This window comes from Variovorax sp. VaC1, assembly GCF_043658315.1.
Lineage (GTDB): Bacteria > Pseudomonadota > Gammaproteobacteria > Burkholderiales > Burkholderiaceae_C > Variovorax.
Window position 1 is genome coordinate 1 of the sequence record NZ_JBIGLT010000005.1, and the last position, 55,152, is coordinate 55,152.

Below are 55,152 nucleotides of genomic sequence, written 5' to 3' on the forward strand. Positions count from 1 at the left end.
CACGCGACAGCGGCAGCGCGCGCGCGGGCCACCAGCGGCGCCAGCCGGCGGCCGGCTCGGAGCGCCCCAGCACCAGCGTCGCGCAGTTGAGCCGGCGCGCCTGTTCGGCCAGCTGCTCCGCCACGTCGGAACCCGTGAGCACGGCCGTGGCCGCGCCCAGTTCTTCGGCCAGCTTGAGCACGGCGAGGATGCGGTCGCGCTCGGTGGCGGCCAGCCGTTGCAGGCGGGGCGTTTCGACATACACCGCATGCCATCGCACGTTGAGCTGGCCTGCCAGGCGCGCCGCCGTGCGTACCGTTTGCGCCGCGCCTTCATGCGGGCCGACGCACGCGAGGATCGCGCCCGAGGTGTTCCACGCCTGCAAGCCACGGCCATTGCCGCCCACGCCCGACTGCTCGACGCGCCAGCCGCGCACGTCGTCTTCCACGTGCTCGGCGGTGCGGCGAAGGGCGATCTCGCGCAGCGCGATCAGGTTGCCCTTGCGAAAGAAGTTCTGCGCCGCGCGCTCGGCCTGCTGCGGCAGGTAGACCTTGCCGGCCGCGAGCCGGGCGGTGAGTTCGTCGGGCGTGACGTCGACCAGCACCACTTCGTCGGCCTCGTCGAGCACGGTGTCGGGCACGGTCTCGTGCACGCGCACGCCGGTGATGGCACCGACCGTGCCGTTGAGGCTTTCCAGGTGCTGCACGTTGAGCGCCGACCACACCTCGATGCCGGCGGCCAGCAGCTCCTGCACGTCTTGCCAGCGCTTGGTGTGGCGCGAGCCGGGCGCGTTGGTGTGGGCGAGTTCATCGACCAGCAGCACGGCGGGCTTGCGCGCCAACGCGGCGTCGAGGTCGAACTCGGCGAGCGTGCGGCCCCGGTAGTCCAGCTCGCGCATCGGCAGCGCGTCGAGGCCCGCGAGCAGCGCGGCGGTTTCGCTGCGGCCGTGGGTTTCGATCACGCCGATGAGCACGTCGCGGCCGGTGGCGCGTTCGCGCTGGGCGGCGCTGAGCATGGCCCAGGTTTTTCCCACGCCGGCGCTGGCGCCGAAGTAGATGCGCAGCTTGCCGCGCTGCGCGCGCGCCTCATCGCTGCGCAGTTGCGCGATCAGGGCATCGGGGTCGGGGCGGAGCATCTCGTTCATCGGCAACGCAGGTTATCGCATCGGGTGGCACGGGCGCCAGGGGTGCATCGAACGCTTCGCTCGCGGGCGAAGCGGCGAATTTCCTGCTCGCCAGAATGAACTGTCTGAAGCTTGGAAAGCAGACACGACACCATGAACAGCCCCTCTTCTTCCGCCCGTCCGGTTCTTTCGCCATCCACCCACGGCGGCCGCGATACAGGCAGGCATCGCGGGCTCGCGCTGGTCACGCTGTGCCTGGCGGTCCTGGTCGCGCAGGTCGACATGGCGGTGGTCAATCTCGGCACGCGGCCCATCGGTGAATACTTCTCCGCGAGCGTCATCGCGCTGCAGTGGGTGGTGGACAGCTACAACCTGGTCTATGCGGTGCTGCTGCTCACCGGCGGCCTGCTGGCCGACCTGTATGGCCGGCGCCGCATCTTCATGACGGGCGCAGCGGTCTTCACCGGCGCCACGCTGCTGTGCGCGCTCTCGACGTCGGTCTGGATGCTGATCGCCGGCCGCGCACTGGCGGGCCTGGGCGCGGCGCTGCTGATGCCCGCGTCGCTCGCGATCATCCGCGTGGTGTGGCAAGACAGCGCCGAGCGCGGCCGGGCGTTGGGCATCTGGGCCGCGTGCAACGGGTTGGCCATGGCCATTGGCGCACCGCTGGGTGGCGCACTGATTCATAACTTCGGGTGGCGCAGCATCTTTCTCGCGGTGATTCCGCTGAGCGGGGCGGCATTGCTGTTGGCGCTGCGGTCGATCCCCGAATCGTCGGACCCCAAGGGGCGCAGCCTCGACATGGCGGCACAGGTCTTCGGTGCGCTCGCGTTGGGCGGTCTGGCTTTCGCCGCCATTCAATCGCACGACGCACCCGCACTGGCCGCCGCTGCGCTGGCAATGGCCGTGGTCGCCTTCGCGCTGTTCCTTCGCATCGAGCACCGCAAAGGCGCCGCGGCGCTGGTGCCACTCGACCTCTTCGGCATTCACGCGTTCCGCAGCGCGATGGTCGCCACCATCGGCATGACCTTCGGCATGTACGGCACGCTGTTCCTGGTGCCGCTCACATGGCTGGGCACCGGAACGCTCGACGCCACGCAGGCCGGCCTTGCATTGATCCCGATGTCGCTGGTGTTCGTGGCGGTCTCGCCGTTCAGCGGCAGGCCGACCACGCGGTTCGGCGCGCGCACCACGACCTGCGGCGGCGTGGCGATCATCGGCTGCGGGCTGGTCCTGATCGGAACCGGTGCGCCCTTCGCATCGATCGTGCTGGCCGAAGCGGGGCTGGTGTTGACGGGCATCGGCATGGGCTTCGCCACCGGGCCGCTGATGGGCGTGGCGGTCGGTGCAGTCGATGCCGCGCGCTCGGGCACGGCGTCGGCGTTGATCAACGTCGCACGCATCGCGGGCGCCACGCTCGGGGTCGCGATGCTGGGCGCGCTCTACGCGCTGGTGCACGGCGGTGCCGACGGACTGCGGCTCGCGATGTTCGCAGGCGCTGCGGTCCAGTTGGCCTGCGCGGCCCTGGCGTGGCGCATGGCGCGCACGCAGCCGGCCTGACCCGGTGGCGTCGACTAAGGGGTTGGCCCGCAACATGGGAAAACGGCGCGCCTCTCAGCGCGCCGGACCATCCTTGCCACGCGAACGGTGGTGATGGCGCCGGGCCGTGCGCGACAGCACGAACCAGGCAAAGCCCAGCGGCACGAACAGTGCCGCCATGGCCAGCAAGGCAAGGAGCAGGTCAGTGACCATGGCGCAGGCCGCAGCGTGCGAGGTGCTCGCGCCAGCTCACGAGCCGGCCGATTTCGCCCGAAGGCACGCATTCGATCAGGCGGTGCAGCACGTCCGCGTAGCTGGTGATCGGCAGGCGGATCATCAGGCGCACGCAGGGCGCATCGCTTTCCTGCGTGCTGCAGGCGTGCAACAGCGGCTCGCAGCGCACCACACCCGCGTCGGCGCAGCCGGCGATGCTGCGGCGCACGCGCAGGGCGTCGGCACAGCAGACGGTGACGTCGAGCACGTAGAACGGGCTCGTCTTGTTCATCGCGGCGTGCGCGGTGCGCAAGACGCCAGGGTGTTCTCGGTAAGCGGCATAGGCCATGGTTTGTTTTCTCCTCAACGCGCGGTTGTCGAAGCAGGGGTTGCGTCGAGCGCGAGATTCAATGCGAGCACGTTGACGCGCGACTCACCCAGCAAGCCCAGCAACGGGCGCTGCGTGTTCTGCGCGATCAGCGTGTTGATCTGTTCGACCGGCACGCCGCGCACGCGCGCAACGCGTGCCGCCTGGTATTGCGCGGCGGCGGGGCTGATGTCCGGGTCGAGCCCGCTGGCCGATGCCGTGACGAGGTCGACCGGCACCGGTGCGGTGTTGCCCGGGTCGGCCGCACGCAGGGCCTCGACGCGGCCTTTGACCGCATCGGTCAGCGCGGGGTTCAGCGGGCCTTGGTTCGAGCCCCCCGAGGCGCTGGCGTTGTAGGGCTGCGGCGAAGTGGCCGATGGGCGGCCCCAGAAGTGCTTCGGGTCGCTGAAGTTCTGGCCGATGAGCTTGGAGCCCACGGTCGTGCCGTCGAGCACGATCAGGCTGCCGGCCGCCTGCGCCGGAAACACCGCCTTCGCGGCACCGGTGACGACCGCCGGATAGATCAGCCCGGTGATCGCGCTCAGCAGCACGAAGAGCACGAGCGCGGGGCGAAAGATGCTGCCGTTGTTGTTTTTCATGATGAAGAGCTCCTCAGACGAGATGGACGGCCACGAGCAGCCAGTCGATCAACTTGATGCCGATGAAAGGAACGAGCAAGCCGCCCAGGCCGTAGATGGCGAGGTTGCGGCGCAGCAGCGAAGCCGCGCCCACCGGCCGGTAGCGCACGCCCTTGAGCGCGAGCGGAATCAGGAACACGATGACCAGCGCGTTGAAGATCACCGCGCTCAGGATGGCCGACGAAGGGCTGGCGAGCCGCATCACGTTGAGCGCACCGAGCTGCGGATAGGTCGACACGAAGATCGCGGGAATGATCGCGAAGTACTTCGCCACGTCGTTCGCGATCGAGAAGGTGGTGAGCGAGCCGCGCGTCATGAGCAGCGCCTTGCCGGTTTCCACCACCTCGAGCAACTTGGTCGGGTTGGAGTCGAGGTCGACCATGTTGCCGGCCTCCTTCGCGGCCTGCGTGCCGCTGCCCATGGCCACGGCCACGTCGGCCTGTGCGAGCGCCGGGGCGTCGTTGGTGCCGTCGCCGGTCATGGCGACCAGGCGGCCTTCGGCCTGGTACTTGCGGATCAATGCGAGCTTGTCTTCGGGAGTCGCTTCGGCCAGGAAGTCGTCGACGCCGGCCTCGGCCGCGATGGCAGCCGCGGTGAGCTTGTTGTCGCCGGTGATCATCACCGTCTTGATGCCCATGCGGCGCAGCTCGGCAAAGCGCTCCTTGATGTCGGTCTTGACGATGTCCTTCAGCTCGACCACGCCGAGCACGCGGTCGCCTTCGGCCACGGCCAGCGGCGTGCTGCCGCGGCGGGCCGTTTCCTCGGCGGCGCGCAGCATCTCGGCGGGCATCGCGCCGCCGAGCGACTCCACATGCCGGCGGATCGCATCGACCGCGCCCTTGCGCAGCAGGATGGCGTCGGTGTCCAGGCTGTTCGGCGCGGCCGGCAGGTCGACACCGCTCATGCGGGTCTGCGCGGTGAAGGGCACGAAGCGGGCACCTTCGACGGCCGTCGCGTCCAGGCCGTCGCGGCGCGCCAGCTCGACGATGCTGCGGCCCTCGGGCGTTTCGTCGGCCAGCGAGGCGAACATCGCGGCGCGTGCCAGCCGGGCCTTGGGGACGCCGGGCGCCGGCAGGAAGGCCGTGGCCTGGCGGTTGCCGTGCGTGATGGTGCCGGTCTTGTCGAGCAGCAGCACGTCGACGTCGCCGGCGGCTTCCACCGCGCGGCCCGACGTGGCGATCACGTTGGCCTGCATCATGCGGCTCATGCCGGCCACGCCCACGGCCGAGAGCAGGCCGCCGATGGTGGTCGGGATCAGGCACACCAGCAGCGCCACCAGTGCGGTGAGCGACACCACGGTGCCCGCACCGGCAGCCTCCACGCTGAACACCGAGAACGGCAGCAGCGTGACGGTGACCATCAGGAACACCAGCGTGAGCGCCACCAGCAGGATGGTCAGCGCGATCTCGTTCGGCGTCTTCTGGCGCTTGGCGGCTTCGACCATGCCGATCATGCGATCGAGGAAAGACTCGCCCGGGTTCACCGAGATGCGCACCACCAGCCAGTCGGACAGCACGCGGGTGCCGCCGGTCACGGCCGAGAAGTCGCCGCCCGATTCGCGCACCACGGGTGCCGATTCGCCGGTGATGGCGCTTTCGTCGACCGAGGCCACGCCTTCGATGACTTCGCCGTCGAGCGGGATCACGTCGCCGGTCTCGACCAGCACGACGTCGCCCTTGCGCAGGTTGGGCGCCTGCTCGGGCAGCCACTGGCCGCCGTGATGCGGCTCCGTCAGCTTCTTGGCCCAGGTGTCCTTGCGCAGGCCGCGCAGCGACGCGGCCTGCGCCTTGCTGCGGCCTTCGGCCAGGGCTTCGGCGAAGTTGGCGAACAGCACGGTGAACCACAGCCAGATGGTCACGGCCAGCACGAAGGCCGGCTTCATGCCGGTGTCGCCCGGGAAGTTCATCGCGTGCACCCAGAGCAGCGTCGTCAGGATGCTGCCGATGTAGACGATGAACATCACCGGGTTGCGCCACTGGGTGCGCGGGTTCAGCTTGGCGAAGGCGCCCCACAGGGCGGGCTTGACCAGCGCTGCATCGAACAGCGAGAGAGAAGTTTTGGTGTTGACAGTCATGGTGGGCTCCTTATTTCCAGAGCACCAGGTGTTCGACGATCGGCCCGAGGGCCAGCGCCGGCACGTAGTTGAGCAAGCCGACCAGCAGCACGGTGCCGATCAGCAAAGAGACGAACAACGGGCCGTGCGTGGGCAGCGTGCCGCCGGTGACGGGCAGGCGCTTCTTGGCGGCCAGCGCGCCGGCAATGGCCAGCACCGGCACGATCATCGCGAAGCGGCCGAGCCACATGGCCAGCCCGAGCAGGCCGTTGTAGAAGGGCGTGTTGGCCGACAGGCCCGCGAAGGCGCTGCCGTTGTTGTTGGCGGCCGAGGTCAACGCATAGAGGATTTCCGAGAAGCCGTGCGCACCGGGGTTCGCAATGCCGGCCTTGCCGGCACCCGCGACCACCGCCACCGCGGTTCCCGCCAGCACCAGGATCGGCGTGACCAGGATGGCGATGGAGATCAGCTTCATCTCGCGCACCTCGATCTTCTTGCCGAGGTACTCGGGTGTGCGGCCGATCATCAGGCCGGCGATGAACACGGCGAGCATCGCGAAGATCAGCATGCCGTACAGGCCCGAGCCCACGCCGCCGAACACCACTTCGCCGAGTTGCATCAGCACCATCGGCACCATGCCGCCCAGCGGCGTGAGCGAGTCATGCATCGCATTGACCGCACCGCACGAAGCAGCAGTGGTCACCGCGGCAAACAGCGAGGTGGCGTCGATGCCGAAGCGCACTTCCTTGCCCTCCATGTTGCCGCCGGTCTGCAGCGCGCTCGACACCTGGTCGACGCCCAGCGAGGTCAGCAGCGGGTTGCCGGCCTGCTCGGCAGGCGTAATGACCACCACCGCGATCACGAACATGATCGTCATGGCGGCCAGCACGGCCCAGCCCTGGCGCATGTCGCCGACCACGCGGCCGAAGGTGAAGCACAGTGCCGCCGGGATCACGAAGATCGCGAGCATTTCCAGCAGGTTGGCCAACGCGGTCGGGTTCTCGTACGGATGCGCCGAGTTGGCATTGAAGAAGCCGCCACCGTTGGTGCCGAGCATCTTGATCGCCTCTTGCGAAGCCACCGGGCCCATGGCCAGCACCTGCGTCTTGGTGGTGGCGTCTTCCATCACCGGCTGGCCCTTGTCGTCCTTCAGCGGCTGGCCGTCGGCGCCGTTCTTCGGTTGCTGGAAGGCGGTGGTCTCGACCGTGTTCACGGTCTTGTAGTCGTCGAAGTTCTGGATCACGCCCTGCCCCGCGAGGAACAGCGCGAGCACGAACGACAGCGGCACCAACACCCACAGCGTGATGCGCGTGACGTCGGCCCAGAAGTTGCCGACCAGGCCCTTGCCGTCACCCCGGCGCGCAAAGCCGCGCACCAGTGCGAAGGCCACCGCGATGCCGGTGGCGGCCGAGAGGAAGTTCTGCACCGTCAGACCGAGCATCTGCGTCAGATAGCTCATGGTCGACTCGCCGGCATAGCCCTGCCAGTTGGTGTTGGCGACGAAGCTCACCGCGGTGTTGAAGGCCGAGTCGGGCGACACGGCCGTCATGCCTGCGGGGTTCAGCGGCAACCAGCCCTGCACGCGTTGCAGGGCGTAAAGAAAGATGGCGCCGATGGCATTGAAGGCCAGCAGCGCGAGCGCGTAGCGCAGCCAGTGCATCGACTGCTCCGGCTGGGTGCCGGCGATCTTGTAGAGCGGCGACTCGACGCGCTGCATCCAGCGCGGCACGCGCTCGTTGCACAGCGCGGCAAGGAACTTGCCGACAGGCCAGGCCAGCACCAGCAGCGCGGCCAGAAAAAAGGCCAACAGGCCCCAGGCGGAGGAAGTCATTTCAGAATTCCTCCGCGCAGATCAGCGCGAACACGAGGTAGGCGAACAGGATCACGGCGATCAACGCGCCGAACCCATAAAGAACTTCGAGGCTGATCACGATGCTTCTCCATCGCCAACAGCGGTTTTCGACGGGTTCGGTCCCTCGAGCCGGTTCAGCCCGACGACCATGGCCGCCACCACGACCCACAGCGCCAACAAGGCGCCCATCCAGACGATGTCCATACATCACTCCTGCAAAACAAGACAGGCTTCAGTCTCGGCAGTCGTGCGTAAAACCGGGGGAAAGAGTCGGTGGGTGGGCGTAAAGAAAGCGTAAAAACGGGTACGGACTCAGTGATTCCAACGCACACCGTGCGGCGCCCCGCCCGGGACACGCGAATCCGTCGACCGATGATGATTCCGCTTTGCCGCCGAATGTTTCGACGGGCCGGTTGCCGAGCGCCTTATTGGCTGGCAGCAACCGGTTGTTTTTTCCCGATCGATTTGATCAGCAGGCCGACGGCCGTTTTTTGCTTGGGCGTCAACTTTCTGGGCGTCTTCTTGAGCTTTGTGAGCGCAGCGTGCAGGTGCTTGCCGGCCAGTGTGTCGAGCTTATCGACAGCGTCTTCAGCCTTGCTGCTGATCAGCTCGAAGGAGCTGAGCTTTTCCTCCGAAAAAATCATGCTCTCGCCCGAAAACTCGTGGCCGGTTGCCCAAACCCGGAAGTATGTTTTCGGCAGATGCGCCTTCTCATGATTGACGCTCTTGTCGATCTCGATGCGAAAGCCATAGCCCACTCGCAGCCAGCCATTGCCACTGCCTAGCGAGTGGCGCGCCCATACCAATACCGAACCGCCGTTGAGCGCTTTCGGATTGATGCTGCCATCCGCAGCCATCAGCTTCGAGGATTTGAGTGCAGTGTCCAGGCGAGGGCTCACGGTGAAATTGATCGTCGCATCTTTTGTTCCGGCCGGATCGTCGGCCTTGTTGTGCTTCTCTCCTGCTTGCCGCCAAGCCGCCTTGAAGTCCGCATTGAACCGCGCCGAGAGCAGCTTGACGTTGCCGAGCAGCCGCGCAAAGTCTTGTGGCCCTTCGAGATTTCCCGCTAGGACCCCCGAACCATTCGGCGCACACAGAAGTCGCTTGAAAAAGCCGATCAGTGGCTTGGTTTTGATGTTCTGCATGACGATGCCTTCCTCCTTCAGATGCTCGATGAGTGCCTTGACCAGATCCGAATCTTTCTCCCGGCGGCGAAGCACCCGTGCAGCCTGTGTCCACGTCATGGTGCAGACACCGTTCGACGGCAGGGTCTCGCGGCTCAGGACCAAACAACGACGCTCGCCCACCGATGCGCACCAGTGCTCGTAATCGCTGAGCTGTGCCGGCCTGACGCCGTCGGCCGGGATGAGCTTGTCGCGGTATTTGATCTCCACCAGAACGATGGGCTCTTCGTCGTCCCGATTGGCAAAGACCGCCATGTCGGCTCGCCGCAAACCCATGCGCCCCTGAAAGGTGTACTCGGGAACGAAGACGGGATTGGGCAGCGAACGCGCCGCCAGACCACAGCTTGTGCAGATCAAGTCCCGGATGATCCGCGGGTGGTGCTTGCCGATCTCGGCCAGGATGTAGGCTAGGTACCGTCCGTGGAAGCTTCCGCTGAACCAGGACTGGATGCGTGAGAAGAAACTGTCGCGCGCCAAGAGGACCTCCCGTCCCGTTTTTTAATAGCTTGTTTAACGACTACCAGCTTCTTTGCCGGGGCCGAAAAAAGCGTATCTCAACAGCGGCGATCCGTCGATGCGGCAACCACCCACGCGTGCCAAACAAATCGTGCAAAGCGATCAAGATTCCCGCTGAAGCTGCCACGCCTGGTACTTCAGGCTCGCCACCGCGCCGACGACGATGCCGACGATGGCCGGCAGACTTGCGATGCTCAAGGTGGAAAAAGCGCTCAGCCCCTGCCCGATGGTGCAGCCCATGGCCGTGACGCCACCGATACCCATCAGCACGCCACCCGCCATGTGGTGCGCAAGGTCGCCGGTGCCGGCAAAACCTTCCCAGCGAAATTCGCGCGACCACAGCGCATGCACCGCAGCGCCCACCACCACGCCGGCCACCGACGCGATGCCCAGGGTCAGCAGCTTGTTGGCGTCGCTGTAGAACAGCAGCCAGTCGAGCGCATAGGCCACCGGCGTGACGAAGCTCAGCGCCTCGGCGCGGCCGGAGTTGGTGGCCAGGAAGACATGCTCCAGCGTCAGCGGATGCTCGTCGACCACGGCCCAGTGGCCACTGAGCCACCACGCTGCCACGACCAGCAGCCCGATCAGCAATCCGCCGACAAGGCTGCGCACGTCGCGTGTATCGCGACGGCCCCACGCAGCCCATGCGATCAGCGCACCGCCGACGACCAGGCCGATGAGAAGGCGCAGCGACGGGCCATGCACCTGCAGCGCCGCCGCCAGCACGTCGGGCAGCGATGCGTTGGTCGCCATGTCGACATGCACCTTGTCCACGGTGGCCACGCGCAGCACGGCGGTGATGCCCTTGAGCGTGGCGAAGGCCGACACGCCCATCACCAGCAGCACCACCAGCGCCTTCAGGCTGCCGCCGCCCAGGCGCACCAGCGTCTTGTTGCCGCAACCCGAAGACAGCACCATGCCCGCGCCGAACAGAAGGCCGCCGACAAGTGCCGCCAGCCAGAGGATGCGGTTCGACGCATACAGCGTCTGGTTCGGATCGACCAGCCCGGCAAAGACCAGCGCAGAGAAACCGATCAGCGCGATGCCGCCGGCAGCGGCCCATTGCTTCACGCGCGTCCAGTCGCCCAGGTTCACCACGTCGCTGATCGCGCCCATGGTGCAAAAGCGCGTGGACCGCGCCACGGCGCCGAACACCGCCGACAGCACGAAGGCAGCCACGAGTGCGAGCGACGTGAGAAGAGAAACCTGCTCGATGGACATGCCGCGATTCTAGGGAGCGGCCCCGCGGCGGCGCCGGTTCGATTCAGCTCAGGCCGGGATTCGGTGCGACGTTCTTCAGCACGGGTTCGTCGAGCCGGCGCGTGGAGATCACCTTGCGCGACTTCAGCCACGGCTCGATCACTTCCCACACCGGCTTGTTGCCGGCCGTGCGCGCTTCTTCGCTCACCGGCGCCCAGCCCGCGACCTTGTAGGTGCGGCTCGCTTCGATGGGCTTGCCGCCCAGGCGCATGTCCTGGATGCGCTGGCCCATGCCTGCGGTCGGGTCGCAGGTGTACTGCAGCCCGCCCACGCGCACCATGTCGCCGCCCTGCTGGTAGTAGGGGTCGGGGTTGAAGAGGTTGTCGCAGACGTCTTCGAGCACGGTCTTGAGCGTCTCGCCGGTCATCTGCGTCACGGTCGCATACGAGTAGGTGGTGGCCGTCATGTCCATCAGCCATTCGCGCGTGATGGGTTGGCCCGGCAGCAGCGAGGTGCCCCAGCGGAAGCCGGGCGAAAAGGCGATGGGGGCGTCTTGCACTTCCATCAGCGCGTCGAGCAGCAACTGGTCGCCGGTGCCGTTGAAGTTGCCGCGCCGGTACAGCGTGCCGTCGGTGTGGGCGAGCGTTTCCGAGAGCTTCGCTTCATACGGTGCGCGGATGCGCGTGATGAGCGCATCCATTTCCTTGTCGGCCGGGATCAGGTCGGAGAACACCGGCAGCAGCCGGTAGCGGAAGTCGCTGACCTTCTTGCCCTTGACGTCGAAGTCGATCACGCCGAGAAACTTGCCGTTGGAGCCGCCATTGACCACGATGGTCTTGCCGCCCGCGTTGCTCACCAGTGTGGGCATCGGCGTGCCGTCGTGCGTGTGGCCGCCGAGGATGGCGTCGATGCCGGTCACGCGGCTGGCCATCTTCAGGTCGACGTCCATGCCGTTGTGCGAGAGCACCACCACCACCTGCGCGCCCTTGGCACGCGCCTCGTTCACCACGCGCTGCAGGTTGTCGTCCTGGATGCCGAAGGTCCAGTCGGCCACCATGTAGCGCGGGTTGGCGATGGGCGTGTACGGAAAGGCCTGGCCGACGATGGCGCATGGCACGCCGTTGATCTCGCGCATCACATAGGGCTTGAACACCGGGTCGCCGAAGTCGGCGGTCTTGACGTTCTGCGCGACGAATTCGATCTTGCCGGCGAAGTCTTTCTCGATGATCTGCTGCACCCGCTCCATGCCGTAGGTGAACTCCCAGTGCCCCGTCATGACATCGACGCCGAGCAGCTTGCAGGCATCGACCATGTCCTGCGCCTGCGTCCACAGCGAGGTGGCCGAGCCCTGCCAGGTGTCGCCGCCATCGAGCAGCAGCGCGCCGGGCCGGCTGGCCTTGAGTTGCTTGACCAGCGTGGCCAGGTGCGCGAAGCCGCCGACCTTGCCGTAGCGTTGCGCGGCCTTGTCGAAGTCGAGGTACGTGAGCGCATGCGCCATGCGCGTGCCGGGCGGCACGCCCGCGGCCTTGAGCAGGTGCTCGCCCACCAAGTGCGGCACCTTGCCGCGCATGTTGCCCACGCCGATGTTCACGCCGGGCTCGCGAAAGTACAGCGGCTTGAGCTGCGCATGGCAATCGGTCATGTGCAGCATCGACACGTTGCCGAAGCGCGGCAGCGCATACATGCTGTCGAGGCCGGCGGCCGCGTCGGCAGTGCCGCAGCGGCCGAGGCCCATGCCGGCCACGGCGCCGGCCCCGAGCATCTGGACGAACTCGCGCTTGGAAAGATTCATGGAAAAAATGAGCGCCGTGCGGTCAGCGGTTGACGGGAGACTGGGGGTCGAGCAGCAGGCCCATCACGTCGCGGATCTGCTTCTCGTCGAGGATGCCGGCGTGGCCGACGCGTGGCATGTTCGAGCAAGCGTTGTAGGCGCGCGCGTTCCACAGCTTGCCCCAGGTGTATTCGACGATGGGCTTGGCCGCCGCGCTGGCCGGATCGCTCACGCCGCGCAGCTTGCCGTAGTGATAGAGGCTGGGGCCGAGCGTGCCGAAGGAGATTTCTTCCTTCGATATCTGGTGGCAGTTGTAGCAATTGCCGCCGTTGACCGACGCGGTGGCCGTGGGCGCAGGGTCGGTCCAGGTCAGGCCGCGCCCGTTCTGCGCGAGCTTCTCGCCTTCGCGCCAGTCGCCGATGAACTTGCCATCGGCAGGCCAGCGGATGGTTTTCATGTTGGCGGCTTCGATGTCCTTCGCGGTCTTCTCGTCGAGCGGCTTGCCGCTGGCATCGGCTTCGCTGCAGGCGAGGTTGGCCGGGTCTTGCACCAGCCGGTCGACCTTGGCGATGCCCTGGTCGCGGAAGGAGCGCTGCAATGCCTGGGCGGTGAGCTTGTCGAGGTCGGCCGCGCTGTCGACGGACGCGCAACCGAACACGGTGAGCGCGCAGGCCACGGCGGCCATGCCAAAGAGGTGATCGGTGTTCATGGTGTGCCGGCTCCTTCAGCGCTTGATGGCCGGCGCGGTGGTTTTCCCGCCCTTGCCGTTGACGCCCATGTACACGGCCAGCGCCACGGTCACGTCGCTCGCATAGCCCGGGTACGGAAAGCGCTGCTGGCGGAAGCAGTCGTTGAGCCGCCGCTGCATGCCCCACAACTCGCCCGACGACACGCGGTAGGCCGGCCACGCGCCGAAGCCTTCACCGGCGCCGGGGTTCTTGGTGAGGTTGGGCAGGTCCTGCAGGCGGATGCGCTTGCCGTCCGCGCCGTGGCAGGTGGCGCAGGCAAAGTCGTGCGGGCCGGCACGCAGGAAGAAGAGGCGCTTGCCCACTTCGTAGGCGCGCCGCTCGCTCGCATGCGATTGCGGCAGGTTCAGCGGCATGCCCTTCGACTCGGCTGAGATCCATGCCACCAGCCCTTCGATGTTCTTCTGCTCTCCGGTGCCGAAAGGCGTCTTCGCGATGGCCGCCGCATCGAAGCCCTGAAGCGTTTCCATGCAGGTGAGCAGGCGCGATTCCATGTCCTGCACGCGGCCGGTGTCGGGGAAGTAGCGCGGCAGTTCCGCAAAGGCGCCCTTGACCACGCCCGGCCCCTTGCCCAGGTCGCACTTCTCCATCGACGCGGCCTTGGGGCCGCGCTTCTGCTTCCAGAGGTCTTCGCCCTTGGCTTCGAACAGCTCGGCGGGGTTGCCGTCCTGCAGCAGCGCGCGGTATTCGGCGATGCCTTCGGCGGCGCTTTTCTGCGCCGTGGCATGCAGCGGAATGCAGCCTGCCAGCACCAGCAGGCTCAGGCATGTGGTCGTTCTCATGGGGCTGCCTCTTCTTCGGGGCTAGCTGACGGTGGCTTCGTCGGTGCGCGTTTCGCCGCGGTTGTCTTTCCAGGTCACGGAGATCTTGTCGCCGGCCTTCGCGCCCTTGAGCGTGAACTGCATGAAGGGGTTCTTCGACACCGCCGGGCCCCAGTCGGCCGTGAGCACGGTCTTGCCGTTGAGCGAGGCCGTCACCTCCTGGATGAACCACGCGGGGATGATCTTGCCGGCGGCGTCCTTGCGCTGGCCGGTTTCCATTTCATGCGCCATGAGAATGCGCACGGTTGTCTTGTCGCCCGAAGCCTGGGCACGGATGCGCATGGGATCTGCTGCCATGGTGTGTCTCCTTGTTGTTGTCGTGGGGTGCTGCCGCGCGGAAAGTGCCTGCGTCTTCAGCCGCCGCAGCCGCCGAGCGTGACCTTCACTTCCTTCTTCGCGAAGAAGGCCTTGCCGTCGTTCATGATCGCGATGGCATACACGTCCGACGACTGGCCCAGCTTGGCGCGCGTGGTGAAGTTCGGCTCGACGAACTCCGACGTGTTGAAGATCGCGACCACGGCGTTCGGGTTCTTCTCGACCAGCAGCATCAGCTGCTTGACGCCGCCCAGCGTGGTGGCCACGCTCAATGGCACCACGGCGCCGTTCTCGGCGATGTCGGGGCCGGTGATGGTGACATCCTTGCTCTCGGTGGGTGCGCCGGCGCCCACGGCCTTCAGTGCATCGGCCACGCTCTTGGCCTCGAAGGCGTCTTTCGAATAGGCGAGCGCCGTGGCGGGAAGCCAGCCGGCAGTGGCCACCACGCCCGCGAGGGCGGCGGACTGCGCGAGGATCTGTCTGCGGTTTTTCATGGGGTTGTCTCCTGTCGAATCGATGGTAGGCCGGGCGGGCGGCCTGCGTGTCATGGCTTGCCCTCAGGCGCCGCAGATGCGGAGGGCGCCGCGCTTTCGGCGAGCCAGCGTGCGATGGCCTTGGCCTCGTCGTCGGCGATGGTCTGCGGCGGCATCGGGATCGCGCCCCACACGCCGGAGCCACCGGCCTTGATCTTCTGCAGCAGGTGGTCGGCCTGGCCCGGGTACTTCTTCGCGATGTCCGAGAAGGCAGGGCCGACGAGCTTTTGCGTCATGCCGTGGCAGGCCGTGCAACTGTTCTTCTCGAGCAGCGCGGTGGGCACCTTCGATGCAGCGGCGGCTTGCGGCGCGGCGGCCTTGGCGGCAGGCGGCGCGGTCTCGATGCCGTGCTGCGCGCCGACCAGCCGGTTCTGGTCGGCCAGGTTGCCGTGGCTGCCGCGCGCATGCGGCGGCAGCTGGGCGACCTTCTGCTCTCCCGGCACGCAGTCGTGCATGCAGGCCACCGCCGCCACGTCGGGCTTGGCGGCGCGGCCGAACTCGGTGCCCGGCCACATCGCGTGCGCGGTGGTCGCGCCGTTGCGGTTGGGCATGCGGGCCTGCACCTCGCGGATGTTCTTGTCGGACAGCGTGAAGTCGTCGGGCACGATGCCGCCCAGATTCAGGATGTAGGCCGTGACGGCGTAGACGTCGTCCGGCGTCAGCGACTTGGGCTGGTTCCACGGCATCGCGCGGTACACGTAGTCCCAGACCGTCGACAGGCTCGACACCTTCATCAGCGTCGTGCGGCCCGGAAAGGCCGGGTCTTTCAAGCGCGCGACGTGGCCGGTCTTGATGTCGTCCGCCGTGGTGCCGCCGACGATCGGGCTGAACACCTGGTTCGATTCACCGAACACGCCGTGGCACGACGCGCACTTGCTCTCCCACACGTCCTGCCCGCGCGTGACCGAGCCCGAGCCGGGTGGCAGGCCCTTGAAGTCGGGGCGCACGTCGATGTCCCACGCGGCCACTTCCTTCGGCGTGGCGTCGCGGCCGATACCGGGGTAGGCCGCGGCCTTCGGTTGCGCCCACGTGGCAACGCACACGCTGCAGGCGGCCAGCGCCATCAGGGCCCGCAAGGTTCGTGGCGCAACGCGTTCAGCTGAGCTGGACATTGGCCACCTCCCCGCTCGGCTGCACCTGCCACGACTGGATCGCGTTGTTGTGATAGATCGAGCGCGTGCCGCGCACCGCGCGCAGTTGCCTGTAGCTGGGCTGCACGTAGCCGGTGTCGTCCATCGCGCGGCTCTGGATGATGGCGGGCGTACCGTCCCACACCCAGTCGATGTTGAAGCGCGTGAGGCACTTCGACAGCACCGGCGATTCGAGCCGCGCGGTGCGCCAGTTGCGCCCGCCGTCCACGCTCACGTCCACGCGCTTGACCTTGCCGCGCCCCGACCATGCGAGGCCGGTGATGTTGTAGAAGCCCTTGTCGAGCAGCATCTGCCCGCCCGAAGGCGTGGTGACCACGCTCTTGCATTCCTGGATGCTGGTGTACTGGCGGTGCTGGCCGTCGGGCATGAGGTCGACGTAGTGCACCGTCTCGTCCTTGGTGCCGTAGGGCTGGTCGCCCAGCTCGATGCGGCGCAGGTACTTGATCCAGCTCACGCCCTGCACACCGGGCACCACCAGCCGCAGCGGGTAGCCCTGCTCGGGCCGCAGCATCTCGCCGTTCTGCCCATAGGCCACCAGCACCTCGCCCGAACGGATGAGGCTCATGGGAATGGTGCGCGTCATCGACGAGCCATCGGCGCCTTCGGCCAGCACGAAGCGCTCGCCCTTCAGGTCGGCACCGGCCATCTCCAGCAAAGTGATGAGCGGCACGCCGGTGAACTCGCTGCACGACAGCATGCCGTGCGTGTACTGGGCCGTGGGCACCGCGACGTTGCCCCACTCCATGCCGGTGTTGGCGCCGCATTCGATGAAGTGAAAGCGCGAGACCGAAGGCAGGCGCATCAGCTCGTCGAGCGTGAAGACCTTCGCCGCCTTCACCATGCCGTTGATCATCAGGCGGTGCTTCGACGGATCGATGTCCCACCAGCCCTGGTGGTGCCGCTCGAAGTGCAGGCCGCTCGGCGTGACGATGCCGAACAGCGACTGCAGCGGCGCAAAAGACACCGAGGCCTGCGCGGTCGGCGTGAGCCCCGGGCTTTGCCGGCGCTGCACATTGGCTTCGTACTTCGACGGCTTGCCGTAGCCATCGGTGACCACCGGCTGGCCGAGCCCCGTGCTGTGCGCCGGCAGTTGAAGAATGGCCGGGTCGCCATCGGCGGTGCTGCCCTGCGCAAGCGCTGTCGAAGCGGCCGTGCCCGCCACTGCGGCAGCGAAGGCATTGCGGATGAAGTCGCGGCGCCCGCCCCGGGCTTCTGCGAAGACCGTGCGCACGCCGTCGGTGTCGACGAAGTTTTCCGGCGCCTTGCGCACCTGGCCGGGTTGCTGCTGGATGCGTGTGCCCATGCGCGCCGCCTTGCGTGGGTTACTTCGCGCCGCCCAACACCCAGGCGGCCAGCGCCTTGGTATCGGCCTCGCTCAATGCGGGCTGGCCGGGCATCGGCACCGCGCCCCACTTGCCGCTGCTGCCCTTCTGGATGCTGGCCGTGAGCACGGCCAATGCATCGGCCTGGCCCGCGTATTTCTTCGACACGTCGATGTAGGCCGGGCCCACGAGCTTCTTGTCGATCGCGTGGCAGGCCAGGCAGGCGTTCTTCTGGGCGAGTTCCTTGCTGGCATGAACCTGGGACGAGAGCAGCAATGCAGCGGCTGAGACTGCCACGGCGAGCGACGGCGACAACTTCAATTCGGTCTCCTCGAAACGCGTGCAGGAGCTGCCGGTTTCATCGTTAAATAAGCAAATCGTTATGTATTGATTTTAGGAGTGATCGCGCACAAGGGAAGCCCTTCATGCTTGGGGGAAACCCGCTCGGTTTCGTCATGCATAACGCCGGCTTCATGAGCCTCGCGTTGCGGCGCGCGCCTGCTGCAAACGTGCTTCGAGGTACGCGCCATAGAAGTCCGATGCGCCGCCGGCCAGGCGCTCGGCAACCTCGCGGCCGTTGCGCCCGAAGAAGAGCACCGTCGGTGCAACGCTGATGTGCCATGACTTGATGAGTGCATCGTGCGTGCGCGGCGTGCCGTCGAAGTCGCGCACGATGCGCTGGTCGCGAAAGTCGATCTGCACCACCGGCAGGCCCGTTGCATGCTCAGGCACGAGATAGTTTTCGCGCACGACCTTGCAGAAGGGGCAGCCCTGCAGGCTCACCATGACGACCAGCGGCTGCGACTTCGCGAGCGCCATCGCAAGTGACTCGGCCAGCGAAGCCGGCGCGGGCAGTTCAACCTCTGCGGCACCAACCATCGGCGCAACGCACAGCACGGCGAGGCTCGCAACGAGTTGGCGGCGCGTGGTGTCGCCGCGGCTCATCGCGCCTCCTGTTCCATCAGCAGATAGGTGTTGTAGGCGTTCATGCGGTTGGCGACCTTGAACAGCGGCAGCGACTCGAAGCGCGACCAATCGGTCGCGGCATAGGCTTCGTCGAACGGCGTCATGTCGGTCGCGGCCTTCTTCATCGCGGCGCGAAGAAAGACGAGGTAGTCGCGCGTCTGCTGCAGGTCTTTCTTCGGTTCATCGGAGGCCGGCCCGTGGCCCGGCACGATGGTGCGGGCGTCGAGCGCCAGCAGCGCGTCGAGCGATGCGATCCAGTGGCGGCTGTCGGCCGTGCCCACGTACGGAATGCGGTTGCGGAACACGATGTCGCCCGCGAACAGCACTTTCTGCTGCGGCAGGTAGATGGCCAGGTCTTCGGGCGTGTGGGCCGGGCCCGCCGGCTGGATGACGAAGCGCGTGCCGCCGATGGTCATCTCGGTGGGGCCGTCGAGCCACACATCGGCGGGCACGAGCCGCGTCTTGTCGTCGATCCACGGCGCGATGTCCTTGCGCGAGGCTTCGAGCCGCAGGCGCGCCGTGTCCGAATTGAGGTACGCCTTGCCAAGCGTGTGCGCGATCACCTGCGCGCCCAGCGCCTTGAACACCTGCAGGCCGTAGACGTGGTCCGCGTGGTAGTGCGTGAGGATCACGTGGCTGATCGGCTTGGGGGTGATCTTGCGGATCTGTGCCATCACGCGCTCGGCCACGGCGGGCGAGCCCAGCGCGTCGATCATCACCACGCTGTCGCGCGTGACGACGAAGCCGGCGTTGGAGATGAAGTTCTGGTTCTCGGTGGAGCCCAGCGCCGAGATGCCCTGCACGTAGTAGACATCGGGCGCCACGTTCACCGGCTGGATGTCCGGCACGGCAAGCGCATTCGCGGTGGCGAGCGAAGCGGCCGCCAGCAGCAGCGCTTTCGCAGCCTGCCTGCATCGAAGAAAAACCGGGACCATCGTGTGTTGTCTCCTGCCGGGCCTGCGGGCTTGCCCGGCTGTACATATAAGCAGAAGATGATATTTTGCGAACAACGACAACATCCAGAGGGTTTCCCCATGAGACACGCATTCATCGCCTTCCTGCTCGCCTTGGTCGCTCCGTTCGCGGGCGCGCAGGAGGTCAAGGTGGTCTATCACGTCAACACCGGCATCGAGACCAGCGCGGCGGTGCTCGCCAACATCACCAACCATCTCAATGCCGACCCGAAGGTGAAGATCGTGGTTGTGACGCACGGCCCCGGCATCGACTTTCTTCTGACGGATGCGAAAGACAGCAAGGGCCGCGAGTTCAGCGGCCCGGTGAGTGCGTTGGCCGCGCGCGGCGTGGAGTTCAAGGTGTGCAACAACACATTGACCACGCGCAACATCGACCCGGGCAAGCTGCTGATGGAAACCAAGGTCGTGCCCTCGGGCGTGGCCGAGGTCGCGCGGCTGCAGGCCAAGGAAGGCTACGTCTACCTGAAGCCCTGAGGCTGCGGTCGGCGCTTCTGGCAAAGCGCCTGGCGGCGAGCGCCGCCGACTACTCCTGCTCGATGGCGATCTGCACGCAGATGCTGCGGCACAGCGCCACCACGGTCTCGTTCGCGATGCTGTAGTAGATGCTCACGCCTTCGCGGCGTCGCGCCAGCACGCCCGCCTGGTAGAGCGTGTTCAGGTGCTGCGACATGTTGGGCTGCGTGGTGTCGATCTCGGCCAGCAGTTCGCTGACGTTCTTCTCGCCGTTGCACAGCTGGCTCACGATCTTCAGCCGCATCGGCGCGGCCATGGCCCGGAACAGGTCCGCGGCAATGTCGAAGACCTCGTCCTCGGTGATGGCCGTGGACTTCTTGCGGGGTTTGGTGGCCATGCTGAAAAGGTTCATGAGCAGGCCGCAATGTACATCGGGCCTGTGCCACGGGCGATGCACGGCCCGTGCGTGGTGTCTTTTTGCGGCTGTGTGTCACAAGCCGGCAGGCCCGGCCGTCTCTTGGTCAGCGGGATTCCCCCGTCCAACCACCAGGAGAACTCAGCATGCACAGCATTCAAGGGATAGCCCTCGCCTATCGCGGGCATTGCCACGTCTTTCTCGACAGCCTTTCGCACCGATTTAATAATCAAAGCACTTTCTTTGATAAAACGCCGGAGTGCGCATGAACAAACAATCAAGGGCCTGGCTCGGGGCCGGTCTCGCAGCAGTGGTCGTGGGAGGCGCGGGCTACGCGCTCACGGCAAAGTCCAAACCCGCCGACAGCCATGACGGCAGGCCGCCGTCCAAGGTCGCGGTGGCCATCGCGAAGCCTACGGAGATGGCGCGCTTTCTCAGCGGCATCGGCACGCTCGAAGCCAACCGGCAGGTCGAGGTGCCGGCCGAAGTGGAAGGCCGGATCGCCAAGATCCTGTTCACGCCCGGCGGCCAGGTGCATGCCGGGCAATTGCTCGTGCAGCTCAACGACGCGCCCGAGCAGGGCGACATCGAGCGCCTGACCGCGCAGCGCGCGAACGCCAAGGCCTTGCTCGACCGCACGCGCCGGTTGGTGCCGCAGCAGGCGGCCACGCAGGAGCAGCTCGAACAGGCGCAGGCCGCCTTCGACCAGGCCAGCGGCGACCTGCGGCGGGTGCAGGCACTGGTCGAGCAGAAGCGCATCAAGGCACCGTTCGATGGCGTGCTCGGCATCCGCAAGGTCAACCTCGGCCAGTTCGTGCGGGCCGGCGATGCGCTGGTGTCGCTCACCGATGCCCGCACGCTGTTCGCGAACCTCACGCTGCCCGAAACTGCGCTGCCGGTCCTCAAGCGCCAGCAGGCCGTCTCATTGACGGTCGATGCCTATCCGGGCCGCGTGTTCCAGGCCAAGCTCAGCACCATCGAGCCGCAGATCGGCAGCGACACGCGCACCGTGCGCCTGCAGGCCACGGTCGACAACGCCGATGGCGCGCTCACGCCCGGCATGTTCGTCAACGGCCGCGTCGCGCTGCCGGCACGCACCGACGCGATCACCGTGCCCGAAACAGCCATCACCTACAGCACGCACGGCGACTCGGTCTTCGTGGTGCGCCCCGGCGACAAGGGCGGCTTCACGGCGCAGCAGGTGTTCGTGAAGGCCGGCGACCGGCAGGACGGGTTGGTCGTCATCGAGCAAGGCCTGAAGGCCGGCGAGAAGGTCGTCACCTCGGGCCAGCTGCGCCTGTACAGCGGCGCCGCCGTGGCACCGGGCGAGAAAGACACGCTCGCCCTGCAGGAGCCCCGGTCATGAAGTTCACCGACCTCTTCGTGCGCCGGCCCGTGCTGGCGCTGGTGGTCAGCACGCTGATCCTGCTGCTCGGCGCCCGCGCGCTGGGCGACCTGCCGGTGCGGCAATACCCGCTGACCGAGAGCACCACGCTCACCATCACCACGCAGTACCCCGGCGCCTCGCCGGAGCTGATGCAGGGCTTCGTCACGCAGCCGATCGCGCAGGCGGTGGCGACCATCGAGAACGTCGATTACCTCTCGTCGTCTTCCACGCTCGGCCGCAGCGTCATCAGCGTGCGCATGAAGCTCAACGCCGACGCCAACCAGGCGCTCACGCAGGCGATGGCCCAGGTCAGCCAGGTCAAGTACCGGCTGCCGGCCGAGGCCTTCGATCCGGTGATCCTCAAGTCGTCAGGCGAGGCCACCGCCGTGGCCTACGTCGGTTTCTCGAGCAAGACGATGCCGGTGCCGGCGCTCACCGATTACCTCTCGCGCGTGGTGCAACCGCAGTTCGCGTCCATTCCCGGCGTGTCGGGCGTGGAAGTGTCGGGCGGCCAGACGCTGGCGATGCGCGTGTGGCTCGACCCCAACCGCATGGCCGCGCGCGGCATCTCGGCGGGCGAGCTGGCCGACGCGCTGCGGCAGAACAACGTGCAGGCCGCGCCGGGGCAGGTGAAGGGCCTGTACGTGGTGTCGAACATCCGCGTCAACACCGACCTGGTGAGCGTGGCGGAGTTCCGCGACATGGTCGTCAAGCGCAACGGCGACGCCATCGTGCGCCTGGGCGACGTGGCCACCGTCGAGCTGGGCGCGGCCAGCGCCGACAGCAGCGCGACGATGGACGGCGACAAGGCCATCTACCTGGGCCTGCAGGCAGCGCCCAACGGCAACCCGCTGGTGATCGTGAAGCGCATCCGCGACCTGCTGCCGGGCATCAAGCAGAACCTGCCGCCGGGCGTGGACGTGCAACTGCCCTTCGAGCTGGCGCGCTTCATCGAGGCCTCGATCGACGAAGTGCAGAAGACGCTGCTCGAGGCCATCGCCATCGTGGTGGTGGTGATCTTCCTGTGCCTGGGCTCGATGCGCGCGGTGCTCATTCCGGTGGTGACGATTCCGCTGTCGATGCTGGGCGCGGCGGCATTGATGCTGCTCTTCGGCTTCAGCATCAACCTGCTGACCTTGCTGGCGATGGTGCTGGCCATCGGGCTGGTGGTGGACGATGCCATCGTGGTGGTGGAGAACGTGCACCGCCACATCGAGGAAGGCAAGTCGCGCGTGCAGGCCGCATTGATCGGCGCGCGCGAAGTGGCCGGCCCGGTGATCGCGATGACGCTCACGCTGGCCGCGGTGTATGCGCCCATCGGCCTCATGGGCGGCCTCACGGGGTCGCTGTTCAAGGAGTTCGCCTTCACGCTTGCGGGCGCGGTGGTGGTGTCGGGTGTGATCGCGCTCACGCTGTCGCCGGTGATGGCTTCCTTCCTGTTGCCGCAGGACGCCAGCGCGGGCCGCGTGGCCCGCATTGCCGAAGCCTTCTTCCACAAGCTCGCCACCGCTTACGGCCGGCTGCTCGACGTGTCGCTGCATCACCGCTGGGTGACGGGCCTGCTGGCGGCGGCGGTGCTGGTGAGCCTGCCCTTTCTGTACAACGCCGCACAGCGCGAGTTGGCGCCCGGTGAAGACCAGGCGATGGTGCTGACCGTCATCAAGTCGCCGCAGCACGCCAACATCGACTACGTCGAGAAGTTCGGCAAGAAGTGGGACGAAGTGCTCGCCGCGCTGCCCGAGAACACCGGCCGCTGGCTCATCAACGGCTCGGACGGTGTGTCGAACAGCATCGGCGGCGTGCAGCTGTCGGACTGGAAAGACCGCAAGCGCAGCGCCGACCAGATCCAGGGCGAGGTGCAGGGCGGCATGAACGAGGTCGAGGGCAGCAGCGTCTTCGCGTTCCAGTTGCCCTCGCTGCCGGGCTCGACCGGCGGGCTGCCGGTGCAGATGGTGATCCGCAGCGCGGGCGACCACCGCACCGTGTTCGAGGCCATGGAGGCGCTGAAGAAGGCAGCGCGCGAGAGCGGCAAGTTCGCCGTGGTCGACAGCGACCTGGAGTTCAACAACCCGGTGACCGAAGTGCGCGTGGACCGCGCCAAGGCCAACAGCATGGGCGTGACCATGAAGGCCATCGGCGACACGCTGGCGGTGCTGGTGGGCGAGAACTACGTCAACCGCTTCGGCATGGACGGCCGCTCGTACGACGTGATTCCGCAATCGCCGCGCGACCTGCGCCTGTCGGCCGAGGCGCTCTCGCGCTACTTCGTGAAGAGCGCGAGCGGCGAGCCAGTGCCGCTGGCCAACCTGGTGTCGCTGTCGACCAGCGTCGGGCCGAACAAGCTCACGCAGTTCAACCAGCTCAACGCCGCAACCTTCCAGGCCATTCCGATGCCGGGCGTGACCATGGGCGACGCGGTGGCCTTCCTGAGCGGCGAAGCGAAGAAGCTGCCGGCCGGCTTCAGCTTCGACTGGCAATCGGATGCGCGGCAGTTCACGCAGGAGGGCTCGGCGCTGGTGATGGCCTTCGTGTTCGCGATCGTGGTGATCTACCTGGTGCTGGCCGCGCAGTACGAAAGCCTGCGCGACCCGTTGATCATCCTGATCAGCGTGCCGATGTCGATCTGCGGCGCGCTGGTGCCGCTGGCCATGGGCTTCGCCACCATCAACATCTACACGCAGATCGGGCTGGTGACGTTGATCGGGCTCATCAGCAAGCACGGCATCCTGATGGTGGAGTTTGCCAACGAAATCCAGGAGCGCGACAACCTGGCACGCCGCCCCGCCATCGAGCAGGCCGCGCGCATCCGGCTGCGCCCGATCCTGATGACCACCGCCGCGATGGTGGTGGGCCTGGTGCCGCTGCTGTTCGCCAGTGGCGCGGGCGCGGCGAGCCGCTTCAGCATCGGCCTGGTGATCGTGGTCGGCATGCTGGTGGGCACGCTGTTCACGCTGTTCGTGCTGCCCACCATGTACACGCTGCTGGCGCGCGACCACCGCACGGTGGGCCGCTCGCAGCGCGCCACCGAACTCGATGCGCTCGCGGCGCGCGAACCGGCCAGCGAACCGGCCGGCGACCCCGCCTGACACCGAAGGAGCACGACCATGAACACAAGACTCTTTTCATACACCGCGCCCTTCGCGTTGAGCCTGCTGGTGCTGGCAGGTTGCGCCGTCGGGCCGACCTACACGGCGCCGGCGGATGCACCGGTGGCCATCTCCGCGCCCGAGCAGTCGCTGTTCGCCAACGACGCGGTGCAGCGCGACTGGTGGCACCAGCTCGACGATGCGCAGCTCGATGCGCTGATCGAGCGCGCGCTTGGCAACAACCACGACATCCGCATCGCGCAGGCCCGCTTGCTGGAAGCCCGCGCCACGCAGACCGAAGCCGAGCTTGACCGCCTGCCCGTCGTGACGGCGAGCGCGAGCAAGACGCGCAGCATCGCGCAGGGCAACAACGGCGCCCAACCCGATGTGCGGTCGCTGGCACAGAGCAGCCGCGCGGGCTTCGATGCCTCGTGGGAGATCGACCTGTTCGGCCGCCTGCAGCGGCTCGACGAAGCGGCCACGGCGCGCGCCCAGGCCTCGGCGGCCGACCTCGAACAGGTGCGCATCGTGGCCGTGGCCGAGCTGGCCCGCAACTACTACGAGATGCGCGGCGCCGAGCAGCGCATCGCCGTGACGCGCCGCACGCTCGACAGCCTGCGCCAGAGCCTGCGCGTGACCGAGGCGCAGGTGCAGACCGGCCGTGGCCTCGAAGGCGACCTGGCGAGCGCGCAGGCCAACCTCGCGACCACCGAAAGCCAGCTGCCCGCGCTCGAGACCACGCGCCGCCAGTCGGCCTACCGCGTGGCCGTGCTGGCGGGCCTGCGCCCGGCCGAGCTGGAGCCCATGCTGCGGCCGCAACCCCTGCACGTGCTCGACAAGCGCCTGCCCATCGGCGACCTGAACGACCTGCTGCGGCGCCGGCCCGATGTGCTGCGCGCCGAGCGCGGCCTTGCGGCCAGCACGGCCGACGTGGGCGCCACCACGGCCGAGCTGTATCCGCGGTTCGACATCGGCGGCTTCCTGGGCTTCATCGCGCTGCGGGGTTCCGACCTCGGCAGCTCGTCGAGCCGCGCCTTCAGCGTGACGCCCGGCGTGAACTGGCCCGCGCTGCGGCTGGGCTCGGTCAAGGCCCGCGTGCGCGGTGCCGAGGCCCGTGCCGAAGGCGACCGCGCGCTCTACGAGCAGACGGTGCTGCGCGCCATCGAGGACGTGGAAGGCGCGCTCACCGGCTACGGCCAGAACCAGTTGCGCCTGCAGCGGCTGGTGGAAGCCGCGGCCCGCAGCGGCCGCGCCGCCGAACTGGCCGAGGTGCGCTACCGCGAAGGCGCCGCACCCTACCTGAGCGTGCTCGACGCGCAGCGCACCCTGCTGCGCGCGCAAGACGCAGTGGCCGAAGCCGAGACCGCCTCGTACACCAGCCTCGTGGCGCTCTACAAGGCGCTGGGCGGCGGGTGGCAAGCACCTTCGGATGGGAGGGGAGGTCCAACCACCTGACAATGACGCCGATCAGCCCCGACTTTCTCCACGATTGAACCCGCCCATGTCCGCCCCAGATGCCAAGCCCACCTGGATGCCGCACCAGCCGGCAGACCGCATCCTTTCCACGCTCAAGACCCGCGGCGCGCTCGGCATTCCCGATATCGCCAAGGTGCTGAACGTGACGGTGGAAGCGGTGCGCCAGCAGATGGCCAAGCTGGAGGCCGACAAGCTGGTGGACGCCGAAAGCCGCGCCAGCGGGCGCGGCCGGCCCACGCAGATCTGGCGGCTCACCGGCGAGGGCCACAAGCGCTTTCCCGACACGCATGCCGAGATGACGGTGCAGATGATCAGCGCCGTCATCAGCGTGTTCGGCCAGAAGGGCATGGACCAGCTCATCGGCGCGCGCGAGAACACCATGCGCGCCAATTACACGGAGGCCATGCGCGGTGCGCGCAGCCTCAAGACGCGGCTGGAGCGCCTTGCCGAGATCCGCAGCCGCGAGGGCTACATGGCCGAGTTCCGGCCCGAGGGCGACGGCTTTCTCTTCATCGAGAACCATTGCCCCATCTGCACCGCGGCGCAGGCCTGCACAGGTTTCTGCCGCAGCGAGCTGCAACTCTTCGACGAAGTGCTGGGGCCCGACGTGAGCGTCAGCCGCGTCGAACACGTGCTGGCGGGCGCACGGCGCTGCGCCTACCAGGTCACCCCGAAAACAGGCGCCACACCACAAGCCTGAAGCGATTTTTCTTTATCCATAACCAACCACAAGGACCCACCATGGAACACAAGCTCCCTCCCCTGCCCTACGCCCTCGACGCGCTGGCACCCGAGTACTCGCAAGAGACGCTGGAGTACCACTACGGCAAGCACCACAACGCCTACGTCGTGAACCTGAACAACCTGCAAAAGGGCACCGAGTTCGAAGCCCTGACGCTGGAAGAGATCATCAAGAAGGCCAGCGGTGGCATCTACAACAACGCCGCGCAAATCTGGAACCACACCTTCTTCTGGAACTGCATGAAGCCGCAAGGCGGCGGCGCGCCCACCGGCGCACTGGCCAAGGCCATCGATGCCAAGTGGGGCACTTTTGACGCCTTCAAGGAAGCGTTCGTGAAGTCGGCCGTGGGCAACTTCGGTTCGGGCTGGACCTGGCTGGTGAAGAAGCCCGACGGTTCGGTGGACATCGTGAACACCGGCGCCGCCGGCACGCCGCTGACCACCGCCGACACCGCACTGCTGACCGTCGACGTCTGGGAGCACGCCTACTACATCGACTACCGCAACCTGCGCCCGAAGTTCGTCGAGACCTTCCTGGCCAAGCTGGTCAACTGGGACTTCGTCGCCAAGAACTTCGGCTGATCGACGACAGCCGCATGGCGGCAATGCCTCAGGCGTTGATGAGGTTGAGGATGTTGCCGTCCGGGTCCTTGAACCACGCGACCTTCATGTCGCCCATGACATGCAGGTCGCCTTCGAGCGTGGTGTCGGGCAGGGTGTAGTGCTCGAAGCGGACGCCTTTGGCCTTCAGCGCATCGACGATGCGCCCGATGTCGGCGCCGACCGACCAGGTCACGGCCGTGGCCTGGTTGGTGCCGGCGAAGGCCGAGCGGTACACGTTCACGACGGTGCTGCCGCAGCGATAGACGATCACCTCCTCGCCGTGCGCGCCGACCTGCGCCAGGCCCAGCGCGTCTTCGTAGAAGCGGCGGGCCGCGGCGAGGTCTTTCACCGCGAGGGTGGCCACCGCATTGATGTTTCCGAGCATGGGCGTCTCCTGTGAAATCAATGACACGCCATGTTCGGCGCAAGCAGGCGTCTGTCAAGCCACGAAGGGAAACAGCCACCGCGAGCCGATACGAGCCCCATCGCGAATGAAGAAATCCGCCCTGCGCGGCTTCCGGCACACTGCACCGCTGGTGCAGTGAAGGCAATGGCTGTAACCCCGAATCGCCCCGACAAAGAGACAACACCCATGATCCGCAGACACTTCGGCCAGTTGGCCATCGCGCTGGCGCTCCCGCTGGCTTTCTTCTCGACCGCCGCGCAAGCGCAGTCCTACCCCGCCAAGCCGATCCGCATGGTCGTGCCCTTCCCGCCCGGCGGCGGCACCGACATCCTGGCGCGCCTGGTCGCCCAGAAGCTCACCGAGGCGAACCACTGGACCGTGGTGCCCGACAACCGCAGCGGTGCCGGCGGCACCATCGGCATCGCCGAGGCCGCGCGCGCCGCGCCCACGGGCTACGACATCGTGATGGGCCAGAAAGACAACATGGTCGTCGCGCCCTGGCTCTACAAGAACCTGAGCTACAACCCGGTGAAGGACCTCACGGCCGTGGCCCACGTGGCCTACACGCCGGTGGTGATCGTCACGCAGGCCAACTCCAGGTTCAAGACGCTCGACGACGTGGTGAAGGCCGCGCGCGCCGCGCCCGACACCGTCACCTACGGCTCGCCCGGCAACGGCACCACCATCCACCTGGCCGGCGAGATCTTCAACGGCGCCGCCAAGATCAAGATGCGCCACGTGCCCTACAAGGGCTCCAACGCGGCCATGATGGACGTGCTCGCGGGCAACGTCGACCTGATGGTGTCGTCGGTGCCGTCGGCCATGGCGCAGATCAAGTCGGGCAAGCTGCGCCCGCTGGCCGTGACCTCGATCAAGCGCAGCACCTCGCTGCCCGACACGCCCACCGTGGCCGAGCTGGGCTACAAGGGCTTCGACGTGAGCACCTGGTACGGCATCTTCGTGCCGACCGGCACGCCGAAGGACGTGGTCGCCACGCTCAACGCCCAGATCAACAAGCTGCTGGCCACGCCCGAGATGAAGGCGGCCATCATCGCCCAGGGCGCGGAGCCCGAGAGCATGACGCCGGAGCAGTTCGGCGCGCTGCTGAAGACCGACTACGAGAAGTGGAAGGGCATCGTGCAAGCCTCGGGCGCGACCATCGAATAAACCGGCGCACCGCAGAATGGTGTCTCCAGGACAAGCCGCGACGACGGCATGGAGACACCGATGGTTCCTTCGCTTTCACTGAAGACAGCCGCCCTGGCGGCGGTTGTCGCTCTCGTCCAGGGTTGCGCGCAGACGCCTGCGCAGAAACCCTCCGACGCAACCGTCGCCGCCCACGTCGCGGCGGCCACGCAGGCCGCGGGCACCGACCTCGGCCCCCTGCTCTCGCTGTGCAAGCCCGCCCCCGCCACGCGGCCGCCGCAGGAGGAACTCGACAAGGGCCTTCCCCTGCTCATCAACAAGCCGGCACCGCCGGCCACCCGGGCCTTCGACAACCTGTACTTCGTGGGCGCCGACTGGGTGAGCGCCTGGGCCATCAAGACCTCGGACGGCATCATCCTCATCGATGCGCTCAACAACCAGGTGGAAGCGGCCGCGCTGATCGAGGGCGGCATGCGCAAGCTGGGCCTCGACCCGGCGCAGATCAAGTACGTGATCGTCACGCACGGCCACGGCGACCACTACGGCGGCGCGCCCTACCTGGCACAAAAGTACCGCGCGCGCGTGGTCATGAGCGATGCCGACTGGACGATGACCGAGACCCGGCTGGAGTTCGCCACGCCGGTCTGGGGCGCGCCGCCCAGGCGCGACATCTCGGTGAAGGACGGCGACCGCGTCACCCTGGGCGACACCACCGTCACGCTGTACCTGACGCCGGGCCACACCATGGGCACGCTCTCGCCGGTGTTCGACGTGAGCGAGAACGGCAGGAAGCACCGCGCCATGCTCTGGGGCGGCACGGGCTTCAACTTCGGCAAGGACGTGCCGCGGCTGGACAGCTACATCGCGTCCACGCGGCGCATGGACGCGGTGGCCAGAGCGCAAGGCATCGACGTACTGCTGTCGAACCACTCGAACGTCGACAGCTCGCAAGCCAAGATGGCGGCGCTGCGGCAGCAGCCGGCGGGTGCGGCGAACCCGTTCGTGATGGGCACGCCGACGGTGGAGCGGGCGTTGAGCGTGATGGGGGAATGTGCGCAGGCGCAGCGCGACAGGTTTGCGATGCAGTGAGCGATGCTGCGTTGCTCCTTCCCCCTCTGGGGGAAGGTTGGGATGGGGGCAAGCGGCGCTGGTTGCGCCGACAGCATTTGATACGCCGCCTGCCCCCACCCCTGCCCTCCCCCAGCGGGGGAGGGAGAAATACCGAAGGACGGGCTCAGTCCGGCACGAACTTCGCGTTGAAGATCGCCACGTCCGCCGCATCCTCGAACGTCGCCACCTGCCCCATCTTTCCGTCGCTCATCCGGCACGCCGAGAACAGGCTGTAGCGGCCCTTGAAGTAGAACTCGTCCATCACGATCAACGCGTACGGGTAGGGCACGAAGACCTGGTGCGCGAAGACGATGCGGTGCACGTTCCTCGGCGACGGAAAGAGCTTGTATTCGAGGGTGTCGATCGACTTGGCAGTGGCCATGGTGTGCTCGCTTGTTTTCTTCTCTTCCGCGCTCAGGTCGGGTCGCGCACGTCGGCCACGGGGTTGCTGCCGAAGTCTTCGCGCGCCAGGTACTTCAGCACCTTGGCCGCCGCGGAGGTGGGGCTGTCGAGGCGCCCCTCTTCCTTCATGCTCACGAAGCGCGTGCGGTCCGGAAACTTCTCGGCCGACGCGCCGCGCAGTTGCACCTGCATGTCGGTGTCGATGATGCCGGGCGCGAGCGACACGATGCGCGCGCCGTTCGGAGCGCCGGCCTCTTCGAGCGCCACGGCCTGCGAGAAACGGTCCATGCCTGCCTTGGCCGCGCAGTAAGGCGCCTGGCTGCCCATGGCGTTGCGGCCCAGGCCCGACGAGACGTTCAGCACCTTGCGCGCGCCGCGCCATCCGCGGGTCGCGCCCAGGAAGGCGGCGGTCAGCAGCATCGGCGCTTCGAGGCCGATGCGCAGGGCCAGCGACAGCTCGGCTTCGACGGCGCTCGACAGCGGCGCGGGGTTGCCCACGGTGCCGGCGTTGTTGATGAGGGTCACGCTGTCGAAGCGCTGCGCATCGATGGCCTTGAGCCATACCGACACGCGGGCCGATGCGGCCACCGGGTCGGACAGGTCCTGCTCCCATTGCGTGAGTTCGGCGCCGGCGGCCTTGGCGATCTCTGCCAGTTGCGGGTCTTGCTTGCGCGAAATGCCGAGCACCGTGTGGCCGGCCTGCAGCAGCTGTTCGGCCATGGCACGGCCCAGGCCGCGCGAGGCGCCGGTGATCAGGGTGAGGTGGGAAGAAGCAGCGGTCATCGGAAAACTCTTTCTTGAACGAAGGCGGTAAGGGTAAATGGAATGAGGCGACCGGGCACGTCGGCATGCGCGCCGACCGGCGCCGGGTTCACTTGAACTGCTTGCGCAGGAAGTTGCGGTGCCGTGCGATGTGCTGCAGCTGCGCCGGTGCGACGCTGCCGCCAAGATCGACCTCGTCCGCGCCATTGAGCACCGCGTTGGCATTGGCCATGGCACGCGCGACGACCTCTTGCTCGCTCACGCCGAGCTGCGCCGCGAGGTCGAATGCCACGCGCCGCATGGCGCGCTGCGACAGCATCCACATCGCGCCGAAGCGGTCCCACGCGAGCGCCGCCTCTTCGGCCTTCTCGCGGTCGGCCAGGATCTCATGGAGCGGCTTGGCCAGGATGGCGTCGAGCGCATCGATCTTCTCGGTCAGCGCCTCGTTGCGCGCGATGGCTTCCTCGAGCGTCGGGCCAGCGTCATCGGTCTTCGGCTTGGGCGCCTCGGGCGGCGGAATGAAGCCCGCCTCGGCGTTGGCGGGCACGATCTGTAGCTGGTCGGTGAGGCTCATGATTTTTCGGTTTCCGGTGCGGGGTTCTTCTTGCTCGACATCGCGCTCACGCGCAGGCCAGGCAGGTCGAGCACGCGCAGCCCACCGTACTCCACGCGGATCAACCCCTGCGCCGACAGGCCGTTGAGCGCCTCGTTCACGCGCTGGCGCGACAGGCCCACCAGATACGCCAGCTCCTGCTGCGTGATGCGCAGCACCTCGCCCACGCCGGGGTACAGCACCGGGTTGAACAGCGACACCAGGTTGCGCGCCACGCGCGCGTCGGGGTTGTTGAGCCGGTCGATCTCCAGCGCGGCGATGAACTGGCCGAGCCGCTCGTTGAGCTGGTTCATCACGAAGCGGTTGAAGCCGATGGAATGGTCGAGCAGCCAGTGGAAGCTCTCGGTCGGCAGGCCCGCGATCAGGCTGCGCCGCAGCGCCTGGATGTTGTAGCGGTAGGGCTCGCGCTTCATCACAGTGCCTTCGCCGAACCAGCCGCCGGGCGGAACGCCGGTGTAGGTGACGGAGCCGCCGTCGGCGCTGTCGTTGCTCATCTTGAGCAGGCCTTCGACCACGCCGAACCAGTAGGTGGGCGAGCGGCCGACGCGGCAGACCAGGTCGCCGGGCTCGGCCTCGCCGACCACCAGCGTGGCCTCGGCGCGGCGCCGCTCGGCGGGCGTGAGCGTGGGCAGCCAGGGAATGCCGTCGAGCTCTGCGGCATTGGCGGGACGCACGCGGTCCTTGATCGAACCGCCGAGCACGCTGCGAGAACCGCCATGGGAAAGATTGCCGTGAGGCATCGGGAAACTCCGGGGAGTAGTGTCCCTAGGATTGTCGTTGGAACGACAACCGGGCGTCAAAGTGAGACCTACGATCCGCCCACTGTGCAAACAACCGCCCCCACCTTCCCCCGTCTGCTGCTCGCGCATGCCGAGGCCCGTCCCGAGGCACCCGCCGTGCGCGAGAAAGACCTTGGCATCTGGCAAACCTGGACCTGGAACGCCGTGGCGCAAGAGGTGCGCGAAATGGCCTGCGGTCTGGCGAGCCTGGGTTTCAAGCCTTTCGACAACCTCGCCATCGTGGGTGCCAACCGGCCGCACCTGTACATGGCGGTGATCGCGGCGCAGAGCTTGCGCGGCGTGCCGGTGCCGCTCTACCAGGACGCGGTGGCCAGCGAGATGGTCTTCATGCTGCAGGACGCGGGCATCGAGTTCGTGATCGTCGAAGACCAGGAGCAGGTCGACAAGCTGCTCGAATGCCGCGAGCTCCAGAAAGACAAGCAGCCAAGCATTCGCCACATCATCTACGACGACCCCAAGGGCCTGCGCCACTACGACCAGCCGGGGCTGATGAGCTACGAGCAGCTGCGCGAACTGGGCCGCGCCTTCGACAAGTCCAACGTGGGCTACTACGACCGTGCGGTGGCGAGCGGCGAAGCCACCGACGTCGGCGTGATCCTCTACACCTCGGGCACCACCGGCCGCCCCAAGGGCGTGTGCCAGACGCATGCGAGCTTCATCGCGGCGGGCCGCGGCGGCGTGGAAACCGACAAGCTCGGCCCCGGCGACAACATCATGAGCTACCTGCCGATGGCGTGGGTGGGCGACCATTTGTTCTCGGTGGCGCAATGGCTGGTGGGCGGCTTCACGCTCAACTGCCCCGAGTCGAGCGAGACGGTGATGAACGACATGCGCGAGATCGGCCCGAGCTATTACTTCGGCCCGCCGCGCACCTTCGAAGGCCTGCTCACGGCTGTGTCGATCCGCATGGAAGACGCGGCCGCGCCCAAGCGCTGGCTGTATGCGAAGTTCATGGCGCTGGCGCAGCGCGTGGGCGCCGACATCCTCAACGGCGCGCCGGTGGGCACCGGCGACCGGCTGATGTACGCGCTGGGCAACCTGCTGATCTACGGGCCGCTGCGCAACGTGCTGGGCATGAGCCGCATCCGCGTGGCCTACACGGCGGGCGCGGCCATCGGGCCCGACCTGTTCCGCTTCTATCGCTCCATCGGCGTGAACCTCAAGCAGTTCTACGGCCAGACCGAGACCTGCGCCTACGTGTGCCTGCAGCAGGACGGCAAGGTCAAGCTGCAGACGGTCGGCACCGCCGCACCCGGCATCGAACTCAAGATCGCCGAAGACGGCGAGGTGCTGGTGCGCGGCGTCTCGGTGCTCAAGGAGTACTACAAGCGCCCCGACGCCACGGCCGAGGTGCTCGATGCCAACGGCTACTTTCACACCGGCGACGCGGGCGTGCTCGACAGCGAAGGGCACCTGCGCATCATCGACCGCGCGAAGGACGTGGGCCGCCTCGTGAGCGGCGCGATCTTTGCGCCGAACTACATCGAGAACAAGCTCAAGTTCTTTCCGCAGATCAAGGAAGCCGTGTGCTTCGGCAACGGGCGCGACGAGGTGTGCGCGGCCGTCAACATCGACTTCGAGGCGGTGGGCAACTGGGCCGAGCGGCGCGGCCTGGCCTACGGCGGCTATGTCGACCTGGCCGGCAAGCCCGACGTGCTCGCGCTGGTGGCCGAGTGCATTGCCAAGGTCAACGCCGACCTTGCCGGCGAAGACGGCATGGGCGAGACGCAGATCGCGCGCTTCCTGGTGCTGCACAAGGAGCTGGACCCCGACGACGACGAGCTGACCCGCACGCGCAAGGTGCGGCGCGGCTTCATCGCCGAGAAATACGCGGTGCTGGTCAATGCCCTGTATGGCGGCAAGACCGAGCAGTACATCGAGACCCAGGTCAAGTTCGAGGACGGACGCACGGGCGTGGTGAGTGCCACGCTGAAGATCGTCGAAGCCAAGACCTTCCCCATCGTGAAGGCAGCGGCATGAGCGCGCGTAAAACCGGCGACGTCATCCTCGACGTGCAGAACATCTCTTTGAGCTTCGGCGGCGTGAAGGCGCTGACGGACATCAGCTTCAACGTGCGCGAGCACGAGGTGCGCGCCATCATCGGGCCGAACGGCGCGGGCAAGAGCTCGATGCTGAACTGCATCAACGGCGTGTACTGGCCGCAGCAGGGCTCCATCACCTTCCGCGGCCAGACCTTCAAGCACATGAACTCGCGCCAGGTGGCCGAGATGGGCGTGGCACGCACCTTCCAGAACCTGGCGCTGTTCAAGGGCATGAGCGTGCTCGACAACATCATGACGGGGCGCAACCTCAAGATGAAGAGCGGGCTGCTGGCGCAGGCCTTCCGCTGGGGCCCGGCAGAGCGCGAGGAGCTGCAGCACCGCGAGTTCGTCGAGCACATCATCGACTTTCTCGAGATCCAGGCGCACCGCAAGACGCCCGTGGGCCGCCTGCCCTACGGCCTGCAAAAGCGCGTGGACCTCGGCCGCGCGCTTGCGATGGAGCCGCAGGTGCTGCTGCTCGATGAGCCCATGGCCGGCATGAACGTGGAAGAGAAGCAGGACATGAGCCGCTTCATCCTCGACGTGAACGACGAGTTCGGCGCGACCATCGTCTTGATCGAGCACGACATGGGCGTGGTGATGGACATCTCGGACCGCGTGGTGGTGCTGGACTACGGCAAGAAGATCGGGGATGGGACGCCGGATGAAGTGCGGAACAACGAAGACGTGATCCGGGCGTATCTGGGTGTGGAGCACTGACGCCATGCCCCACCTCGCCCTGAAGCACCGCTCCTTCCCCCTCTGGGGGAAGGCTGGGATGGGGGCACGCAGAGCGCCCGATGGATGCGCCGCTTGCCCCCACCCCAACCCTCCCCCAGCGGGGGAGGGAGAAAAACAAGAAAGACACTGACCATGGGCTTTTTCCTGGAAACCCTCTTCGGCGGCCTCATGGTCGGCATGCTCTATTCGCTGATCGCCATCGGCTTCGTGCTGATCTACAAGGCTTCCGGCGTCTTCAACTTCGCGCAGGGCGCGATGGTGCTTTTCGCTGCGCTCGCCATGGCGCGTTTTGCCGAGTGGTTCCCGCTGTGGTTCGGCTTCCAGAGCCAGATCCTCGCCAACATCCTGGCCTTCGTCGCGGCCATGGCCGTGATGATCGTCGTCGCCTGGCTGATCGAGCGGCTCGCACTCAGCAAGCTGGTGAACCAGGAAGGCATCACGCTGCTGATGGCCACGCTGGGCATTGCCTACTTTCTCGACGGCCTGGGCCAGACGCTGTTCGGCAACGACATCTACAAGATCGACGTGGGCATGCCCAAGGAGCCGCTGATGGTGCTGCAGGGCACCTTCGACGGCGGCCTGCTGCTGAGCCAGGAAGACCTGGTTGCCGCACTGGTGGCGGCCGCGCTGGTGGTGGTGCTCGCGATCTTCTTCCAGAAGACCGCCACGGGCCGTGCCCTGCGCGCGGTGGCCGACGACCACCAGGCCGCGCAGTCGATCGGCATTCCGCTGTCGCGCATCTGGGTGATCGTGTGGTCGGTGGCCGGTTTCTCGGCGCTGGTGGCCGGGATCATCTGGGGGTCGAAGCTGGGTGTGCAGTTCTCGCTCTCGCTGGTGGCGTTGAAGGCACTGCCGGTGGTGATCCTCGGCGGGCTTACGTCGATACCGGGCGCGATCATCGGCGGCCTGTTGATCGGCGTGGGCGAGAAGTTGTCCGAAATCTATCTCGGCCCCATGCTCGGTGGCGGCATCGAGATCTGGTTTGCCTATGTTCTTGCACTGGTCTTCCTGCTCGTGCGGCCCCAAGGGCTGTTCGGCGAAAAGATCATCGATCGGGTCTGAACGCGATGTTCTACAGAGAAAACGGCCAGTTCAAGTCGAGCTACAGGGCCGACCAACAGATCCTGCCCATCGCGCAGGACCGCATCGCGATGCTGGTGCTGCTGCTCGTGGCCTTCATCGTGGTGCCGCTGGGTGTGTCCGACTACTGGATGCGCGCCATCCTCACGCCCTTCCTGATTCTTTCGCTCGCGGCCCTCGGCCTGAACATCCTCGTCGGCTACTGCGGCCAGATCTCGCTGGGCACCGGCGCCTTCATGGCCGTAGGCGCGTACGCAGCCTACAACTTTCAGGTGCGCATCGACGGCATGCCGCTCATCGCCTCGCTGCTGCTGGGCGGCCTGTGCGCGACGGTGATCGGCGTGCTGTTCGGCATTCCGAGCCTGCGCATCAAGGGGCTGTACCTCGCGGTGGCAACACTCGCGGCGCAGTTCTTCACCGACTGGGCGTTCCTGCGCATCCAGTGGTTCACCAACAACTCGTCGTCGGGTTCGGTGAGCGTGGCGGGGCTCAACGTGTTCGGCGTGCCGATCGAGTCGCCGGTGCAGAAGTACCTGTTCTGCCTGATCTTCGTGGTGGTGTTCGCGCTGCTCGCCAAGAACCTCGTGCGCAGCGCCATCGGCCGCGAGTGGATGGCCATGCGCGACATGGACGTGGCGGCCGCGGTGATCGGCATTCGCCCGGTGTACGCCAAGCTCACGGCCTTTGCGGTGAGCAGCTTCATCGTCGGCGTGGCCGGCGCGCTGTGGGGCTTCATTCACCTGGGTGCGTGGGAGCCGGCGGCCTTCAGCATCGACCGCTCGTTCCAGTTGCTGTTCATGGTGATCATCGGCGGGCTCGGCTCGATCATGGGCAGTTTCTTCGGCGCCGCCTTCATCGTGCTGCTGCCGCTGTTCTTGAACCAGTTGCCTGCGTGGCTGGGCTTCTCGATTTCCACCGCGCTGGCCTCGCACCTGGAGACCATGATCTTCGGCGCGCTGATCGTGTTCTTTTTGATCGTCGAGCCGCATGGCCTTGCGCGGCTGTGGTCCACGGCCAAGGAGAAGCTGCGCCTTTGGCCCTTCCCGCATTGATTCGTTTCCAGAGTTCCCGTTCGTTCGTTCGCAAAAAACCCGGCACCGAGGTGCCCACATAAGGAGACAGGCATGAAACTGAAATCGCTCGCTCTGACCGCCGCCCTGGTGGCCAGCACTCTCGGCGCCATGCTCGCGCCATCGCTCGCGCAGGCACAGGCCAAGGAGCAGTTCTTCCCGCTGCTGGTGTACCGCACCGGCCCCTACGCGCCCAACGGCACGCCCTGGGCCAACGGCAAGCAGGACTACCTGAAGCTGGTGAATGCGCAAGGCGGCATCAACGGCGTGAAGGTCACCTTTGAAGAATGCGAAACCGGCTACGCCACCGACAAGGGTGTCGAATGCTATGAGCGCCTGAAGGGCCGCCCCGGTGTTGCGCTGTTCGACCCGCAGGCCACCGGCATCACCTTCGCGCTGACCGACAAGGTGCTCACCGACAAGATCCCGCTGGTCACGCTGGGCTATGGCCTTGCGGCCTCGCAAGATGGTGGCGTGTTCAAGTGGAACTTCCCGCTGATGGGCTCCTACTGGACCGCGGCCGACATCCTGATCCAGCACCTGGGCAAGAAGGAAGGCGGCATGGACAAGCTCAAGGGCAAGAAGATCGCCCTCGTCTACCACGACTCGCCGTTCGGCAAGGAGCCGATCCCGCTGCTGCAGGAGCGCGCCAAGATGCACGGCTTCGACCTGTCGCTGATTCCGGTGACGGCGCCGGGCGTCGAGCAGAAGTCGGCCTGGCTGCAGGTGCGCCAGCAGCGTCCAGATTTCGTGCTGCTGTGGGGCTGGGGCGTGATGAACTCCACCGCGCTCAAGGAAGCCGTGGCCACCGGCTACCCGCGCGAGAAGATGTACGGCGTGTGGTGGGCCGGCGCGGAGCCCGACGTGAAGGACGTGGGTGCCAATGCCAAGGGCTACAACGCGCTCGCGCTGAACGGCTCCGGCCCCGACAACAAGGTGATCCAGGACATCATCAAGCAGGTGCACGACAAGGGCCAGGGCACCGGTCCGAAGGAAGAAGTGGGCTCGGTGCTGTACACGCGCGGCACGATCATCTCGATGCTCGGCGTCGAGGCAGTGCGGCGCGCGCAGGAGCGCTTCGGCAAGGGCAAGGTCATGACCGGCGAGCAGGTGCGCTGGGGCCTTGAGAACCTGGCGCTCGACCAGAAGAAGCTCGACGCGCTCGGCTTCGCCGGCGTGATGCGTCCGGTGAGCACCTCGTGCCAGGACCACATCGGCTCGACCTGGGCACGCATGGAAACCTGGGACGGCGCCAAGTGGAACATCGCGCCCGAGTGGTACCAGGCCGACGACCAGATCATCAAGCCGATGGCCAAGGCCGCGGCTGACAAGTACGCGACCGAGAAGAAGCTGACGCGCCGCGACGCAGCGGATTGCCAGTCTTGATGCACTGACCGAGTTCCGTGGCGGCTCGCAAGAGCCGCCATTCGACAGCGCGACGCCTTGCCGCGTTGTCGAATGCTTCGGACCACACCATGAGCGAACCCAACATCCTCCTCAACGTCAACGGCATCGAGGTCATCTACAACCACGTGATCCTCGTGCTCAAGGGCGTGTCGCTCACCGTGCCCGAGGGCGGCATCGTGGCGCTGCTCGGCGGCAACGGCGCGGGCAAGACGACCACGCTGCGCGCCGTGAGCAACCTGCTCGCGGGCGAACGCGGCGCCGTGACCAAGGGCACCATCGAGCTGCGCGGCGAACGCATCGAGGCGCTGTCGCCGGCCGAGCTGGTCAAGCGCGGGCTGATCCAGGTGATGGAAGGCCGCCACTGCTTTGCCCACCTGACGATCGAAGAGAACCTGATGACCGGCGCCTACACGCGCACCGATGGCAAGGCCGCCGTGCAGCAGACGCTGGACAAGGTCTACGCCTACTTCCCGCGCCTGAAGACGCGGCGCGCCTCGCAGGCCGCCTACACATCGGGCGGCGAACAGCAGATGTGCGCCATCGGCCGCGCGCTGATGGCCAACCCGACGATGGTGCTGCTCGACGAACCCTCGATGGGTCTCGCGCCGCAGATCGTCGAAGAGGTGTTCGAGATCGTGAAAGACCTCAACACCAAGGAACGCGTGACCTTCCTGCTGGCCGAGCAGAACACCAACATGGCGCTGCGCTACGCCGACTACGGCTACATCCTGGAGAACGGGCGCATCGTGATGGACGGCGAAGCGAAGAGCCTGCGCGAGAACGAGGACGTGAAGGAGTTCTACCTCGGCGTCGGCGGTGCGGACCGCAAGAGCTTTCGCGATGTGAAGAGCTACAAGCGGCGCAAGAGGTGGCTGGCTTGAAGGTGCATGCGGGGTGCAGGTTGATCGGCGAACACGACGACAGCGCTTTTTGTGCGCAGGGCATCGGGTGCTCCCCGCAGCGAAATGAAGGAGGAGGCCGCAGGCCCGGGGGACATTCGCAAAGGGGAGTCCCCGGTGTCCTGTGCACGCCCCCGGACCACACGCCAGCATGGTGAAAACCGATTTGAAAGACGAAGGGTGCGGACATGACCGACCACTACGACAAGCTTGAAATCCGCGACCCCGCCGAGCGCGAACGCGACCTGCTGGCCGCGCTGCCGAAACAGATCGCGCAGGCACAGACCGCGACCTCCGCGTTCAACAAGATCCTCGACGGCGTGAAGCCGGCGAACGTCACGACGCGCGAAGCGCTCGCGAAACTTCCCGTCACGCGCAAATCGGAATTGCTCGACCTGCAGAAGGCACGCCGCGCCGACGACCCGTTCGGCGGCTTTGCATCCATTGCACGCGGCCCGCGCATGCCCCGCGTGTTCGCGAGCCCCGGCACCATCTACGAACCCGAAGGCGAAGCGCGCGACTACTGGCGCACCGCGCGGGCCCTGCACGCGGCGGGCTTTCGCAGCGGCGAGCTGATCCACAACAGCTTCAGCTACCACATGACACCGGCTGGCTCGATCATGGAAAGCGGTGCACGCGCCATGGGCTGCACCGTGTTCGCGGGTGGCACTGGCCAGACCGAACAGCAGCTCGAAGCCATCGTCGACCTCAAGCCCGAAGGCTATGCGGGTACGCCGAGCTTCCTGAAGATCCTGCTGGAGAAGGCCGAGGAGAAAGGGACCCGGTTGCCCTCGCTCACCAAGGCCCTCGTGTCGGGCGAGGCCTTTCCGCCGAGCCTGCACGACTGGATCGCCGCACATGGCGTGAAGGGCACGCAGTGCTATGCCACCGCCGACCTGGGCCTCATCGCTTATGAAACCAGCGCGCGCGAAGGCTTGGTGATCGACGAAGGCGTGCTGGTCGAGATCGTGCGCCCCGGCACCGGCGACCCGGTGCCCGATGGCGAGGTGGGCGAGATCGTCGTCACCAGCTTCAACCCCGACTACCCGCTGGTGCGCTTCGGCACCGGCGACCTTTCCGCGGTGCTCGCGGGCACCTGCCCCACCGGCCGCACCAACAAGCGCATCAAGGGCTGGCTCGGCCGCGCCGACCAGACCACCAAGGTGCGCGGCATGTTCGTGCATCCGTCGCAGGTCGCGGAGATCGCGCGGCGCTTTCCGGAGATCCAGCGCGCGCGCCTCCTGGTGTCGGGCGAGATGGGCGACGACCAGATGACCTTCAGACTCGAATGCGCGGGCGCACCGGCCGGGCTCGACGCGCGCATTGCCGATGCGGTGCGCGAAGTGACCAAGCTGCGCGGCACCATCGAACTGGTGGCGCCGGGCAGCCTGCCCAACGACGGCAAGGTGATCGAGGACGCGCGCAGCTACAAGTAGCGGCGGTACAGCCAGCGCGTGGCGAAGCGCATCAGCAGCACCGTCAGCGCCATGTACAGCAGCACCAGCGCCAGGATGAAACCGACGAGACCACCGCCGCCGTAGAAGCTGAACGATGCCGTCGCCGCCATGAACAGCCAGACGATCGCGATGACGATGCAGCTCACCTGCACCAGCAGAAAGGCCAGCACCGCGGCCGCCACGGCCCGGAAGGGGCGCACGATCGAGAGGCCTGGCTTGGTGCCGAGCCAGCCGCCCCAGAAGGCGAGCGCGAAGGTCACGAGGGCCGGCAACACCCAGGCGAGCAGCAGCGTCGGCGCATCCACGTCGCTGCCCGGCGGTGCCCAGCGCGCCACGGCAATGCCGCCCCACAACTGAAGCCCCGCGAGCATGGCCGCCGCGACCATCGCGACGGCCCGGCGCGGCGATGAGGGCGATGCACCGGGCACCTCGGCCGGCAGCGTCTCTTCTTGCGCCGGCACCGATGCGCCGCGACGCGTCATCAGCGCGATGCGCGCCGCCAGCCACAGGCCGAGCACGGTCACCGCCAGCTGGATGAGCGACTGCAGCACCATGGCCACGCTCATCGAGATGCGCAACGGCGAATCGCCGAAGACATCCGCGAACCGGCCGCCCGGCATGAAGAGTACCTGCACCTCGTAGAACAGCGGCGTCAGCGCGTAGTAGTTCAGCACCAGCACCAGCACCCACACGCCGCCGAAGCGCAGCCTTGCGTCGTCCGCCAGTGCCACGCGGGCCACGCCCTGCCGTTCGAGCGCGTTGCGCGCGTGGCTCCACGAGAGCGTCGCCACCAGCACCCACGACACGGCCGTGCCCGCGAGCAGCATGATCCACACGCCCGGAATGGCATACGCCTGGCGCATCTGCCCGGCCTGCGGCGTGGAGGGCAGCAGCAGCGCGGCCATGTTGATCACGAACAGGAGCGCGTCAAGGCCCACCGCGAGGAGCGCGAAGTCGCGGGGCAGGCGCAGCGCGCGGGAGTGAGAGGGGTTCGCCGTCATGGGAATACTTTCGCGTTGAATCGCGCATGCCGCAACCGGCATGCGAAGACTGCGAGGGTATCGGATGACGGGCGGGCGCCCCGTCAGCGCCGCAGGCTCAGCTCAGTGCGCGAGCGCGGTTTCGCCCGCTTCCTCGGGCGCGGGGCCGACGTACACCGACTGCGGGCGGATCAGCCGGCCCTTGTGCACCTGCTCGCGCGCATGCGCCACCCATCCGCTCACGCGGCCGGCCGCGAACACGCAGGTAAAGCTTTCGCGGCCGAAGCCCAGCGCTTCGAGCAGCAGCGCGGTGTAGAACTCGACGTTGGTTTCCAGCGCGCGGTCGGGCTTCTTCTCGCGCAGGATCGCCAGCGCGGCCTGCTCGGCCGCTTCCGCCAGTTCAAAGCGCGCGGCGTTGACGCTGCCCTCGGCGCTCAAGCGCTGCAGCGCGCCCTTGAGCGCATCGGCGCGCGGATCGCGCACGCGGTAGATGCGATGGCCGAAACCCATCAGGCGCTGCCCACTGGCCACCGCGCCTTCGAGCCAGTGGCGCGCATTGGCGGCGGTGCCGATGGCATCGAGCGCATCGAGCACCGGACCCGGAGCGCCACCATGCAGCGGCCCCTTCAACGCGCTGATGCCGGCGAGCACGGCCGACGCCAGCCCCGCGCCGGTGGACGCCACCACGCGCGCGGCAAAGGTCGAGGCATTGAGGCCGTGATCGCAGACGGCGACGAGGTAGGTGTCGAGCGCGGCGCCCTGCGCGGCCGTGGGTGTGCGGCCATGCAGCATGCGCAGCATGTCGACGGCGTGCGGCAGGGTTTCGTCGGGCGCGAGCGCCTGCACGCCCAGCCGCCAGCGCATGACGGCCGCCGTGTACACGGCGGGCGCGGCCGCGAGGCGCAACGCGGTCTGCAGATCGTCGCCATCGGGCAGGCGCGCGAGCAGCGCGCGCACCGCCTCGATGGGCGGCAGCCGGCGCAGCACGCTGTCGTCGTTGGGCTGCAGGCGCTCGAAGGCTTCGCGCCGCGCGCGGCCCAGGGCGGTGCGCAGCGCAACGGCGTTGCCGGGCAGCGTGTCGAAGAAGCCCTTGAACAGCAGCGCCACCACGTCTTCGAAGCGCCAGTGCTGCGCAATCTCGTCGAGCGTGTGGCCGCGAATGACCAACCGGCCTTCGGCACCGTCCACTTCCGACAAGACCGTGTGCGCGGCCACCACGCCTTCGAGGCCGTTCTCTTCAATCATCGTTCTCTCCTGGTTTGACGATGTCATTGATTCTGGCCACACTGACATTGACGTCAATCTTGATTTATTCCATCAACATGGTGATGAAGACAGCACTCTGGCTGCCTGCGGGCGAGGCCCTCGAACTGATGCAGGTTCGCCCGCAGACCCTTTATGCAAGCGTGAGCCGTGGCCGCATCCGCGCCAAGCCCGACGCCACCGACCCGAGGCGCAGCCTCTACCACCGCGACGACGTGCAGCGCATCGCGGCGCGCACGCGCGGGCGGCGCAGCACCGAAGCAGTGGCAAGCGAAACGATCCAGTGGGGCGAGCCGGTGCTGGCATCGGCGGTGTCGACGGTGGCCGACGGCCGGCTTCTCTATCGCGGACAGGATGCGTGCACGCTCGCCTCGCACGCCACGCTGGAAGACGTGGCCGCCCTGCTGTGGGAAAGCGCACCGCCCCGCTTCATGGCCGTTGCGCCCATGACGATGCCCCGCAAGGACGCAACGCCCTTGCAGGCCGGCCTGCTCGCACTGGCGGCACGTGCCGCCGTCGATCCACCCTCGCGCGGCCGTTCACGTGCCGTGTTGCAGGCCGAGGCGGCGGACGTGATCGGCACGCTGGCCGATGCGCTGATCGGCCCCGCACCCACGAAGCCGGTGGCACTGCACGCGCGGCTGGCTTCGGCATGGCGCCGCCCCCGCGCGGCCGATGATCTGCGCCGCGCGTTGGTGCTGCTGGCCGACCACGAGCTCAACGCATCGACCTTCGCCGCGCGCGTGACCGCATCGACGGGCGCATCGCTCGCCGCGAGCCTGCTCACCGGGCTCTCCACGTTGACCGGGCCCTTGCATGGCGGTGCATCGGCAGCCGTGCAGGCGCTGATGCGCAATGCATCAGCCATCGGCACCGAAGCCGCCGTGCGCGAATGGCTCGCGCATGACCGGCCACTGGCGGCCTTCGGCCATCCGCTCTATCCGAACGGCGATGCGCGATGCGATGCACTGCTGGCCAACATCGAATTGCCACCCGCCTTCACCGAGTTGCGTGAGATCGGCGAGAAGCTGCTCGGCGAGACGGTGAACATCGACTTTGCACTCGCCGCGCTGGCCGCCGTGCACAAGCTGCCGCCCGGCGCACCGCTCATGCTGTTCGCGCTGGCGCGCACTGTCGGATGGACGGCCCATGTGCTGGAGCAACAGGCCACGGGGCATTTGATAAGACCGCGTGCGCGGTACACAGGCCCTGCCGCCGCTTCATAAGAAAAGAAAGACAACGCGCTGCCGTTGTTCCACCACGCACCCACAGCGCCAATTGTGCAGATGGCACCGGGTGGTCCCCGCAGCGAAATAAAGGAGGAGGCCGCAGGCCGGGGGACATTCGCGGAGGGGACCACCCGGTGCCATCCGCACACGCCCCGAAAGCAGCCTTACCTCACCTTGCGGCAACCCAGCGGCAACAGCTTCACCGGCAAGTCGTCCCCACTCACGCAATGCCAGACGATGCCGTTGTCCGCAGACGAAGGCTCCATGCGCAGCACGCCGCTCATTCCCCGGGGCAGCTTCGGCAAGGTGGCCTCGACGACCATCGTCTCGGGGTCGAACGTGAGCACCGAGCCGCCGGGCAGCGTGTCGGGCGCGTTCGCGGCGGCGAGGGTGTCGGGGATCTCTTCCTTCTCGGTGTAGTAGCTGGTGAGCGCCTCGCGCACCGGCGCGCCTTCCGCCCAGGCCTGCACGACCTGTGCGCGCGCAACGTAGTCCTGGTAGGCCGGGATCGCCGCGGCGGCCGCCACGCCGATGACGGCCACGACGATCAGCACGCCCAGGGCGCCACCACCGGCACGGCCCGTGTACGGCACGAAGATCGCGAGCACATAGGCCAGCGGGTTGCGGCTGGGCAGCGCCGCCGCCGGATCGATGGCACGCGCCACGCGCTTGGTGAGCCATGGGTAGCCGCCGATCAGCTCGTGGAACGAAGCCCAGAAGCCGCTGTTGCCGGCCGACTGGTTGGCATAACCTTGCAGGTCGACATTGCGCCACTGCTGGGCACCGGCGGCCAGCGCCACGAGCGCGCGCGGCGCGGAGTCGGGCTCTTCGCAGCAGGCCGCGCCGTGCAGGTCGCAGGTGTATTCCTTCGCGCGTGCATAGGCGGCACCGAGCAGCGGCAGCCACAGCACCGGGGCACGCCAGATGTGGCCCGTGAGATGGCCGCGCCGGATGTGGCCCAGCTCATGGCCGATGTAGAAGTTGATGCCGTCGGGCTGCGCTTCCATCGCATCGACCACATCGGACAGCAGCACCACGAAGTTGCGGCCGAAGAAGCGGGTGGCGAAGGCGTTGAACATGCCGTTGCCGTGCAGCAGATACGCCTCGGGCGGGTTCTCGATGCCGAGGTAGCCGCAGCAGGCCTTGAAGCGCGCATGCAGCTCGGGCAGCTGGGTCGGCGAGATCTTCACGGCCGTACCCTTGATCCACGCAATGACGGCCGACTGCGCGAACACGTAGCCGATGAAGCCCAGCAGCACATAGACGAGCGCGATGCCCAGCGTGCCGACGATCACCAGCAGCCAGACCAGCAGGCCGAGCACGAGCGTGACGGTGCCGAGCCAGCGCTCGCGCGGATAGACCCATGGATCCATTGGAATTTCCTCCTCGATGCGGCCGTGGCGACCGCGCTGTTTGTGGTTGTTTTCGCGCCTTCCCTTGCGCGAGTGCCCGGTCGGCATCATGCCCCAGAGTGGGGCGAAATTCGACACCCGTCTAAGGGCTATTCGGTATAGGTCAGGCCCCGGTCAGCCGATAAGATCGCGGCCTTTTTACCCCCTCTCGGAGACATCATGAAGAAACTGCTCGCCTTCGCGGCGATCGCCGCCGCCACTGCCGGTGTTCACGCCCAGGATTTCCCCGGGAACAAGACCGTCACGCTGGTGGTGCCTTTCGCGGCCGGCGGCCCGACCGACCGTGTGGCGCGCGACCTCGCCGAAGCCATGCAGAAGACGCTCGGCACCACGATCGTGGTGGACAACACTGCGGGCGCGGGCAGTTCCATCGGCACGGCCAAGGTGGCCCGCGCCAACCCCGACGGCTACACGCTGCTGCTGAACCACATCGGCATGTCCACCATGCCCGCGCTGTACCGCAAGCTGCCGTTCAACGTCGAGACCGACTTCGAGTACCTGGGCATGGTCAATGAAGTGCCGATGACGCTGATCGGCAAGCCCGGCCTGCCCGCCAACAACTACAAGGAACTGACGACCTGGATCGCTGCCAACAAGGGCAAGATCAACCTGGGCAACGCCGGCCTGGGCGCCGCATCGCACCTGTGTGGCCTGCTGTTCCAGAGCGCGATCAAGGTCGAGATGACGCCCGTGCCGTACAAGGGCACGGCCCCGGCCATCGCCGACCTGCTGGGCGGCCAGATCGACCTGCTGTGCGACCAGACCACCAACACCACCTCGCAGATCGAGGCCAAGAAGGTCAAGGCCTATGCCGTGACCACCGCCAAGCGCCTGACCACGCCCGGCCTGAAAGACCTGCCGACGCTGGACGAGTCGGGCCTGAAGGGCTTCGAAGTGACGATCTGGCACGGCGTGTACGCGCCCAAGGGCACGCCGGCACCGGTGCTGAAGAAGCTCAACGAAGCCGTCAAGGCCGCCATGAAGGACCCGGGCTTCATCAAGCGTGAAGAAGCGCTGGGCGCGGTGATCACCACCGACAAGCGCACCGAGCCGGCCGAACACAAGAAGTTCGTTGCGGCCGAGATCGCCAAGTGGGGCCCGATCATCAAGGCCGCCGGCGTGTACGCCGACTGATCGACGAACAGCAACCGCCACTGCCTTCACACGCAAGCAGCCGCAAGGCCGCCTGAGCCCCCTGGGCCAGGCGGCTTTTTCGTTATGCTGGCCGGGATTTTTCTTCCACCCTCCAGCCCCTTCCCATGCGTTTTCGCGGCGCGGCCCTTTCGGTTCTTGCGGTCTTCCTGGCCTTGCCGGCGCAGGAAGGCCAGGTACAACCGCAAACGCTGCTGTGGATATGGGACCGGCCCCAGCTTTTTTCCACGCTGCCCGAAGCCACCGGCGTGGCCTACCTGCATGCCACGGTGCAGCTGAGCGGCGAGCGCAGCCGCACGACATGGCGCCAGTGGCCGCTGCGCATCGCGCCGGGTGCCACGGTGGTGCCGGTGGTGCACGTCACGCTGGACAACCTCGCGCCCTCGCCCGTCGACGATGCGCAGCAGGCGGCCATTGCCGCCGCCATCGAGCACGCCGCGAAGCAGGGCAACCGCTCGGGCTGGGTGCAGCTCGACTTCGAGGCGCGGCGCAGCCAGCGCGAGGCCTACGTCGCGCTGCTCAAGCGCCTGCAGCCGCTGCGCGAAGGCGGCGTGCGGCTCTCGGCCACCGCGCTGGCCTCGTGGTGCATGAGCGATCCGTGGCTGCCCGCCGGCCTGCTCGACGAGATCGTGCCGATGTACTTCCGCATGGGCGCGGAAGGCGCACGCATCCGCCAGCGACTCGATGCGACGGGCGCGGCCACGGTGCCGGCCTGCCGCGACGCGGCGGGACTGATGTTCGGCGAGAACTGGCCCGCGCTTGGCGGCGTGAAACGGCGCTATGTGTTCCACGCGGGCGCATGGAAGAACGAAGACTTCGAACGGATCGACAGCAGCAGCAACAACAACATCGACATCAACAGGCACCCATGATTTCTTCCAACTCGATGCGCGCCGGCGCCAGGCTGCTGGCAATGACGGCAACCGCACTGCTCGGCGCCACCATGGCGCACGCCAGCGGCGGCTACGAACCCGAGGACCTGTTCTTCGCCACCAACCGGCCCGACCAGCCGGTGCGCGAGTTCGTCGAACGGCCCGCGGGCTACTACACCAGCTACCTCGTGCCCTACCAGGTGCTCTGGTACTGGCGCCTGCATGGCCAGGCGTTTTCTCCCGATGCCGTGCGCGCCTTCACCGACCTGCTGGAGAAGCTCCCGCGCGAAGACAACAGCATGGAAGAGCTGGACGACGCCTGGACCGAATGGCGACAGGCGCGCGACGCCGCCACCGCGAAGCTCGACCCCCAGTCGGCCCGCGACAAAGCCGCCCTGGCGCCGCCATCGCAGCAGCCGCCGAAGTGGAACGCCGACAGCCTGCAGGCGTCCCCGAACTGCTTCTACAGCGATGCCTTCCGCAACGCCACGAAAACGCTGGCCCAGCGCATGACGCGCGTGGCCGGCGACAAGGCTGCCGCTCCCTACGTGCTGCACTGGTTGAAGGCGCAAGACGCGGTGTTCGACACCTGCAACCAGCAGTCCGGCACCGTCCCCGAGCTGCCGCCGCACGCGCCCGCCTGGCTGAAGGCCGACCAGGCCTACCAGCTGGCCGCACAGCGCTTCTATGCCGACGACCTCGACGAAGCCGACACCGCGTTCACCGCCATCGCGGAAGACAAGGCCAGCACCTGGCGCGACCTCGCGGCCTACATGCGGCTGCGCGTGCTGGCGCGGCAGAACCCGGGCGAGGCGCCTTCGGACAACAAGAACGAGAAGGACAGCCCCGAGGCCCTCAAGCGGCAGGCCGAACTCACGAAGCAGGTCGACGCCATCGCGCTGCCGCTGCTGAAGAACCCGCGCCTGCGGGCGCTGCATCCGTCGGTCCATCGGCTGGCCGAGGCGCTGCACATCCGCTACCTGCTGCCCGCCACGCGCATGCAGCGGCTGGCGGACGGCCTGAAGACCATGGGCCCGCCCGATGCGGCCGCCGCGAAGCTGCTGCTGCTGAACCACGAGTTCCGCGCCTGCGGGTTCATCTACGACTGCTCGTACGTCGGCCCCGTGCAGACCTCCGACCTCGTGCAATGGCTCAGCACCGTGCGCGGCTTCAACGGTCCGGGCAGCAGCGCCGAGCCGGACGGCAAGTGGCGCGAAACCCTGAGCTGGAGCCGCTACCAGCGCACGCACGACCTCGCATGGCTGATGGCCGCCGCGAGCCTGCTGCCGGTGGCCGCCGCGAGTGACGACAAGCGCGAGGCCGAGATGCAAGCCGCGCTGGCCGCCGTGCCCGAAGACCATCCCGCGCGCTTCGCGGCCACGCAGCTGCGCGCGCAGCGCCTGTTTGCGCAGGGCCGCTACAAGGAGGTGCGCGAGCTGGTGGCCGACGCGGGCGATTCGCCGCTGATCGCGCGCAGCCTTTCGGGCCGGAACCTCGTGAAGGCCTTGCTGCTGCCGACAGCTGCGTCGGAAGACGAATGGCGCCGCCTCGCGATCCGCCCCGTGGTCGCGCGCCGCGACCCCGAGGCAACGGAAGCCAAGCCGAACGCGGTGCCGCTGGCCAGTGCCCTCGACGACGACGTGATCCGCTTCCTCAACACGCGTGCGCCGCTGCCGATGTGGCTGCGTCTTGCCGCCGACCCCACCCTGGCGCCCGCGCTGCGCGATGGCCTGCTCGAAACCGCGTGGACCCGCGCGGTGCTGGCCGAGGACTACGCCATGGCCCGCCGCGCGGCGCAGATGCGCGTGGCATCGCCGTCGCAGGCAGCGACCGCGGCGACCTCGGCCAAGGGACCAGACCCGATCGCCGGCATCCGCCGCTCGGTGAAGCTGGCGGACACCGACACCGCCGCATGGCACCGCCTGCTGCTGGAGCGCATGGCGAGCACCACGGAAGTCTTGCTGCCGCCGCACTGGTCCGGCGCCGAAGGCATCCGGACTCCGCCCCTCAAGCCAGGCATTGCGCCGGCGTACGACCGCGCCATGGCCATCGGCAGCTACGGCAAGTGGTGCCGCCCGCTCGGCGTGCCGGTCTCCGGCCCGCAGGCCGCCACCGCCGCCGACTTCGAGATGCCCGCGTTCCTGTCGCAGGAAGAGCGTGCGCAGCAGGAGGCACTGGTCGGCAAGCTGCGCGCCATTCCGCAGGACTCGATCTACTTCACGCAGGAAAGCCTGGCACTGATGCAGCGCAACCGCGCCGACCCGCTGGTGCCGCAGGCGCTGTCGGTCGCGGTGAAGATGGCGCGCTACACCTGCCCGGACAAGGCCGTGGGCGACTGGTCGCGCAAGGGCCTGCAGACCCTGCACGCGAACTACCCGAACTCGACCTGGGCCGCCAGCACCCAGTACTGGTACGGCGGCCGGTAGAAGAAGCAGTCGTTACTCAGGGGCCTTACTTCGGCCGGATCGCGTCCGCCGTCCCCTGGATGAAGGCCTTGATGCTCTCGATCTCCTCGCCCGAGAGCTTGCCCGTGAAGTCCGGCATGCCGCGCGCCATGGCCGGGCCCTTGAGCACGAACTTGTCGAGGTTCTCGATGTACGCCGCGTCCATGTAGCCGAGGTTCGGGATGTTGCCGCCGCGGTCCACGCCCGGCACGCCGTGGCAGAACACGCAGTTGCTCACGTAGAGCATGGTGCCGGCCTGGACCTTGGCGGGGTCGTACTTCACGCCCTGCACGAGCTTGTCCATGCGGTACTGAACGAAGTCCGGCATCTTGGCCGTGCCGCCGACCGCGAAGGTGTAGACCGTGCCCGGCCCCTGCTTCTCGGTGGCGCGCTGCGCCAGGCCATAGACGCCGCCCCAGCCCACGGCCACCGACACGTACTGCTTGCCGTCGACCATGTAGGTCGAGGGCGCCGCCACCACGCCGGTGCCGGTGGGCGTCTCCCACAGCTTCTCGCCGGTCTTGGCGTTGTAGGCCAGCAGGCGGCCGTCGGCCGTGCCCTGGAACACGAGGTTGCCGGCGGTGGTGAGCGTGCCGCCGTTCCAGGGCGACACGTAGTCCACGCCCCAGGCCTCCTTCTGCGTCACCGGGTCCCAGGCCACGAGGCGGCCGAAGGGCTTGCTCTTGGGCGGCTCGACGTTGGCGAACTTGGCCAGGTTCCAGCCCAGGCCCGCATGCGGACGGCCCGGCACGTCTTCGTTGAACTTCCAGTCCTTGTCGTCCATCAGGTTGATCGGCACGTGCTGCGAAGGCAGGTAGGCCAGGCCGGTCTGCGGGTTGAACGACATCGGGTGCCAGTTGTGCGCGCCGAACGGGCCGGGGATGGCGTCGTTGGGCTTGGTGCCGTCGCGCGACGAGGCAATGCCGATGGGCCGGCCGTTCTTGTCGTAGCCCGTGGCCCAGTTCACTTCGGTGAAGTTCTTGGCCGAGATGAACTTGCCGTTGGTGCGGTCGATGACGAAGAAGAAGCCGTTCTTCGGCGCATGCAGCAGCACCTTGCGCGGCTTGCCGCCCACCTTCATGTCGGCCAGGATCATCGACTGCGTGGAGGTGTAGTCCCAGTTGTCGCCGGGCGTCTCCTGGTAGTGCCACTTGTACTTGCCGGTGTCGGGGTCGAGCGCCACCACCGAGCCCAGGTAGAGGTTGTCGCCGCCCTTGGGGCTGCGCAGCTTGTGCGACCACGGCGAGCCGTTGCCGGTGCCCACGTACATCAGGTTGAGCTCGGGGTCGAAGGCGAAGCTGTCCCATGCGGTGCCGCCGCCGCCGGCCTCCCAGTACTTGCCGCTCGGGTCCCAGGTCTTGGCGGCGCGCGCCATCGACTCGTCTTCAAACGGCTTGCTCGGATCGCCGGGCACCACGAACCAGCGCCACTTCTGGTCGCCGGTGTTGGCGTCGTAGGCGGTGACGAAGCCGCGCACGCCGTACTCGGCGCCGCCGTTGCCGATGATGACCTTGCCCTTGAATACGCGCGGCGCGCCGGTGATGGTGTAGCTGCCCTTCTGGCCTTCGAGCGTGTTCTTCTCCCAGACCGTCTTGCCGGTGGCCGCATCGAGCGCGATGAGGCGGCCGTCGAAGGCGGCCACGTAGACCTTGCCTTCGTAGATGGCCACGCCGCGGTTCACCACGTCGCAGCAGCCCTTGTAGCCTTTGGACTTATCGACCTGCGGATCGAAGGTCCACAGCTTCTGGCCGGTGCGCGTGTCGATGGCATGCACCACGCTCCACGAGGCAGTGATGTACATGATGCCGTCGACCACCAGCGGCGTGGCTTCCACGCCGCGCGTCGACTCGAGGTTGTACGACCAGACCAGCCCCAGGTCTTTCACGTTGCCCGCGTTCACCTGGTCGAGCCTGCTGAAGCGCGACTCCGAATAATCGAGGCCCACGCTGGGCCAGTCGGGCGTTTTCTTCTGCGCCGCGTTGGCGCGGATGAAGTTGCCGTCGACCCGTTTCGTGGCGGCCGCGGCGCGGTCTTGCGGTGCCGTCGAATCCTGGGCCGTGGCCGTCGATGCGTTCAGGCACAGCAATGCGCCGGCGAGCATGACCAGCCCGGAGTGTGTTTTTTTCATCGTGGGTCTCCTTGTGGTGCAAGGATCGCGCGCACGGCCTTCGCGCTCACCCCCGGGATTTCCCCAGTCCGGCGCTGTTCCATTGCGGAACACATTCGCTGCTGGTCCCGAATCCAGCGAGGCAGCGAACCCCATGTCCCCAGACAAGTTCGAGCGGCTCGGCACGGCAGATGCGCCGCGCCAGCTCTTCGCCAGCACGCCGGCGCAGCGCGTGGCGCTCGCGCGGCAGCAGTTCTTCGAAGAAGGCGTGCGGCCCTCGGGACTGGTCGGCGAGGCGGTGCTGCAGTCGTGGATGCGCTGCAGCCGCACGCACCGCGACCGCCAGCGCATCGTGCCCTTCGATGCGGTCACGCCGAGCCGGCTGCACACCACACTCGCGCGCAACCGCGAGCTGCTGGACGTGGCGCGGCACGAACTCGGGCAGATGGAGAACGTGCTCGCGGGCACCGACTGCCGCGTGATCCTGACCGACCCCGACGGCGTGGTGGTGCACGTCAGCAGCCAACCGGCCGATGCGCACCAGCCGGTGCTGCGCAAGACCGCGCGCGTGGGCGTGAACATCTCCGAGCGCATCGTCGGCACCACCGCGCCCGGCATCGTGGCCACTACCGGACAGGCCTGCACGGTCGACGGCGCCGAGCATTACTTCGACGTGCTGAGCCACATGCAATGCGCGGCCGCGCCGATCCGCGACGTGACGGGCCGGCTGGCCGGCGTGCTCGACCTCACGGTGGAGTCGCGGGGCTTCGGCTTCGATGCGGCATCGATGGTGGCGATCCACGCGACGACCATCGAGAACCGGCTGCTGCAGGCGCAGTCGCGCGACCATCTGATCCTGCGCTTCCAGTCGAGCCCGACGCTGCTCGGCACGCCGCTCGAAGCGCTGGCCGGCATCGCGCCCGACGGCACCATCGCGTGGCTCAACAACGCGGGCGCGCGGTTGCTGGGGCGGTTGCCCGAAGCGGCGGACGAACGCGATGTCGAATGCCTGCTGGGCCACGACCTGGCGAGCCTGCTGCGGCTCGGCCGTCGCGAGGCGGCGCAACCGCTGCGGCTGGCGAGCGGGCTCGGCGTGTGGGTGCAGGCGCATCTGAAGGGACCGGATGGCGTGGACTTCCGGCATTCGGTGGCAATGCCCGGCGCCGTTGCGCATGCGGGCAGCCATCCACCCATTGCCATCGAACGGCATGTGCAGGCCGAGGCCATCGACGACATCCGTGAAGACGCGGCGGCCGACGACGGCGATGCCGACGCCGAAGAACCCGCACCGCTTGCGGCGACGCTGCGCGAGCACAGCCGCAAGCTGATCGAGGAAACGCTCGCGGCGCACGGCGGCAATGTGTCGCAGGCGGCGCGGCAATTGCGCGTGTCGCGCGGCACGCTGTACCGCCGCATGCGCGGCTGGGGCGACGCCGCCTGCGACTAGCGCATCAAGGCCTGTTCATACCGGCACCGCGGCCGCCTGCTCGCGCGCGTACTGGCCCGGCGGCCGCCCGACGTGGCGGGTGAAGGCGACGCTGAACGTGCTCGCGGAGCTGTAGCCCACGCGCTCGGCGATTTCGGCCACGCCGCCTTCCTTGCGTCGAAGCAGGTCCTTCGCGAGCGCCATGCGCCAGGCGAGCAGGTACGCCATCGGCGCCATGCCCACCTCGCGGCTGAAGCGATCGAAGAACGACGAGCGCGACAGCGCAGCCTCTTTCGCCAGCTCTACGACCGTCCATGCGCGCGTCGGCTGCTCGTGCATCGCGCGGATCGCGGCTGCAAGGCGCACGTCGGCAAGCCCGCGCGCCAGGCCCGGCGATGCCGCCGTCCCCGCTGTCGATCTCAAGGCTTCGATGAGCAGCACCTCCAGCAGGCGCGCAAGCACGACCTCGCGCGCGGGCCGCTGTGCACGCGACTCTTCGCCCACCAGCTGCACCAGCGTTGCGAGCCGCTGTTCACCGCGAACATGAACCAGCTGCGGCAGCAGCGGCACCAGCAGGGCCGCATCGGGCGAGCCGAAGCTGCAGTGGCCCGCCAGGATGCGCAGGTCCGTCGGGCCCTGTTGCGCGCCAACCCTGAACAGCCCCTGGCCGAGTGCGACCGGCAGCGAGTCGGCCACGCCGGCCGGCGGCACAAGGCTGGACATGGCAACACCGAAGGCCGCGGGGATGAGCACGAAGTCGCCGGCCTGCAGCACGATCTCCTCGTGCCCATCGAGCGCCAGGCGGCAGCCGCCTTCCAGGACGGCGCAGTAGAAGGGCTGCCCGGCGTCCGAGCGGCGGATCTGCCACGGACCCGCGCCGACGACGTGCTTCGAGAACCGGGCAGCCG

52 protein-coding genes and 1 pseudogene (1 of these 53 only partly in view) are annotated in these 55,152 nt (G+C 67.4%); 22 read left to right on the forward strand and 31 right to left on the reverse strand.

Features of this window, described 5'->3' with window-relative positions; translation table 11 throughout:
- Positions 1–1,123: pseudogene (locus ACGLHS_RS19890) on the reverse strand (two-component system sensor histidine kinase KdbD); the annotation flags it as partial.
- A gap of 132 nt (positions 1,124–1,255) precedes the next feature.
- Between ACGLHS_RS19890 and ACGLHS_RS19895 the strand changes: the two are divergent.
- Complete coding sequence (locus ACGLHS_RS19895) at positions 1,256–2,662, forward strand: MFS transporter (protein WP_394482523.1); 1,407 nt, start codon at positions 1,256–1,258, stop codon at positions 2,660–2,662.
- A gap of 54 nt (positions 2,663–2,716) precedes the next feature.
- Here the strand turns inward: ACGLHS_RS19895 and ACGLHS_RS19900 are convergent, their stop codons facing one another.
- The 19 genes from ACGLHS_RS19900 to ACGLHS_RS19990 form a co-directional block, all read right to left on the reverse strand.
- Positions 2,717–2,854 (reverse strand): hypothetical protein, encoded by a 138-nt coding sequence (locus ACGLHS_RS19900; RefSeq protein ID WP_176801170.1) that lies wholly within the window; start codon positions 2,852–2,854, stop codon positions 2,717–2,719.
- The gene (locus ACGLHS_RS19905) at positions 2,844–3,203 is read right to left on the reverse strand and encodes a hypothetical protein (protein ID WP_394482526.1); all 360 of its coding nucleotides are present in this window, start codon (positions 3,201–3,203) and stop codon (positions 2,844–2,846) included. The genes ACGLHS_RS19900 and ACGLHS_RS19905 overlap by 11 nt, the downstream gene beginning before the upstream one ends.
- Positions 3,204–3,217: 14 nt before the next feature.
- Positions 3,218–3,820 carry a potassium-transporting ATPase subunit KdpC gene (kdpC, locus tag ACGLHS_RS19910; RefSeq protein ID WP_394482528.1) on the reverse strand — a complete coding sequence of 201 codons (603 nt, stop codon included), beginning with the start codon at positions 3,818–3,820 and terminating at the stop codon, positions 3,218–3,220.
- A 13-nt stretch (positions 3,821–3,833) separates the two neighbouring features.
- Positions 3,834–5,933: a potassium-transporting ATPase subunit KdpB gene (gene kdpB / locus ACGLHS_RS19915; RefSeq protein WP_093243140.1), complete on the reverse strand. Its 2,100-nt coding sequence runs from the start codon at positions 5,931–5,933 to the stop codon at positions 3,834–3,836.
- Between the two features lie 10 nt (positions 5,934–5,943).
- On the reverse strand, positions 5,944–7,743 hold the full coding sequence (kdpA, locus tag ACGLHS_RS19920; protein ID WP_394482531.1) for a potassium-transporting ATPase subunit KdpA: 1,800 nt from the start codon (positions 7,741–7,743) through the stop codon (positions 5,944–5,946).
- Between the two features lies 1 nt (position 7,744).
- Positions 7,745–7,843, reverse strand: coding sequence for a K(+)-transporting ATPase subunit F (gene kdpF / locus ACGLHS_RS19925; RefSeq protein WP_093243136.1), 99 nt, complete (start codon positions 7,841–7,843; stop codon positions 7,745–7,747).
- A complete protein-coding gene (locus ACGLHS_RS19930; protein ID WP_256327381.1) occupies positions 7,840–7,968 on the reverse strand; it encodes a hypothetical protein in 129 nt (42 codons plus the stop codon). Before ACGLHS_RS19930 ends, kdpF begins: the two co-directional genes overlap by 4 nt.
- 221 nt (positions 7,969–8,189) lie before the next feature.
- Positions 8,190–9,425, reverse strand: coding sequence for a hypothetical protein (locus tag ACGLHS_RS19935; RefSeq protein ID WP_394482535.1), 1,236 nt, complete (start codon positions 9,423–9,425; stop codon positions 8,190–8,192).
- 141 nt (positions 9,426–9,566) lie between these two features.
- Entirely contained in the window at positions 9,567–10,685 is a 1,119-nt protein-coding gene (locus ACGLHS_RS19940; protein WP_394482537.1) for a YeeE/YedE family protein, read from the reverse strand.
- A gap of 43 nt (positions 10,686–10,728) precedes the next feature.
- A complete protein-coding gene (soxB, locus tag ACGLHS_RS19945; protein ID WP_394482540.1) occupies positions 10,729–12,456 on the reverse strand; it encodes a thiosulfohydrolase SoxB in 1,728 nt (575 codons plus the stop codon).
- Positions 12,457–12,478: 22 nt separating this feature from the next.
- Complete coding sequence (soxX, locus tag ACGLHS_RS19950; protein WP_394482542.1) at positions 12,479–13,144, reverse strand: sulfur oxidation c-type cytochrome SoxX; 666 nt, start codon at positions 13,142–13,144, stop codon at positions 12,479–12,481.
- 15 nt (positions 13,145–13,159) lie between these two features.
- On the reverse strand, positions 13,160–13,963 hold the full coding sequence (gene soxA / locus ACGLHS_RS19955) for a sulfur oxidation c-type cytochrome SoxA (protein ID WP_394482545.1): 804 nt from the start codon (positions 13,961–13,963) through the stop codon (positions 13,160–13,162).
- Between the two features lie 21 nt (positions 13,964–13,984).
- Entirely contained in the window at positions 13,985–14,284 is a 300-nt protein-coding gene (gene soxZ, locus ACGLHS_RS19960) for a thiosulfate oxidation carrier complex protein SoxZ (protein ID WP_093243124.1), read from the reverse strand.
- 71 nt (positions 14,285–14,355) lie between these two features.
- Positions 14,356–14,811 carry a thiosulfate oxidation carrier protein SoxY gene (gene soxY, locus ACGLHS_RS19965; RefSeq protein WP_394482547.1) on the reverse strand — a complete coding sequence of 152 codons (456 nt, stop codon included), beginning with the start codon at positions 14,809–14,811 and terminating at the stop codon, positions 14,356–14,358.
- A gap of 50 nt (positions 14,812–14,861) precedes the next feature.
- A complete protein-coding gene (locus ACGLHS_RS19970; RefSeq protein WP_394482548.1) occupies positions 14,862–15,962 on the reverse strand; it encodes a c-type cytochrome in 1,101 nt (366 codons plus the stop codon).
- Positions 15,946–17,304 (reverse strand): sulfite dehydrogenase, encoded by a 1,359-nt coding sequence (gene soxC, locus ACGLHS_RS19975; protein ID WP_394482549.1) that lies wholly within the window; start codon positions 17,302–17,304, stop codon positions 15,946–15,948. The genes ACGLHS_RS19970 and soxC overlap by 17 nt, the downstream gene beginning before the upstream one ends.
- A 19-nt stretch (positions 17,305–17,323) precedes the next feature.
- Positions 17,324–17,620 carry a c-type cytochrome gene (locus ACGLHS_RS19980; protein ID WP_394483514.1) on the reverse strand — a complete coding sequence of 99 codons (297 nt, stop codon included), beginning with the start codon at positions 17,618–17,620 and terminating at the stop codon, positions 17,324–17,326.
- A 174-nt stretch (positions 17,621–17,794) separates the two neighbouring features.
- Complete coding sequence (locus tag ACGLHS_RS19985) at positions 17,795–18,268, reverse strand: hypothetical protein (RefSeq protein ID WP_394482552.1); 474 nt, start codon at positions 18,266–18,268, stop codon at positions 17,795–17,797.
- Positions 18,265–19,224 (reverse strand): MBL fold metallo-hydrolase, encoded by a 960-nt coding sequence (locus ACGLHS_RS19990; RefSeq protein ID WP_394482554.1) that lies wholly within the window; start codon positions 19,222–19,224, stop codon positions 18,265–18,267. Before ACGLHS_RS19990 ends, ACGLHS_RS19985 begins: the two co-directional genes overlap by 4 nt.
- Before the next feature lie 99 nt (positions 19,225–19,323).
- Here ACGLHS_RS19990 and ACGLHS_RS19995 point away from each other — a divergent pair, with 99 nt between their 5' ends.
- Positions 19,324–19,737, forward strand: coding sequence for a DsrE family protein (locus tag ACGLHS_RS19995; protein ID WP_093243116.1), 414 nt, complete (start codon positions 19,324–19,326; stop codon positions 19,735–19,737).
- A 49-nt stretch (positions 19,738–19,786) separates the two neighbouring features.
- Here ACGLHS_RS19995 and ACGLHS_RS20000 read toward each other — a convergent pair whose 3' ends face one another.
- Positions 19,787–20,113: a metalloregulator ArsR/SmtB family transcription factor gene (locus tag ACGLHS_RS20000; protein WP_093243475.1), complete on the reverse strand. Its 327-nt coding sequence runs from the start codon at positions 20,111–20,113 to the stop codon at positions 19,787–19,789.
- Between the two features lie 164 nt (positions 20,114–20,277).
- Here ACGLHS_RS20000 and ACGLHS_RS20005 point away from each other — a divergent pair, with 164 nt between their 5' ends.
- The 6 genes from ACGLHS_RS20005 to ACGLHS_RS20030 are packed head-to-tail and all read left to right on the forward strand — an operon-like array spanning position 20,278 to position 27,403.
- Positions 20,278–20,400, forward strand: coding sequence for a hypothetical protein (locus ACGLHS_RS20005; protein ID WP_394482557.1), 123 nt, complete (start codon positions 20,278–20,280; stop codon positions 20,398–20,400).
- On the forward strand, positions 20,397–21,497 hold the full coding sequence (locus ACGLHS_RS20010) for an efflux RND transporter periplasmic adaptor subunit (RefSeq protein ID WP_394482559.1): 1,101 nt from the start codon (positions 20,397–20,399) through the stop codon (positions 21,495–21,497). Before ACGLHS_RS20005 ends, ACGLHS_RS20010 begins: the two co-directional genes overlap by 4 nt.
- Positions 21,494–24,604: a MexW/MexI family multidrug efflux RND transporter permease subunit gene (locus ACGLHS_RS20015; protein ID WP_394482562.1), complete on the forward strand. Its 3,111-nt coding sequence runs from the start codon at positions 21,494–21,496 to the stop codon at positions 24,602–24,604. The genes ACGLHS_RS20010 and ACGLHS_RS20015 overlap by 4 nt, the downstream gene beginning before the upstream one ends.
- 18 nt (positions 24,605–24,622) lie before the next feature.
- Entirely contained in the window at positions 24,623–26,059 is a 1,437-nt protein-coding gene (locus ACGLHS_RS20020) for an efflux transporter outer membrane subunit (protein ID WP_394482564.1), read from the forward strand.
- Positions 26,060–26,105: 46 nt separating this feature from the next.
- A complete protein-coding gene (locus ACGLHS_RS20025) occupies positions 26,106–26,780 on the forward strand; it encodes a helix-turn-helix transcriptional regulator (protein WP_394482567.1) in 675 nt (224 codons plus the stop codon).
- A 41-nt stretch (positions 26,781–26,821) separates the two neighbouring features.
- Positions 26,822–27,403 (forward strand): superoxide dismutase, encoded by a 582-nt coding sequence (locus tag ACGLHS_RS20030; RefSeq protein WP_394482570.1) that lies wholly within the window; start codon positions 26,822–26,824, stop codon positions 27,401–27,403.
- 28 nt (positions 27,404–27,431) lie between these two features.
- On the opposite strand, the gene ACGLHS_RS20035 is transcribed toward ACGLHS_RS20030, so the two are convergent.
- The gene (locus ACGLHS_RS20035; protein WP_093243104.1) at positions 27,432–27,809 is read right to left on the reverse strand and encodes a VOC family protein; all 378 of its coding nucleotides are present in this window, start codon (positions 27,807–27,809) and stop codon (positions 27,432–27,434) included.
- 207 nt (positions 27,810–28,016) lie between these two features.
- Between ACGLHS_RS20035 and ACGLHS_RS20040 the strand changes: the two genes are divergently transcribed.
- Both ACGLHS_RS20040 and ACGLHS_RS20045 read left to right on the forward strand, forming a co-directional pair.
- A complete protein-coding gene (locus tag ACGLHS_RS20040; protein ID WP_093243102.1) occupies positions 28,017–28,997 on the forward strand; it encodes a tripartite tricarboxylate transporter substrate binding protein in 981 nt (326 codons plus the stop codon).
- A gap of 60 nt (positions 28,998–29,057) precedes the next feature.
- The gene (locus ACGLHS_RS20045; protein WP_394482574.1) at positions 29,058–30,065 is read left to right on the forward strand and encodes an MBL fold metallo-hydrolase; all 1,008 of its coding nucleotides are present in this window, start codon (positions 29,058–29,060) and stop codon (positions 30,063–30,065) included.
- A gap of 145 nt (positions 30,066–30,210) precedes the next feature.
- On the opposite strand, the gene ACGLHS_RS20050 is transcribed toward ACGLHS_RS20045, so the two are convergent.
- The 4 genes from ACGLHS_RS20050 to ACGLHS_RS20065 form a co-directional block, all read right to left on the reverse strand.
- Positions 30,211–30,468: a hypothetical protein gene (locus ACGLHS_RS20050; RefSeq protein WP_093243098.1), complete on the reverse strand. Its 258-nt coding sequence runs from the start codon at positions 30,466–30,468 to the stop codon at positions 30,211–30,213.
- Between the two features lie 32 nt (positions 30,469–30,500).
- Positions 30,501–31,271, reverse strand: coding sequence for an SDR family NAD(P)-dependent oxidoreductase (locus tag ACGLHS_RS20055; protein ID WP_394482576.1), 771 nt, complete (start codon positions 31,269–31,271; stop codon positions 30,501–30,503).
- 88 nt (positions 31,272–31,359) lie between these two features.
- The gene (locus ACGLHS_RS20060; RefSeq protein WP_394482580.1) at positions 31,360–31,824 is read right to left on the reverse strand and encodes a hypothetical protein; all 465 of its coding nucleotides are present in this window, start codon (positions 31,822–31,824) and stop codon (positions 31,360–31,362) included.
- Positions 31,821–32,603, reverse strand: coding sequence for a Crp/Fnr family transcriptional regulator (locus ACGLHS_RS20065; RefSeq protein WP_394482583.1), 783 nt, complete (start codon positions 32,601–32,603; stop codon positions 31,821–31,823). The genes ACGLHS_RS20060 and ACGLHS_RS20065 overlap by 4 nt, the downstream gene beginning before the upstream one ends.
- A gap of 84 nt (positions 32,604–32,687) precedes the next feature.
- Here ACGLHS_RS20065 and ACGLHS_RS20070 point away from each other — a divergent pair, with 84 nt between their 5' ends.
- The 7 genes from ACGLHS_RS20070 (at position 32,688) to ACGLHS_RS20100 (ending at position 41,338) form a co-directional block, all read left to right on the forward strand.
- The gene (locus tag ACGLHS_RS20070) at positions 32,688–34,643 is read left to right on the forward strand and encodes an AMP-dependent synthetase/ligase (protein WP_394482586.1); all 1,956 of its coding nucleotides are present in this window, start codon (positions 32,688–32,690) and stop codon (positions 34,641–34,643) included.
- Positions 34,640–35,425, forward strand: a complete 786-nt coding sequence (locus ACGLHS_RS20075) for an ABC transporter ATP-binding protein (protein ID WP_093243088.1) — start codon at positions 34,640–34,642, stop codon at positions 35,423–35,425. Before ACGLHS_RS20070 ends, ACGLHS_RS20075 begins: the two co-directional genes overlap by 4 nt.
- Positions 35,426–35,578: 153 nt before the next feature.
- Positions 35,579–36,508 carry a branched-chain amino acid ABC transporter permease gene (locus ACGLHS_RS20080; RefSeq protein ID WP_093243085.1) on the forward strand — a complete coding sequence of 310 codons (930 nt, stop codon included), beginning with the start codon at positions 35,579–35,581 and terminating at the stop codon, positions 36,506–36,508.
- Positions 36,509–36,513: 5 nt separating this feature from the next.
- Complete coding sequence (locus ACGLHS_RS20085; protein WP_013544061.1) at positions 36,514–37,578, forward strand: branched-chain amino acid ABC transporter permease; 1,065 nt, start codon at positions 36,514–36,516, stop codon at positions 37,576–37,578.
- A 72-nt stretch (positions 37,579–37,650) separates the two neighbouring features.
- Positions 37,651–38,982, forward strand: coding sequence for an ABC transporter substrate-binding protein (locus tag ACGLHS_RS20090; protein ID WP_394482592.1), 1,332 nt, complete (start codon positions 37,651–37,653; stop codon positions 38,980–38,982).
- Positions 38,983–39,071: 89 nt separating this feature from the next.
- Positions 39,072–39,884 carry an ABC transporter ATP-binding protein gene (locus tag ACGLHS_RS20095; protein WP_093243473.1) on the forward strand — a complete coding sequence of 271 codons (813 nt, stop codon included), beginning with the start codon at positions 39,072–39,074 and terminating at the stop codon, positions 39,882–39,884.
- Positions 39,885–40,090: 206 nt separating this feature from the next.
- Positions 40,091–41,338 (forward strand): phenylacetate--CoA ligase family protein, encoded by a 1,248-nt coding sequence (locus ACGLHS_RS20100; protein ID WP_394482596.1) that lies wholly within the window; start codon positions 40,091–40,093, stop codon positions 41,336–41,338.
- Here ACGLHS_RS20100 and ACGLHS_RS20105 read toward each other — a convergent pair.
- Positions 41,329–42,360, reverse strand: a complete 1,032-nt coding sequence (locus ACGLHS_RS20105) for a hypothetical protein (RefSeq protein ID WP_394482599.1) — start codon at positions 42,358–42,360, stop codon at positions 41,329–41,331. The two genes, ACGLHS_RS20100 and ACGLHS_RS20105, sit on opposite strands and share 10 nt — an antisense overlap.
- A gap of 102 nt (positions 42,361–42,462) precedes the next feature.
- Positions 42,463–43,584, reverse strand: coding sequence for a citrate synthase/methylcitrate synthase (locus ACGLHS_RS20110; protein ID WP_394482602.1), 1,122 nt, complete (start codon positions 43,582–43,584; stop codon positions 42,463–42,465).
- Between the two features lie 83 nt (positions 43,585–43,667).
- Between ACGLHS_RS20110 and ACGLHS_RS20115 the strand changes: the two genes are divergently transcribed.
- On the forward strand, positions 43,668–44,828 hold the full coding sequence (locus ACGLHS_RS20115) for a citrate synthase (RefSeq protein ID WP_394482604.1): 1,161 nt from the start codon (positions 43,668–43,670) through the stop codon (positions 44,826–44,828).
- Between the two features lie 167 nt (positions 44,829–44,995).
- Here ACGLHS_RS20115 and ACGLHS_RS20120 read toward each other — a convergent pair whose 3' ends face one another.
- On the reverse strand, positions 44,996–46,204 hold the full coding sequence (locus ACGLHS_RS20120; RefSeq protein WP_394482606.1) for a M48 family metalloprotease: 1,209 nt from the start codon (positions 46,202–46,204) through the stop codon (positions 44,996–44,998).
- 198 nt (positions 46,205–46,402) lie between these two features.
- On the opposite strand from ACGLHS_RS20120, the gene ACGLHS_RS20125 reads away from it, so the two are divergent.
- The 3 genes from ACGLHS_RS20125 to ACGLHS_RS20135 all read left to right on the forward strand — a co-directional run bounded on the left by ACGLHS_RS20125 (position 46,403) and on the right by ACGLHS_RS20135 (position 50,693).
- Positions 46,403–47,377, forward strand: a complete 975-nt coding sequence (locus ACGLHS_RS20125) for a tripartite tricarboxylate transporter substrate-binding protein (protein WP_093243066.1) — start codon at positions 46,403–46,405, stop codon at positions 47,375–47,377.
- A 125-nt stretch (positions 47,378–47,502) separates the two neighbouring features.
- Positions 47,503–48,267 (forward strand): hypothetical protein, encoded by a 765-nt coding sequence (locus ACGLHS_RS20130; protein ID WP_394482610.1) that lies wholly within the window; start codon positions 47,503–47,505, stop codon positions 48,265–48,267.
- Positions 48,264–50,693 carry a hypothetical protein gene (locus ACGLHS_RS20135; RefSeq protein ID WP_394482612.1) on the forward strand — a complete coding sequence of 810 codons (2,430 nt, stop codon included), beginning with the start codon at positions 48,264–48,266 and terminating at the stop codon, positions 50,691–50,693. Before ACGLHS_RS20130 ends, ACGLHS_RS20135 begins: the two co-directional genes overlap by 4 nt.
- Before the next feature lie 25 nt (positions 50,694–50,718).
- Here ACGLHS_RS20135 and ACGLHS_RS20140 read toward each other — a convergent pair whose 3' ends face one another.
- Positions 50,719–52,839, reverse strand: a complete 2,121-nt coding sequence (locus ACGLHS_RS20140; RefSeq protein WP_394482614.1) for a PQQ-dependent dehydrogenase, methanol/ethanol family — start codon at positions 52,837–52,839, stop codon at positions 50,719–50,721.
- Positions 52,840–52,972: 133 nt separating this feature from the next.
- Between ACGLHS_RS20140 and ACGLHS_RS20145 the strand changes: the two genes are divergently transcribed.
- On the forward strand, positions 52,973–54,265 hold the full coding sequence (locus ACGLHS_RS20145) for a helix-turn-helix domain-containing protein (RefSeq protein ID WP_394482616.1): 1,293 nt from the start codon (positions 52,973–52,975) through the stop codon (positions 54,263–54,265).
- A 15-nt stretch (positions 54,266–54,280) separates the two neighbouring features.
- On the opposite strand, the gene ACGLHS_RS20150 is transcribed toward ACGLHS_RS20145, so the two are convergent.
- Positions 54,281–55,152: the 3' portion of an AraC family transcriptional regulator gene (locus ACGLHS_RS20150; protein WP_394483516.1), read on the reverse strand. The gene runs 40 nt beyond the window's last position; only the last 872 of its 912 coding nucleotides appear in the window; its start codon lies off the right edge, out of view; it ends in the stop codon at positions 54,281–54,283.

What these genes read in the sequence shown, in the direction of transcription:
- ACGLHS_RS19895 (WP_394482523.1), top strand. Translation starts at nt 1,256, where the DNA reads ATGAACAGCCCCTCTTCTTCCGCCCGTCCGGTTCTTTCGCCATCCACC.
- ACGLHS_RS19900 (WP_176801170.1), bottom strand. Translation starts at nt 2,854, where the DNA reads ATGGTCACTGACCTGCTCCTTGCCTTGCTGGCCATGGCGGCACTGTTC.
- ACGLHS_RS19905 (WP_394482526.1), bottom strand. Translation starts at nt 3,203, where the DNA reads ATGGCCTATGCCGCTTACCGAGAACACCCTGGCGTCTTGCGCACCGCG.
- kdpC (WP_394482528.1), bottom strand. Translation starts at nt 3,820, where the DNA reads ATGAAAAACAACAACGGCAGCATCTTTCGCCCCGCGCTCGTGCTCTTC.
- kdpB (WP_093243140.1), bottom strand. Translation starts at nt 5,933, where the DNA reads ATGACTGTCAACACCAAAACTTCTCTCTCGCTGTTCGATGCAGCGCTG.
- kdpA (WP_394482531.1), bottom strand. Translation starts at nt 7,743, where the DNA reads ATGACTTCCTCCGCCTGGGGCCTGTTGGCCTTTTTTCTGGCCGCGCTG.
- ACGLHS_RS19930 (WP_256327381.1), bottom strand. Translation starts at nt 7,968, where the DNA reads ATGGACATCGTCTGGATGGGCGCCTTGTTGGCGCTGTGGGTCGTGGTG.
- ACGLHS_RS19940 (WP_394482537.1), bottom strand. Translation starts at nt 10,685, where the DNA reads ATGTCCATCGAGCAGGTTTCTCTTCTCACGTCGCTCGCACTCGTGGCT.
- soxB (WP_394482540.1), bottom strand. Translation starts at nt 12,456, where the DNA reads ATGAATCTTTCCAAGCGCGAGTTCGTCCAGATGCTCGGGGCCGGCGCC.
- soxX (WP_394482542.1), bottom strand. Translation starts at nt 13,144, where the DNA reads ATGAACACCGATCACCTCTTTGGCATGGCCGCCGTGGCCTGCGCGCTC.
- soxA (WP_394482545.1), bottom strand. Translation starts at nt 13,963, where the DNA reads ATGAGAACGACCACATGCCTGAGCCTGCTGGTGCTGGCAGGCTGCATT.
- soxZ (WP_093243124.1), bottom strand. Translation starts at nt 14,284, where the DNA reads ATGCGCATCCGTGCCCAGGCTTCGGGCGACAAGACAACCGTGCGCATT.
- soxY (WP_394482547.1), bottom strand. Translation starts at nt 14,811, where the DNA reads ATGAAAAACCGCAGACAGATCCTCGCGCAGTCCGCCGCCCTCGCGGGC.
- ACGLHS_RS19970 (WP_394482548.1), bottom strand. Translation starts at nt 15,962, where the DNA reads ATGTCCAGCTCAGCTGAACGCGTTGCGCCACGAACCTTGCGGGCCCTG.
- soxC (WP_394482549.1), bottom strand. Translation starts at nt 17,304, where the DNA reads ATGGGCACACGCATCCAGCAGCAACCCGGCCAGGTGCGCAAGGCGCCG.
- ACGLHS_RS19985 (WP_394482552.1), bottom strand. Translation starts at nt 18,268, where the DNA reads ATGAGCCGCGGCGACACCACGCGCCGCCAACTCGTTGCGAGCCTCGCC.
- ACGLHS_RS19990 (WP_394482554.1), bottom strand. Translation starts at nt 19,224, where the DNA reads ATGGTCCCGGTTTTTCTTCGATGCAGGCAGGCTGCGAAAGCGCTGCTG.
- ACGLHS_RS19995 (WP_093243116.1), top strand. Translation starts at nt 19,324, where the DNA reads ATGAGACACGCATTCATCGCCTTCCTGCTCGCCTTGGTCGCTCCGTTC.
- ACGLHS_RS20000 (WP_093243475.1), bottom strand. Translation starts at nt 20,113, where the DNA reads ATGGCCACCAAACCCCGCAAGAAGTCCACGGCCATCACCGAGGACGAG.
- ACGLHS_RS20005 (WP_394482557.1), top strand. Translation starts at nt 20,278, where the DNA reads ATGCACAGCATTCAAGGGATAGCCCTCGCCTATCGCGGGCATTGCCAC.
- ACGLHS_RS20010 (WP_394482559.1), top strand. Translation starts at nt 20,397, where the DNA reads ATGAACAAACAATCAAGGGCCTGGCTCGGGGCCGGTCTCGCAGCAGTG.
- ACGLHS_RS20015 (WP_394482562.1), top strand. Translation starts at nt 21,494, where the DNA reads ATGAAGTTCACCGACCTCTTCGTGCGCCGGCCCGTGCTGGCGCTGGTG.
- ACGLHS_RS20020 (WP_394482564.1), top strand. Translation starts at nt 24,623, where the DNA reads ATGAACACAAGACTCTTTTCATACACCGCGCCCTTCGCGTTGAGCCTG.
- ACGLHS_RS20025 (WP_394482567.1), top strand. Translation starts at nt 26,106, where the DNA reads ATGTCCGCCCCAGATGCCAAGCCCACCTGGATGCCGCACCAGCCGGCA.
- ACGLHS_RS20030 (WP_394482570.1), top strand. Translation starts at nt 26,822, where the DNA reads ATGGAACACAAGCTCCCTCCCCTGCCCTACGCCCTCGACGCGCTGGCA.
- ACGLHS_RS20035 (WP_093243104.1), bottom strand. Translation starts at nt 27,809, where the DNA reads ATGCTCGGAAACATCAATGCGGTGGCCACCCTCGCGGTGAAAGACCTC.
- ACGLHS_RS20040 (WP_093243102.1), top strand. Translation starts at nt 28,017, where the DNA reads ATGATCCGCAGACACTTCGGCCAGTTGGCCATCGCGCTGGCGCTCCCG.
- ACGLHS_RS20045 (WP_394482574.1), top strand. Translation starts at nt 29,058, where the DNA reads ATGGTTCCTTCGCTTTCACTGAAGACAGCCGCCCTGGCGGCGGTTGTC.
- ACGLHS_RS20050 (WP_093243098.1), bottom strand. Translation starts at nt 30,468, where the DNA reads ATGGCCACTGCCAAGTCGATCGACACCCTCGAATACAAGCTCTTTCCG.
- ACGLHS_RS20055 (WP_394482576.1), bottom strand. Translation starts at nt 31,271, where the DNA reads ATGACCGCTGCTTCTTCCCACCTCACCCTGATCACCGGCGCCTCGCGC.
- ACGLHS_RS20060 (WP_394482580.1), bottom strand. Translation starts at nt 31,824, where the DNA reads ATGAGCCTCACCGACCAGCTACAGATCGTGCCCGCCAACGCCGAGGCG.
- ACGLHS_RS20065 (WP_394482583.1), bottom strand. Translation starts at nt 32,603, where the DNA reads ATGCCTCACGGCAATCTTTCCCATGGCGGTTCTCGCAGCGTGCTCGGC.
- ACGLHS_RS20075 (WP_093243088.1), top strand. Translation starts at nt 34,640, where the DNA reads ATGAGCGCGCGTAAAACCGGCGACGTCATCCTCGACGTGCAGAACATC.
- ACGLHS_RS20080 (WP_093243085.1), top strand. Translation starts at nt 35,579, where the DNA reads ATGGGCTTTTTCCTGGAAACCCTCTTCGGCGGCCTCATGGTCGGCATG.
- ACGLHS_RS20085 (WP_013544061.1), top strand. Translation starts at nt 36,514, where the DNA reads ATGTTCTACAGAGAAAACGGCCAGTTCAAGTCGAGCTACAGGGCCGAC.
- ACGLHS_RS20090 (WP_394482592.1), top strand. Translation starts at nt 37,651, where the DNA reads ATGAAACTGAAATCGCTCGCTCTGACCGCCGCCCTGGTGGCCAGCACT.
- ACGLHS_RS20095 (WP_093243473.1), top strand. Translation starts at nt 39,072, where the DNA reads ATGAGCGAACCCAACATCCTCCTCAACGTCAACGGCATCGAGGTCATC.
- ACGLHS_RS20100 (WP_394482596.1), top strand. Translation starts at nt 40,091, where the DNA reads ATGACCGACCACTACGACAAGCTTGAAATCCGCGACCCCGCCGAGCGC.
- ACGLHS_RS20105 (WP_394482599.1), bottom strand. Translation starts at nt 42,360, where the DNA reads ATGACGGCGAACCCCTCTCACTCCCGCGCGCTGCGCCTGCCCCGCGAC.
- ACGLHS_RS20110 (WP_394482602.1), bottom strand. Translation starts at nt 43,584, where the DNA reads ATGATTGAAGAGAACGGCCTCGAAGGCGTGGTGGCCGCGCACACGGTC.
- ACGLHS_RS20115 (WP_394482604.1), top strand. Translation starts at nt 43,668, where the DNA reads ATGAAGACAGCACTCTGGCTGCCTGCGGGCGAGGCCCTCGAACTGATG.
- ACGLHS_RS20120 (WP_394482606.1), bottom strand. Translation starts at nt 46,204, where the DNA reads ATGGATCCATGGGTCTATCCGCGCGAGCGCTGGCTCGGCACCGTCACG.
- ACGLHS_RS20125 (WP_093243066.1), top strand. Translation starts at nt 46,403, where the DNA reads ATGAAGAAACTGCTCGCCTTCGCGGCGATCGCCGCCGCCACTGCCGGT.
- ACGLHS_RS20130 (WP_394482610.1), top strand. Translation starts at nt 47,503, where the DNA reads ATGCGTTTTCGCGGCGCGGCCCTTTCGGTTCTTGCGGTCTTCCTGGCC.
- ACGLHS_RS20135 (WP_394482612.1), top strand. Translation starts at nt 48,264, where the DNA reads ATGATTTCTTCCAACTCGATGCGCGCCGGCGCCAGGCTGCTGGCAATG.
- ACGLHS_RS20140 (WP_394482614.1), bottom strand. Translation starts at nt 52,839, where the DNA reads ATGAAAAAAACACACTCCGGGCTGGTCATGCTCGCCGGCGCATTGCTG.
- ACGLHS_RS20145 (WP_394482616.1), top strand. Translation starts at nt 52,973, where the DNA reads ATGTCCCCAGACAAGTTCGAGCGGCTCGGCACGGCAGATGCGCCGCGC.